Annotated in this window: 51 protein-coding genes, 1 other RNA gene, 1 pseudogene and 1 riboswitch (1 of these 54 running past the window's edge); of the genes and pseudogenes, 34 read left to right on the forward strand and 19 right to left on the reverse strand. The window is 65.4% G+C overall.

Features of this window, described 5'->3' with window-relative positions; translation table 11 throughout:
• The 4 genes and pseudogenes from V7787_RS24875 to lexA form a co-directional block, all read right to left on the reverse strand.
• Positions 1-517 (reverse strand): PHP domain-containing protein (locus V7787_RS24875; RefSeq protein WP_336089927.1); only part of this gene is annotated, 517 nt, incomplete at its 3' end.
• Positions 514-1,968 (reverse strand): Y-family DNA polymerase, encoded by a 1,455-nt coding sequence (locus V7787_RS24880; RefSeq protein WP_336089929.1) that lies wholly within the window; start codon positions 1,966-1,968, stop codon positions 514-516. The genes V7787_RS24880 and V7787_RS24875, both read right to left, overlap by 4 nt.
• 327 nt (positions 1,969-2,295) lie before the next feature.
• A pseudogene (locus V7787_RS24885) lies at positions 2,296-2,964 on the reverse strand (hypothetical protein); the annotation flags it as partial.
• A gap of 8 nt (positions 2,965-2,972) precedes the next feature.
• Positions 2,973-3,623: a transcriptional repressor LexA gene (gene lexA, locus V7787_RS24890; RefSeq protein WP_336089930.1), complete on the reverse strand. Its 651-nt coding sequence runs from the start codon at positions 3,621-3,623 to the stop codon at positions 2,973-2,975.
• 254 nt (positions 3,624-3,877) lie between these two features.
• Here lexA and V7787_RS24895 point away from each other — a divergent pair, with 254 nt between their 5' ends.
• The 4 genes from V7787_RS24895 (at position 3,878) to V7787_RS24910 (ending at position 7,273) form a co-directional block, all read left to right on the forward strand.
• Positions 3,878-4,552: a GbsR/MarR family transcriptional regulator gene (locus V7787_RS24895; RefSeq protein WP_336089931.1), complete on the forward strand. Its 675-nt coding sequence runs from the start codon at positions 3,878-3,880 to the stop codon at positions 4,550-4,552.
• Positions 4,553-4,617: 65 nt separating this feature from the next.
• Entirely contained in the window at positions 4,618-5,052 is a 435-nt protein-coding gene (locus V7787_RS24900) for a thiol-disulfide oxidoreductase DCC family protein (protein ID WP_336089933.1), read from the forward strand.
• Between the two features lie 12 nt (positions 5,053-5,064).
• Entirely contained in the window at positions 5,065-6,579 is a 1,515-nt protein-coding gene (locus tag V7787_RS24905; RefSeq protein WP_336089935.1) for a TIGR01777 family oxidoreductase, read from the forward strand.
• Entirely contained in the window at positions 6,557-7,273 is a 717-nt protein-coding gene (locus V7787_RS24910; protein ID WP_336089936.1) for a DUF4166 domain-containing protein, read from the forward strand. Before V7787_RS24905 ends, V7787_RS24910 begins: the two co-directional genes overlap by 23 nt.
• A 654-nt stretch (positions 7,274-7,927) precedes the next feature.
• On the opposite strand, the gene V7787_RS24915 is transcribed toward V7787_RS24910, so the two are convergent.
• Both V7787_RS24915 and V7787_RS24920 read right to left on the reverse strand, forming a co-directional pair.
• The gene (locus tag V7787_RS24915; protein WP_336089938.1) at positions 7,928-8,404 is read right to left on the reverse strand and encodes an RES family NAD+ phosphorylase; all 477 of its coding nucleotides are present in this window, start codon (positions 8,402-8,404) and stop codon (positions 7,928-7,930) included.
• A 124-nt stretch (positions 8,405-8,528) separates the two neighbouring features.
• On the reverse strand, positions 8,529-9,179 hold the full coding sequence (locus V7787_RS24920) for an antitoxin Xre/MbcA/ParS toxin-binding domain-containing protein (RefSeq protein WP_336089939.1): 651 nt from the start codon (positions 9,177-9,179) through the stop codon (positions 8,529-8,531).
• Positions 9,180-9,481: 302 nt separating this feature from the next.
• Here V7787_RS24920 and V7787_RS24925 point away from each other — a divergent pair, with 302 nt between their 5' ends.
• Together V7787_RS24925 and V7787_RS24930 are read left to right on the forward strand one after the other, a co-directional pair.
• A complete protein-coding gene (locus V7787_RS24925) occupies positions 9,482-9,916 on the forward strand; it encodes a hypothetical protein (RefSeq protein ID WP_336089940.1) in 435 nt (144 codons plus the stop codon).
• A 432-nt stretch (positions 9,917-10,348) separates the two neighbouring features.
• The gene (locus V7787_RS24930; RefSeq protein ID WP_336089941.1) at positions 10,349-11,359 is read left to right on the forward strand and encodes a hypothetical protein; all 1,011 of its coding nucleotides are present in this window, start codon (positions 10,349-10,351) and stop codon (positions 11,357-11,359) included.
• A 61-nt stretch (positions 11,360-11,420) separates the two neighbouring features.
• Here the strand turns inward: V7787_RS24930 and V7787_RS24935 are convergent, their stop codons facing one another.
• The gene (locus V7787_RS24935; RefSeq protein WP_336089943.1) at positions 11,421-13,649 is read right to left on the reverse strand and encodes a TonB-dependent siderophore receptor; all 2,229 of its coding nucleotides are present in this window, start codon (positions 13,647-13,649) and stop codon (positions 11,421-11,423) included.
• Positions 13,650-14,217: 568 nt separating this feature from the next.
• Positions 14,218-14,422, forward strand: a riboswitch (cobalamin riboswitch).
• 141 nt (positions 14,423-14,563) lie between these two features.
• Here V7787_RS24935 and V7787_RS24940 point away from each other — a divergent pair.
• The 10 genes from V7787_RS24940 to V7787_RS24985 all read left to right on the forward strand — a co-directional run bounded on the left by V7787_RS24940 (position 14,564) and on the right by V7787_RS24985 (position 23,904).
• On the forward strand, positions 14,564-16,078 hold the full coding sequence (locus V7787_RS24940) for a CoA-acylating methylmalonate-semialdehyde dehydrogenase (protein ID WP_336090010.1): 1,515 nt from the start codon (positions 14,564-14,566) through the stop codon (positions 16,076-16,078).
• 35 nt (positions 16,079-16,113) lie between these two features.
• Entirely contained in the window at positions 16,114-17,268 is a 1,155-nt protein-coding gene (locus V7787_RS24945) for an acyl-CoA dehydrogenase family protein (RefSeq protein WP_336090011.1), read from the forward strand.
• A complete protein-coding gene (locus tag V7787_RS24950) occupies positions 17,265-18,059 on the forward strand; it encodes an enoyl-CoA hydratase (RefSeq protein ID WP_336089944.1) in 795 nt (264 codons plus the stop codon). Before V7787_RS24945 ends, V7787_RS24950 begins: the two co-directional genes overlap by 4 nt.
• Entirely contained in the window at positions 18,056-19,231 is a 1,176-nt protein-coding gene (locus tag V7787_RS24955; RefSeq protein WP_336089945.1) for an enoyl-CoA hydratase/isomerase family protein, read from the forward strand. Before V7787_RS24950 ends, V7787_RS24955 begins: the two co-directional genes overlap by 4 nt.
• A complete protein-coding gene (gene mmsB / locus V7787_RS24960; RefSeq protein WP_336089946.1) occupies positions 19,228-20,118 on the forward strand; it encodes a 3-hydroxyisobutyrate dehydrogenase in 891 nt (296 codons plus the stop codon). The genes V7787_RS24955 and mmsB overlap by 4 nt, the downstream gene beginning before the upstream one ends.
• Positions 20,115-20,774 (forward strand): epoxyqueuosine reductase QueH, encoded by a 660-nt coding sequence (locus tag V7787_RS24965; protein WP_336089947.1) that lies wholly within the window; start codon positions 20,115-20,117, stop codon positions 20,772-20,774. The genes mmsB and V7787_RS24965 overlap by 4 nt, the downstream gene beginning before the upstream one ends.
• 49 nt (positions 20,775-20,823) lie before the next feature.
• A complete protein-coding gene (locus V7787_RS24970) occupies positions 20,824-21,051 on the forward strand; it encodes a hypothetical protein (protein ID WP_336089949.1) in 228 nt (75 codons plus the stop codon).
• A gap of 109 nt (positions 21,052-21,160) precedes the next feature.
• Complete coding sequence (locus V7787_RS24975; RefSeq protein ID WP_336089950.1) at positions 21,161-22,195, forward strand: alpha/beta hydrolase; 1,035 nt, start codon at positions 21,161-21,163, stop codon at positions 22,193-22,195.
• A 61-nt stretch (positions 22,196-22,256) separates the two neighbouring features.
• Entirely contained in the window at positions 22,257-22,460 is a 204-nt protein-coding gene (locus tag V7787_RS24980; RefSeq protein WP_336089952.1) for a hypothetical protein, read from the forward strand.
• 124 nt (positions 22,461-22,584) lie between these two features.
• Positions 22,585-23,904 (forward strand): reprolysin-like metallopeptidase, encoded by a 1,320-nt coding sequence (locus tag V7787_RS24985; RefSeq protein ID WP_336089953.1) that lies wholly within the window; start codon positions 22,585-22,587, stop codon positions 23,902-23,904.
• 294 nt (positions 23,905-24,198) lie between these two features.
• Here V7787_RS24985 and V7787_RS24990 read toward each other — a convergent pair whose 3' ends face one another.
• From V7787_RS24990 to V7787_RS25000, 3 genes are read right to left on the reverse strand one after another with little or no spacing between them, the layout of a single operon-like run.
• Positions 24,199-24,498, reverse strand: a complete 300-nt coding sequence (locus tag V7787_RS24990) for a DUF6958 family protein (RefSeq protein WP_336089955.1) — start codon at positions 24,496-24,498, stop codon at positions 24,199-24,201.
• Entirely contained in the window at positions 24,491-25,027 is a 537-nt protein-coding gene (locus tag V7787_RS24995; RefSeq protein ID WP_336089957.1) for a GFA family protein, read from the reverse strand. Before V7787_RS24995 ends, V7787_RS24990 begins: the two co-directional genes overlap by 8 nt.
• A complete protein-coding gene (locus V7787_RS25000) occupies positions 25,024-25,659 on the reverse strand; it encodes a TetR/AcrR family transcriptional regulator (RefSeq protein ID WP_336089958.1) in 636 nt (211 codons plus the stop codon). The genes V7787_RS24995 and V7787_RS25000 overlap by 4 nt, the downstream gene beginning before the upstream one ends.
• Positions 25,660-25,802: 143 nt before the next feature.
• On the opposite strand from V7787_RS25000, the gene V7787_RS25005 reads away from it, so the two are divergent.
• The 4 genes from V7787_RS25005 to V7787_RS25020 all read left to right on the forward strand — a co-directional run bounded on the left by V7787_RS25005 (position 25,803) and on the right by V7787_RS25020 (position 29,846).
• Complete coding sequence (locus V7787_RS25005) at positions 25,803-26,411, forward strand: energy transducer TonB (RefSeq protein ID WP_336089960.1); 609 nt, start codon at positions 25,803-25,805, stop codon at positions 26,409-26,411.
• Positions 26,412-26,882: 471 nt separating this feature from the next.
• Positions 26,883-27,419 carry a fimbrial protein gene (locus V7787_RS25010; protein ID WP_336089962.1) on the forward strand — a complete coding sequence of 179 codons (537 nt, stop codon included), beginning with the start codon at positions 26,883-26,885 and terminating at the stop codon, positions 27,417-27,419.
• 97 nt (positions 27,420-27,516) lie between these two features.
• Positions 27,517-29,268 (forward strand): S8 family serine peptidase, encoded by a 1,752-nt coding sequence (locus tag V7787_RS25015; RefSeq protein WP_336089964.1) that lies wholly within the window; start codon positions 27,517-27,519, stop codon positions 29,266-29,268.
• Positions 29,269-29,270: 2 nt separating this feature from the next.
• The gene (locus tag V7787_RS25020) at positions 29,271-29,846 is read left to right on the forward strand and encodes a hypothetical protein (protein WP_336089965.1); all 576 of its coding nucleotides are present in this window, start codon (positions 29,271-29,273) and stop codon (positions 29,844-29,846) included.
• 91 nt (positions 29,847-29,937) lie between these two features.
• Here the strand turns inward: V7787_RS25020 and V7787_RS25025 are convergent, their stop codons facing one another.
• The 3 genes from V7787_RS25025 to V7787_RS25030 form a co-directional block, all read right to left on the reverse strand.
• Positions 29,938-30,699: a hypothetical protein gene (locus V7787_RS25025; protein WP_336089967.1), complete on the reverse strand. Its 762-nt coding sequence runs from the start codon at positions 30,697-30,699 to the stop codon at positions 29,938-29,940.
• A gap of 1,402 nt (positions 30,700-32,101) precedes the next feature.
• On the reverse strand, positions 32,102-32,470 hold the full coding sequence (locus V7787_RS53135) for an STY0301 family protein (protein ID WP_442965331.1): 369 nt from the start codon (positions 32,468-32,470) through the stop codon (positions 32,102-32,104).
• A 4-nt stretch (positions 32,471-32,474) separates the two neighbouring features.
• Positions 32,475-37,238, reverse strand: a complete 4,764-nt coding sequence (locus V7787_RS25030; protein ID WP_336089968.1) for a BPSL0067 family protein — start codon at positions 37,236-37,238, stop codon at positions 32,475-32,477.
• 549 nt (positions 37,239-37,787) lie between these two features.
• Here V7787_RS25030 and V7787_RS25035 point away from each other — a divergent pair.
• The gene (locus V7787_RS25035; protein ID WP_336089969.1) at positions 37,788-38,378 is read left to right on the forward strand and encodes a hypothetical protein; all 591 of its coding nucleotides are present in this window, start codon (positions 37,788-37,790) and stop codon (positions 38,376-38,378) included.
• Between the two features lie 59 nt (positions 38,379-38,437).
• Here the strand turns inward: V7787_RS25035 and V7787_RS25040 are convergent, their stop codons facing one another.
• Entirely contained in the window at positions 38,438-38,629 is a 192-nt protein-coding gene (locus V7787_RS25040) for an AlpA family phage regulatory protein (protein WP_336089971.1), read from the reverse strand.
• A 204-nt stretch (positions 38,630-38,833) separates the two neighbouring features.
• On the opposite strand from V7787_RS25040, the gene V7787_RS25045 reads away from it, so the two are divergent.
• Entirely contained in the window at positions 38,834-39,322 is a 489-nt protein-coding gene (locus V7787_RS25045) for a hypothetical protein (RefSeq protein WP_336089973.1), read from the forward strand.
• A 258-nt stretch (positions 39,323-39,580) separates the two neighbouring features.
• On the opposite strand, the gene ssrA is transcribed toward V7787_RS25045, so the two are convergent.
• Together ssrA and V7787_RS25055 are read right to left on the reverse strand one after the other, a co-directional pair.
• Positions 39,581-39,934: a transfer-messenger RNA gene (gene ssrA / locus V7787_RS25050) on the reverse strand.
• Positions 39,935-40,164: 230 nt separating this feature from the next.
• Positions 40,165-40,536: a helix-turn-helix domain-containing protein gene (locus tag V7787_RS25055; protein ID WP_031373591.1), complete on the reverse strand. Its 372-nt coding sequence runs from the start codon at positions 40,534-40,536 to the stop codon at positions 40,165-40,167.
• Between the two features lie 191 nt (positions 40,537-40,727).
• Here V7787_RS25055 and V7787_RS25060 point away from each other — a divergent pair, with 191 nt between their 5' ends.
• From V7787_RS25060 to V7787_RS25070, 3 genes are all read left to right on the forward strand, one after another.
• Positions 40,728-41,138 carry a hypothetical protein gene (locus tag V7787_RS25060; protein ID WP_336089978.1) on the forward strand — a complete coding sequence of 137 codons (411 nt, stop codon included), beginning with the start codon at positions 40,728-40,730 and terminating at the stop codon, positions 41,136-41,138.
• Positions 41,138-41,449: a hypothetical protein gene (locus V7787_RS25065; protein WP_336089980.1), complete on the forward strand. Its 312-nt coding sequence runs from the start codon at positions 41,138-41,140 to the stop codon at positions 41,447-41,449. Before V7787_RS25060 ends, V7787_RS25065 begins: the two co-directional genes overlap by 1 nt.
• A gap of 65 nt (positions 41,450-41,514) precedes the next feature.
• On the forward strand, positions 41,515-43,752 hold the full coding sequence (locus V7787_RS25070; protein ID WP_336089982.1) for a CHASE domain-containing protein: 2,238 nt from the start codon (positions 41,515-41,517) through the stop codon (positions 43,750-43,752).
• 260 nt (positions 43,753-44,012) lie between these two features.
• Here the strand turns inward: V7787_RS25070 and smpB are convergent, their stop codons facing one another.
• The gene (gene smpB / locus V7787_RS25075) at positions 44,013-44,525 is read right to left on the reverse strand and encodes an SsrA-binding protein SmpB (protein WP_336089983.1); all 513 of its coding nucleotides are present in this window, start codon (positions 44,523-44,525) and stop codon (positions 44,013-44,015) included.
• 257 nt (positions 44,526-44,782) lie between these two features.
• Between smpB and V7787_RS25080 the strand changes: the two genes are divergently transcribed.
• Both V7787_RS25080 and V7787_RS25085 read left to right on the forward strand, forming a co-directional pair.
• On the forward strand, positions 44,783-45,250 hold the full coding sequence (locus V7787_RS25080) for a type II toxin-antitoxin system RatA family toxin (protein WP_336089984.1): 468 nt from the start codon (positions 44,783-44,785) through the stop codon (positions 45,248-45,250).
• Positions 45,247-45,516 (forward strand): RnfH family protein, encoded by a 270-nt coding sequence (locus tag V7787_RS25085; RefSeq protein WP_336089985.1) that lies wholly within the window; start codon positions 45,247-45,249, stop codon positions 45,514-45,516. Before V7787_RS25080 ends, V7787_RS25085 begins: the two co-directional genes overlap by 4 nt.
• Positions 45,517-45,749: 233 nt before the next feature.
• Here V7787_RS25085 and V7787_RS25090 read toward each other — a convergent pair whose 3' ends face one another.
• Complete coding sequence (locus tag V7787_RS25090) at positions 45,750-46,145, reverse strand: outer membrane protein assembly factor BamE (RefSeq protein WP_336089986.1); 396 nt, start codon at positions 46,143-46,145, stop codon at positions 45,750-45,752.
• A gap of 205 nt (positions 46,146-46,350) precedes the next feature.
• Here V7787_RS25090 and fur point away from each other — a divergent pair, with 205 nt between their 5' ends.
• Complete coding sequence (gene fur / locus V7787_RS25095) at positions 46,351-46,755, forward strand: ferric iron uptake transcriptional regulator (RefSeq protein WP_336090012.1); 405 nt, start codon at positions 46,351-46,353, stop codon at positions 46,753-46,755.
• 401 nt (positions 46,756-47,156) lie between these two features.
• Here the strand turns inward: fur and recN are convergent, their stop codons facing one another.
• Positions 47,157-48,839, reverse strand: coding sequence for a DNA repair protein RecN (gene recN / locus V7787_RS25100; RefSeq protein WP_336089987.1), 1,683 nt, complete (start codon positions 48,837-48,839; stop codon positions 47,157-47,159).
• A gap of 317 nt (positions 48,840-49,156) precedes the next feature.
• Between recN and hrcA the strand changes: the two genes are divergently transcribed.
• The 6 genes from hrcA to V7787_RS25130 form a co-directional block, all read left to right on the forward strand.
• Complete coding sequence (hrcA, locus tag V7787_RS25105) at positions 49,157-50,209, forward strand: heat-inducible transcriptional repressor HrcA (RefSeq protein ID WP_336089988.1); 1,053 nt, start codon at positions 49,157-49,159, stop codon at positions 50,207-50,209.
• A 312-nt stretch (positions 50,210-50,521) separates the two neighbouring features.
• The gene (gene grpE, locus V7787_RS25110) at positions 50,522-51,037 is read left to right on the forward strand and encodes a nucleotide exchange factor GrpE (RefSeq protein ID WP_336089989.1); all 516 of its coding nucleotides are present in this window, start codon (positions 50,522-50,524) and stop codon (positions 51,035-51,037) included.
• Between the two features lie 197 nt (positions 51,038-51,234).
• Complete coding sequence (gene dnaK / locus V7787_RS25115; RefSeq protein ID WP_336089990.1) at positions 51,235-53,154, forward strand: molecular chaperone DnaK; 1,920 nt, start codon at positions 51,235-51,237, stop codon at positions 53,152-53,154.
• Positions 53,155-53,442: 288 nt separating this feature from the next.
• On the forward strand, positions 53,443-54,579 hold the full coding sequence (gene dnaJ / locus V7787_RS25120; RefSeq protein WP_336089991.1) for a molecular chaperone DnaJ: 1,137 nt from the start codon (positions 53,443-53,445) through the stop codon (positions 54,577-54,579).
• Positions 54,580-54,836: 257 nt separating this feature from the next.
• Positions 54,837-55,346, forward strand: coding sequence for a hypothetical protein (locus V7787_RS25125; RefSeq protein WP_336089992.1), 510 nt, complete (start codon positions 54,837-54,839; stop codon positions 55,344-55,346).
• Positions 55,347-55,525: 179 nt separating this feature from the next.
• A protein-coding gene (locus tag V7787_RS25130) for a DUF3857 domain-containing protein (RefSeq protein ID WP_336089993.1) crosses the window boundary here: on the forward strand, positions 55,526-56,255 show its start. 1,232 nt of this gene lie beyond the right edge of the window; only the first 730 of its 1,962 coding nucleotides appear in the window; its start codon is at positions 55,526-55,528; its stop codon lies beyond the right edge, outside the window.

The following is a 56,255-nucleotide window of genomic DNA, read 5'->3' on the forward strand; positions in this document are numbered from 1 at the left end:
GCGCGGTGAGCGCGGCCAGGCGCGCGCTGTCGTCCGGGCCGCGGTGCAGTTCCACCGCGACCCACAGGCGCTCGCCGAAACGCTCGCGCAGCCATGCGGCGTGCGCATCGTCGCGTTCGTCGCCGTCGGGCACCCACAATGCGAGCAGGTTCGCGCTGCGCTCGCGGAAGTCTTCGGCCAGGCTCAGGTATTCGGCTTTTTTCGCCCGCCTGCGCGCTTGCGTGATCAGCCCGCACAGGTCGGCGTAGGCGGCCGAACCGGTCACCAGCAGCACGATCTTGGGGCCATCGTGCACGCGGATTTCGCTGCCGACGATCAAGGCCAGTTCGGTGCGTTTGGCCGCTTGCCAGGCGCGCACGATCCCGGCCAGCGAGCATTCGTCGGTGATCGCCAGCGCGCGATAACCCAGCGCCTTGGCGCGATCGAACAACTCGTTGGCCACCGAGGCGCCGCGCTGGAAGCTGAAGGCCGACAGGCAATGCAGTTCGGCGTAATCGGGCAGGGCGCCGGCGCTCATGCGAACCACCCATGCAGCATGTTCGGGCCGTCGCCGCCGGCCTCGCAATACGCCCAGGCGCGCTGGCCCTTGGCGGTTTCGATTAGGTAATAGTCGCGCCGCACTTCGTCCTGATCCCACCAGCCCGATTCGATCCGTTCCGGGCCGGCGAGAATGCGCGCGATCGGTTCGCGCAGCGGTTCGGGCTGGCCGAGCAACCAACCCGGCCGGGTGGTTTGCGCGGCCACGGCGGCGGCATCGGTTTTGTCGGCGCGCACCGGCGCATCGCCGTACACGCTGCGCCAGGCGCGTTCGGGCCGGTGGTCCGGGTGCAGCGCCAGCCCGTGCACGTCGTCGTCGCCGAGCCGCGCGCGCAGGCGCTCGCGCAATTGCGCCCAGGGCAGGGCTTGTTGCGGGCGCGGGTCGAACAAGTCGCGCCGCGCCGGCACGAACGGCGGCAGTTCTTCGGCCAGCAAGCGCAGGCCGACCACCGGCGCGGGCAGTTGCGCGTGCTGCAGGCGGCCGCGGGCCAGTTCGAACAGCATCGCCGCCTCGCGTTCGGGCGCGAGCAGGCCGATCGGCACCTCGCTGTCGGCGATGCGTTCGCGATGCGAGTGATGCTCGTGTTCCAGGATCAGCTTGAACCGGGCGACGCCGCCGTCGCGGCCGGACAGATACGCCGACAGATCGGCGGTGAGCCGGCGCAACGGAAACAGCAGGGCCAGGCTGGATTCGACTTCGTGACCGAGTTCGATCCGCGCATCGAACACGTCCGGCGGCAGAAAATAATTCAGCATCGGCTGGGCCAGGCCGCGCAGCGCATCCAGCCGGGTCAGCAGGTCCTGGCCGAAGCGTCGCGCCAGCGGCGCGCGCGGCAGCTCGAAGGCCGCGCCGAGCTTGCGCAGGCCCATGCGCTGCAAGGCCTGGACGGTGTCGGCATCCAGGCCGCAGCGTTCGATCGGCATCTTGGCCAGGGCCGGCAACAGCATGTCGTCGTCGAAGAACAGGCCGTCGGCGATGTTGGTCAGGGCGCGCGCGGCGTAAGGATTCGGCGCCGCCGCCATGCGGTAGCGGAAACCCAGTTCGCGCAGTTCCTGGCCGAGGCGTTGGTGCAACTGCGGCCACAGCCCGAACAACGCGCGGCTGCGGCCGATCTCCAGGACGATGGCGTGGGCGAATTCGGTGCTGACCTGCGAGCTGTAGCGGTAGGCCCAGGCGGCGAGCAACTGGCGCGCGCGTTCGACCGCCGCTGGGTCGTGTTCGACCATCTGAAAGCCGTCGACGATGGCGTGCGCGGCGATCAGCGACATCCCCGGCCTGAGCCCGATCGCGCGCGCGGCGGCGTTGACCGCGTGCAGGCGCCGGCGCGCGTGCGGGCCGTCGACCAGCACCAGCGGCCGCTCGGGATGCGGGTGATTGCGAAGGACCACGTCCATCGCCAGTTGCGGCAGCAGCAGGCAGGCCCAGCGCATGGCGAGGGCTCAGTGCGCCGGCGGCGGCGCGGAGCGGGGCGTCGTCGAAATGGAGGAGGCAGCGTCGTGCGCGTTCGCGGCCAACGCGTTGTCGGCGAAGATCGATGGCGTGGCGTTGGTTTTGGCGATCAGGCTCGGTGTGCGTTCGCGGCGATCGGCGAATGCGGCGACATCGCTTTCGCCGCGGGGGCCCGGCGGCTTGCGCTCGGCTTGGATGCGCGCAGGAGCCAGGCGCACGATCGCGGCGCTGGGCGCGGGTACGGGCTGGATCGCCGCTTGCGTATCCTCCTCGTGCGTGCGCGCCGCAACATCGTCATGGCGCGCGCTTGCGAACGCGATCGGCCGCGTCGGCGCATTGCCTCCGCGGCATTTGAGCACGCGCAATTGCCGCGGTGCGGCGTCGATGGCGATGCGCAGCGCGGCCGGCGAGGGATTCAGCGCGGCGCGGCTGTCGCGCAGGGCGAAGCCCAGGCATTGCCCGGTTTCGGCCGCGACCTGCAAACGCCGCAACGCGCGATCGTCGGCGCGCTGCGGCCAGCACAGCACCGCCGCGCAGGCGCCCGAGCGCAGGCATTGCTCGGCCGCCCACAACGCATCGCGGCCGTGGGCGCGGATCACCTGCAATCGCGCCAGCGCCACGCCGGCATCGCGCCAGGCCGGCGGATACGGCAGAAACGGCGGATCCACCAGCACGATCATGCCGCCTTCCAGCGCATGCGAAGCCTGCGCGGACGCGCGTTTCGGCGGCGCTCCGCGCAACTGCGCGGCCGGTTGCGACAGCCGCGCCAACGCCGGCCACATCAGTTCCAGTTCGCCCACGCCGTGCATCGGCAGCAGCAGTTCGGTCAGCGCGGCCTCGGGCCAGCCGCCGGTGGGCAGGGCGGCATCGAGCGCGGCGTGCCCGGTGGGCTGCGCCGACGGCGCCAGATGGGCCGGTTGGCCGCGCCACAACTGGCGCGTGCCGATCAGGCTTTCCAGGGCGATGAGTTTGCTCATGGCCGCGCTCAGGCGCTGCGCACCAGGCCGCAGTAGACGCCTTCGATGGCGAAGTCGGCATCGGCGGCGACGCGGATCGGGGCGTAGTCGGGATTGCGCGGCAGCAGGGCGATGCCGTCGGCGTCGATACGCAGGCGCTTGATGGTGATTTCATCGTCGATGCGCGCGACCACCACCTGGCCGTCGCGCGCTTGGCCGGTGCGGTGCACGGCGACCAGATCGCCGTCGAAGATGCCTTCCTCGCGCATCGAATCGCCTTGCACCCGCAACAGGTAATCCGGACGCAGCGAGAACAGCGCGCGGTCGAGCAGCACATAGGTGTCGGCGTCGATGTCGGCGCCGATCGGCGAGCCCGCGGCGACCCGGCCGAGGATGGGCAGGGGCAGGCGGTGGTCGTCGTTGGCGGCGGCGCTGAAGCCGGCGGGGTCGGCATCGAGTTCCTGCAGGCCGGCGTCGAGCAAGCGGATGCCGCGCGCGCGGCCCGGCAGCAGCTCGATCAGGCCCTGCGCCTGCAAGGCCTGCAGGTGGTAACCGGCGGAGCGGTTCTGGCGGAAACCGAAGTGCGCGGCGATCTCCTGCTGCGACGGCGGCAGGCCGTCGGCGGCGATGCGCTGGTGCAGATAGGCCAACAAGGCGCGGCGGAGGTCGGTCAGGCTCATGTACTAATATTAGTAATAAATCGGCCGGACTGCAGCGTGCGCGTGTGCCATCTCGTGGAGTGAGATGAGCCGAAAAGACGCCTGATTCGTTGAGAATTCGCGCCTAAATATCTGATCCGATTAGGGCAGTCGCAGCCGAGCCGTGGGCACCGCGGCCATCGCCTCGCACAGCAACCGACCAACGGTCGCTGCGACCCATTGACTCACTTCGATCAATTCTTTAATTTCTGTCTAAACAGAAATAAGAGAAGCCCATGGCCCTCAGCCCGCTCCAAGAACGTTTCATCCTGCACTGGGGCGAGATGGGCAGCCGTTGGGGCGTCAACCGCACCGTGGCCCAGATCCACGCGCTGCTGTTCCTGAGCGAACGCGCGATCACCGCCGACGAAATCTGCGAAACCCTCAATCTGGCGCGCTCCAACGTCAGCACCAGCCTCAAGGAACTGCAGGGCTGGAACCTGGCCCGGGTCAGCCATGTGCTGGGCGACCGCCGCGACCACTTCGAGACCTACAAGGACGTGTGGGACATCTTCCGCGCCGTGGTCCAGGAGCGCCGCCGGCGCGAGATCGAACCGACCCTGACCATGCTGCGCACCGCCGTGCTCGACGGCGACAACGCCGCCGTGCCGCCCGACCCGAACGATCCGCGCGACCGCCGCACTCTGGAGCGCATGCGCGACGTGCTCGAGTTCATGGAGACCGGCACCAGCTGGATCGACGAAATGAACCGGCTCGATCCCAAGACCCTGATCAAGCTGCTGAAGATGGGCGCGCGCATCCAGCAATTCGTGCGCGGCCCGGCGCCGCAAATGCCGCCGCCGCAGACCGGCGCCAGCGGCGGGGTGATGTTCGAGGATGAGGCCGACAACGATGCGCCGGCCGTCGATGAAACCCCGACCCAGACCATGCCGGGCGAGCGCTCGCCCTGAGCGCGCGCCGGCGTTTTTTTGCCTATCAATTTCTGTAATTACCGAAATAACTGTAGGAGACGATCATGAGCACCAAGACTGCCCCGCTCCAAGTCATCGCCCTGTACGACCGTGCCTGCCCGCTGTGCCGCACCGAAATGCACCGGCTCAAGGCCCGCGACTGCCACGACCGGCTGCGCCTGGTCGACATCGCCGCGCCCGAGTTCGATGCGCGCGAATGGGGTTTCGAACTCGAGGCGATGCGCAACGCCTTGCACGTGCGCTGCGCCGACGGCGAATGGCGGATCGGCGTGCCCGGCATCGCCGAGGCCTACCGCGCGGTCGGCCTGGGCTGGCTGACCTGGCCGCTGCGCGCGCCCGGCGCCGGCCGTCTGGCCGCGCGCGCGTATCGCTGGATCGCGCCGAACCGCCACCGCGTCTCGCGCTGGCTGGGTTTCCGCGAAACCGGCCAGGACGCCGCGCCGCGCTGCGACGACGGCCATTGCCCCACGCACTACTGAGCGAGGCGCGTCATGGAACGTTTGTTCATCGCCTTATTGCTGTTGCAGATCGTGCTGGGCGCGATCGACACCATCGCCCACCACGAGTTGATGGAAAAACTCGCCAACCGCCGCAGCGCCGCGTTGGAGCTGAAGCTGCATTCGGCGCGCGGCTTCGTCTACGGTTTTTTGTTTCTGGTGTTCGCCTGGGTCCAGCCGCAAGGCGCGTGGCTGGCGGCGGTGTGGGCCTTGGTGCTGATCGAAGTCGGCATCACCTTGTGGGACTTCGTGGTCGAAGACGCGACCCGGTTGCTGCCCAATACCGAGCGCGTGCTGCACACGATCCTGGCGGTCAACGGCGGCGCGATGTTCGCGGTGTACGCGCTGGCGACCCGGCAGGATTGGGCCGCGCCGAGCGCGTTGCAGAGCCACTCCTTCGGCTGGATGTCGTGGCTGTTGACCGCGGCGGCGGTGGGTATCGCGATCTCGGCGGTGCGCGACGGTCTGGCCGCGCGCGCCAACGCCGCCGAACCGGAGCCGCGCGCGTTGCTGCGCGAGCATCCGCAGCAAGACTTTCTGGTCAGCGGCGGCACCGGCTTCATCGGCACCGCCTTGATCGAAGGATTGCTGGCCGGCGGCCACCGGGTGACCGTGCTCAGCCGCGATCCGCGCCGCGCCGCCTTGCGCTTCGGCGGCCGCGCGCGCTGCATCGGCGATACCGCCGAACTGCGCGACGACGAAGCCATCGACGTGGTGATCAATCTGGCCGGCGCGCCGGTGGTGGGGCCGCGTTGGTCGCCCGCGCGCAAACGCGCCTTGCTGGCCAGCCGGATCGGCACCACCGATGCCTTGCGCGCCTGGTGCGATCGCGCCCAGCGCAAGCCGGCGCTGTGGCTGCAGGCCAGCGCGGTCGGTTTGTACGGCGCGCATGCGCGCAGCGCGCCGGAACTGCGCGACCCGCAACCGGTGCGCGGCGATTTCCCCAGCGAGCTGTGCGTGGCCTGGGAGCACGCCGCGGCCAAGGCCTCGGAGCAGGGCGTGCGTCTGGTGACGATGCGTCTGGGTTTGGTTCTGCATCGCAGCGGCGGGTTGTTGCCGATGCTGTCGCTGAGCGCCGCGCTCGGCGGCGCCGCCAGACTCGGCGACGGCAAGCAGTGGTTCGCCTGGGTACACCTGGACGACGTGCTGAATTTCGTCGAGCAAGCGGTCGAACACGTCGGCATTCGCGGCCCCTACAACCTGGTCGCGCCGGGCGGCTGCAGCCAGGGCCAATTCACCCAGGCGCTGGCGCGTTCGCTGCACCGTCCCGCGTTCCTGCGCATGCCGGCCGCGCCGCTGCGGCTGGCGCTGGGCGAGATGGCGACGATGCTGCTCGACGGCCCGGTGGTCGCGCCGCAACGCCTGCTCGATCAGCGCTTCCGTTTCCTCCATCCCGACCTGGACAGCGCGTTGCGCGCCGGTCGCGCCGGTTTGGACGCCAATCCGCGTTCTCTTACTACGGGTGAAGGACACCCAAAGGACCGACATGGAACTGTTGCATCCCATTGACCTGGCTTCCGATCGCACCGAAGCCAAGGCCAGCGCCGGCGAGATCGCCGGCGGCGACGGCAAACCGCGGGTTGCGCCCGCATCGCACGATCTGGCCGCGTTGCTGCGGGCCGCGCTGGGCGCGCGCTGGTCGCTGCTGCATCCGCATATCCAGGCGCGTTTCGAACTCAAGCCCGGGCAGGCCCAGGCCGAATACGTCGGCAACATGCATCAGGTCCGCTGCACCCGCTTGGGCGGTTTGTTGGCGCGCTTGATCCGTTACGCGCGGGTGTTGCCGCACCACAACGCCGACGAAGTGCCGTTCCGTTTCGACGTACAGCCGATGGCGCGCGGGCTGGGATGGATCAAGACCCGCACCTATCACTTCGTCGATGAAGTCTTCAGCTTCCGCTCGCATATGGTGTTGGACGACGACGGCCGGCTGCTGGAGCACTTCGGCGGCGGCTTGGGCATGCGGGTGCGGCTGGAAGTGCTGCCCAACCGGCTGGTGTTCGTCGACGAAGGCTATTTCCTGCACTGGCGCGGCTTGCGCCTGCCGCTGCCGAAGCCGTTCTGGCCGGGTCGCTTTTTGTTGGTGCATCGCGACCTGGATGCGGAGCATTTCGAAGTCAGTATCGACGTCTCGCATCCGTGGTTCGGGCCGCTGTTTCATCAGGACGGGACGTTCGAGCGGATGAGCGATCCGCTGGGTTGAGGCGTGGGGTGTGGGCGGGGAGGCGGACTTTTGGTTCGTCTTTCCCGCAGGGAGGGGCACAGAGCCTTCAGCGCCACCCCTCCAGAACGTCATTCCCGCGAAGGCGGGAATCCAGAGGCTTCAGCGTCATCCCTCCAGAACGTCATTCCCGCGAAAGCGGGAATCCAGAGGCTTCAGCGTCATCTCTCCAGATCGTCATTCCCGCGAAAGCGGGAATCCAGCGACTTCAAACGTTCTCGCACGAAAGGCACTGGATTCCCGCGTTCGCGGGAATGACGGTAGGTAGGTGTGCGGTTTCTTGTTGCATGCGCTCAAGGCAGGAGCGAAAGCGTGAGCCTCAAGTTCTTGTCGCATGCGCTTAAGGCAGGAGCGAAAGCGTGAGCCTCAAGCCTTCAGCGCCATTCCTCCAGAACGTCATTCCCGCGAAGGCGGGAATCCAGAGACTTCAGCGCCATCTCTCCAGATCGTCATTCCCGCGAAAGCGGGAATCCAGCGACTTCAAACGTTCTCGCACGAAAGGCACTGGATGTTCGGCTCCGCCGAAGTAAAGCGGAGCCCGCGTTCGCGGGAATGACGGTAGGTAAGTACGCGGTTGGCGACTGGCAGCGGACGAACAGCGACGGCCGTCGTCTTTCGAACCCAAAACCCAACCCCTCAAACCGCCCGAAACACCACGTTGTACTGAAACTTCCGCCCCGCCGTCGCGCGCATCTTCTTCGCATCGCGATGCTCGGGATTGATCAGTGCGTTGTACTCCTCGGGCACGATCACCGAAGGCACCAACAGCAACGCCGAAGCGCCGCTGGTCAGCCATTGCGAACCGATCCGCACGCTGGCCATGCCGGCCGGGACCGCGTCCCAGCCGCCGGGCAGGTCGTGCGAGGTGAGTTGGATGCGCGCCTTCCACACCGCCGACGGCACCTCGATCGACACTACGTGCCGGTTCAACGGCAAGCCGTGCGAATCCACGTACGCCGCGGTTTCCAACGCCGCCAGCGCCAGCGAGGTGGCGCTGTAGACCACGCGCTGGCTGTCGTCGTTCCAGCGGCCCGGAAACTTGGCCGCGCCCGCGCCGCTCATGTCGTCGGCGCGGTAAGCGCGGGTCTCGCCGGCGATACGCCAAAGTCTCATTGCGGCCTGGTCCTGGTGGCGAGGGATCGGGTCGCGATCCCGGTGGCGGGCGCCAAAACGGCGCCGCGCGAATAAAGCGGGCGCGCGGCCATCCGCGCGCCCGCAAGGCGCAATACGCGCCGGGTCACTGGTAGGCGCCGCTTTCCAGCGAGCCCAGCAGCCGCGCGACCACGCTCAGGCCGGTCGGCGTATCCAGCAGGTCGGCCGGCTTCTGCCCGCCCAGCGCCGCCTGCGGTTGCTCGATCCAGTTGCCCAGCCAGCGGGCCGAGTCGAAATCGCGCGCGCCTTCTTCGGTGCTGCCGGCGACGATGGATTCGGCGATGCCCAACAGATGCATCACCCCAAGCGCGGCCTGGCCGCTGGCGCCGGTAATGCGCGCCTGCTGCGCGGCCTTGCTTTCGGCGGTGGCCTTGGCGACGCCGAGGATGTTGAACATGCGCACCGCCGACAGTTCCATGCTGCTGGCCATGTGCTTGATGACCTGCGCCGGCACGCCTTCGCGTTCGGCCTCCACCCGCTGCAACGGGCTGGCGGTGCGCAGATACGCGACGTAGCCGTTGAGCGTGCCCGGCGCGTGGTACGACTGCAGCGCGTGCGGTTCCTTCACCGAAAGGCCGCGCTTGCGCCACGGCGGCTTGGGATAGGCCGCTTCCTGCGCGCCGAGCCGGCTCTCGCGAATCTCGGGCTGGGCGCGCGGGCTGGTCTTGGCGGCGGTTTTGGCGGCCGAACGCGGCGCGGCCTTGGCCTGCGCGGGGGTCTTGGCGGCTTTGCTCATGGCGGGGATCCGGTCCGGTCAGTCTTAATCTGGACGGATGATAGCATCAAAATATACAAAATGTGCGCGGCGTCGCGAACCGGGCCGGGGCGGCCCGCATCCGTTCGCGGGCTCTGCGACGTAGTTGGACCATGCTGTGCTCATCGGCGCGGCGGGGCAGGCCGGCGCCGACACGAATTAGGCCATTTGCGGTTGCTATGCTGGGCGGCCCAGCGCTGGCCCGTCCATGCCGGACCGCGCCGGGACCGCAATTCGCCTGCCGCAATCGCCTGTCGCAACTCGTCCATCGTTAGGAGTGTTCAATGAATCGCAAATCGCGCATCTTCGGATCGTGCCTGGGCCTGATCGTCGTAACCGCGTTGCCCGCCCATGCCCAGAAGGACCGTCAGGTCTACGAAGACGCGATCGCGCGTTCGGCCGAAGTCTGTCCGGACCATTCCAACGACCGCACCCGCCCGGGCGTCACGGCGGTCCCGGCCGCCGCGCTGAAGACGCTGCTGTCGCGCGATATGGCGCTGTGCCCGGACCGCCGCCTGGACAGCACCACGCCGGTGGTGTGGTACGGCAAGCAGGGCGTGTTCGCCTGGAACCCGGTGGTGAAGGGCGCGCCGAAGGTGTTGGCTGCGCGCGTGGTCGCGGCCACCCGCGGCGACGACTTCCCCAAGGAGACGGTGGTGTGGAAGGCCAACGGCAAGCTCGCCGAAGGCGCGTTGGTGCCGTCGTTCCGCAAGCGTTGATCCGCACGCACCCAAGCTTCGCGCCAACACGCGCGAGCCGTTCGCAATGAACGAGCAAAGGGCCGGCGCATGCCGGCCTTTTCGTTTGAACGCGGCATGAAGGCGCGTTCCCGGCGTCGGCGCCGGAATGATGAACGCGAGATACACCGACTGCGCGCACGCCGTCGGCAGCAACGGAATTTTTATTCTCTAGCGGGCATTGCGCTCGGTATCGTTGCGCACGTCGACCGCAGGGCCGCGCGGTCTTCATGTTCCGGCTGATCGATACAAGCTCCCACGCCGATCCACGGCGGTTCGTTCGGGCTGTTCGATCCGCTCAAGCACGCGGCCGATTCCAAGGTTTTACCGAGCTTCCGAATGCGTGTGCGAGCGCTCATTCGGACACGGCCGCGTCGACATCGGCCATCGCATTGCAGACGCTTCGAAGGACGAATGAACAAAGCCGGCCCGCAGCAAGATGCCTGGATCCATGCGAGCGCCTTGCTGATCGCCGTCGCGGCGACGCTGTTCGCCGGCTGGCTGTTGTTTTCGTTGCCGCCGCCGCCGCCCGCGGCCGAACCGATGGACGTCGTTCTGATCGAGCCGGCGGCTTCGCAGCCGCCGACTGAAGAATTCATCGAGATTCCGGCCGCGGCCGCAACGCGGCCGGCAACGTCGTCGCGACTTGCGCCCACGCCGCCGCGTTCGACCGCGAGCGCGCCCGTCATCGCCCCGCCAGCGGCGCCGCGCCCCAACGACGACTCGCCAGCGCCGCCGGCTCGCCCGCGTTTGTATACCGCCGATGGCCGCGTCGCGATCGGCGTGAGCCCCGAGTTCGATCCCATGCGCGCGCCCGAGGCGCGCGCGCCGGGCGATCCCGACGATCCCAGGCTGGCCGCGGCCAAGCGCAGGTTCGAGCGCTCGGTGCCGATCCAGGCGCAAGACTCGATGTTCGCCAAGGATTGGAAGACCGACGGCAATCTCGCCGACGGGCTGATGCAGAGCGCCAAAAAGGGACTGAAGAAAATCGTCGACAAACTGCCCGGCAAGAAACAGATCCAATCCGCGCAAGCGCGTCCGCCGCCGGCGGTGCGCTTCAATCCGGCCCTGCACGAACGGCCTTCGGATTTGGGCAGCGAAGCCACCGGCGATGCCTACAAGGCCGCGCCCATCGCCCAGGAGCCGGTGCCCGGGCTGGACGGCGAAGCCAGTCGCCGCATCCGTTGGGCGATCGGCGAAGTGGAAGCCGATCACCCCGGTTGCGATCGCGCGCGCCTGCGCAAATTGCTGACGCCTGCGCTCACGCATTTGAGCGAACTGGAAAAAGTCGAACGCGCCATGGCCAGCGGCGTCGACCCGATCCGCGCCGAGCATCTGCTGCCGCGTTCGGCCGACATGGCCTACAACCAGGCGCGCCGCGCGATCTGGTACGCGAAGCAGCAACTGGCTACTTGCGCGGCCTGACCCGCGAGCGCCGGTACTGGCCGCTCGCGCGAGGATTCGGGCACGGCGCGATCGGCCGCGGTCACCAGCGATAGCGCGCCGAAGCGACCCAATTGCGCGGCTCGCCCCAGCCGACGCTGCCGTCGTACTCGGAGATGCTGTTGTAGTAGTACTTGTCGAACAGGTTGTTGACGTTCAACGACAGCGACAGCCGGTCGTTGATCTCGTAGCGCGCCATCGCATTGACCAAGCCGACCGCGCTTTGCCTGCGCACGTGAGTGCCGACATGCAGCAGTTCGTACGGCGCCTGCGCCGAGCGTTCGGGCGAGAGCGGGTAGCCGGCGACGGTGTGGTACGCGCTCTGCCATTGCAGACCGCCGCCGACGGTCAGGCGCCGCCACGCGCCGGGCAGGCGGTAGGTCGTGGACAGCCGCAACAGGTTTTTCGGGATGTAGGTGTTGATGCGCTGGCCCGCGCCGTTGCGGGTGATGGCGTGGGTGAAGCCGCCGTACAGGTTCCAGTCGGGCGCCAGTTGGCCGGAGAACTCGAATTCCGCGCCCTTGGTGCGGTTGCCTTTGCCGCTGGACACGTACGGCGAACGGCCGCCGGGTGTGAGGTAATTGGGCGGCACGTTCGGGTCGGCGATGGCGAGGTTGTCCTGCACCGATTCGAAGTACGCGAACGAAGCGTTGAGCCGGCCGTCCAGGTACTCGGCCTTGGCGCCGATCTCGTAGTTCTTGCCGATCATCGGTTCGATCATGCGGTCGTTGCGATCGTATTGCTCCTGCGGGAGGAATACGTCGGCGTAGCTGGCGTACAGCGAGTAGGTCGAATTCAGGTCGTAGACGAGGCCGGCGTACGGGGTGATTTCGTCGTCGACGCGGTAGCCGTCGCTGATGCCGCTGAAGGCGCCGGTAGCGCGGTCGAAATTGCGCGTCCAGGTCTTCCAATTGCTGACCCGCGCACCCAGCAGCAGTTTCAGCGGATCGGCGAGGTTGAGCCGCACGGCGAGATAGCCGCCGCCTTGATCGGTATGCACCGCATTGTCGCGATGGCCGGTGCGGTAGGCGGTGTAACGCGGCGCTTGGCCGCGCCAGGTCCACAGGTTGTAGGCATCGAGCACCACTTCCTCGCCGCGCAGCGGCCGCGTCGCCGGATCGAAGTCGGTGCCGAGCGTGGTGCGCGTGCGCGAGAAGCTGTTGTAGCCGAACACCAGTTGATGCTCCCGTCCGAACAGGCGGAACGGGCCTTCGGCGAACGCGTCGAAGGTGTTCTGTTTGTCGGCCGACCACGAGATCACCGCACTGTCGGTGTAGGGGCCGCCGCCGTCGCGGTCCGGGTAATCCCACGGCATCATGAAATACAGCTGGCCGCCTTGCATGTCGATGGTGTTGTGGGTGGCGATCGCGCTGAGATGCCAGCCGTTGGCGAAGCTGTGGTCGAGCCCGGCGAAATAGGTGCGCTCCTCCAGCGGCCACGCGCTCGATTTGGCCGCGGTGCTGAACGAGCGCGGCGGATTGATCCGGCTGCCGTCGCTGTACCAGTACGAGACGTTGTTGGTGTTGATCACGCCGCCCTGATCGGTGCTGGTGGTTTCCAGGCCGATCCGCAGCAGGGTGTTGTCGCTCAAGTCGGCTTCCAGCGTGCCGTAGAGGGTTTTTTTCTCGGTGCTGTAGTAGTCGATGAACGACTCGCGATCGGTGTAAGCGGCGGCGACGCGGCCGCGCACGCGGCCGTCGGCGAGCAGCGGGCCAGACACGTCGCCTTCGATCCGGTAATTGTTCCAGCGGCCCACGCTTGCGTTGACGTAGGCCTCATGGCGGCGGGTCGCGCGCTTGCGGATCATGTTGACCGTGGCCGAAGGTTCGCCGGTGCCGGTCATCAGGCCATTGGCGCCGCGGACCAGTTCGACCCGTTCGTAGGCCACCGAATCGCCGCCGACGTCGGGACGGCGGCCGCCGGGGAATTGCTGCACGCCGTCGACCTGGATGTTGTTCACGTCCAGGCCGCGCGCCATAAAACTCGGGCGTTCCAGGCTGGAGAGATTGTTGACGAAGATGCCGGTGGTGTTCTGCAACACGTCGGCGATGGTGACGTAGCCGAAGTCTTCGATTTGCTGGCGGGTGATCACGGTGACCGACTGCGGGGTCTCGCGTTGCGTCAGCACCATGCGCGTGGCCGAGACCGTGGCCGGCGCCGCGTACGAGTCCAGCGATTCGGCGGTGACTTGGACCTGCTGCAGGTTCTTGACCTGGTCCGCATCGGCGGCGTCTTCGGCCTGCGCGCTGGTGGCGCCGAGCGAAAGCAGCAAGGTAAGGGCCGAAAACAGAGTGCGACGCGCAGGCGTAACCAAACGCCGCGGGTGCGCGGCAGTGCGGGAGGAGGGCATGGGGGCGCAGGCGATTTGCAAAGGAAGATGGGAATCATTATCGTTTGATGCGGTCGTCACACGCAATATGCATGCAGCGACAATTCGCGGTGTCGGCGATTCGATGCGCCCGAACGCGATCGGCATGCGGGGTAACGATTCAATCGTTGCGATGCGTTGCGAACCGGCCGACTGCGCGCTGTCGAGTCAGTGGGTCAGTCGGCAAGTCTTTGTATCGATCGCGCGATCGCATTCGGATCCACGTCGACGATCGCGTCCGATTCTCCGCTGCCAGCCGCACCGATCGAGCGGTGATATGTGTGACAAACAGCATCACGCCGCAGCGGCTTCGCATCGCCAACAACGCGATTCACGGTTGCGCACCGCATGCGCATCGTGGCACCGCGCGCGCCATGCGCCCGCGCATGCGGCGCCGATTCCGCCGAACTGAATGCGCGCCGCCGCGCTGCCGCTTGTCCGCGACCATCGCCAAGCACTACACTCCGCCCGCCACAGGTGCCTTGCCGTCGGTCCATACCGGCGAGCAGGGTGAAACGGGAAGCCGGTGCGGACCTAACCGTCCTATTCCGGCGCTGCCCCCGCAACGGTAGGCGAGAACACCCGACGTAAACCACTGCGCTCGCGCGGGAAGGAGTCGGGGTGATGCCACGGCATCGCTCGCAAGCCCGGAGACCGGCCCGTGGCGGACATCGGGAGATGTCCTTCTCGGGTGTTGCGGCGGGCAACCGGACGAGCTGATGCGATGCGGCGTCCGTTCGCCTTCGTGTCGTCTTGTCTGATCTCTCCGCGGCATCCGCTTTCGCGGGTGTGCGATACGGAGACCGACCATGAACGAGATGCATCGCGTTGCGACCGACGTCGCGACGGTCAAGCTTTTGATCGACGGCGAGTTCGTCGAATCCACCACCACGCAATGGCGCGAAGTCGTCAATCCGGCGACCCAGGCGGTGCTGGCGCGCGTGCCGATGGCAACTGCCGATGAGGTCAACGCCGCGGTCGAGTCCGCCGCGCGCGCCTTCAAGACCTGGCGCAAGACCCCGATCGGCGCGCGCGCGCGGATCTTCCTCAAGTATCAGCAGTTGATCCGCGAGCACATGAGCGAGCTCGCCGCGATCCTCACCGCCGAGCAGGGCAAGACCTTGCCCGATGCCGAAGGCGATGTGTTCCGCGGCCTGGAAGTGGTCGAGCACGCCGCGGCGATCGGCAACCTGCAGTTGGGCGAGTTGGCCAACAACGTCGCCGGCGGCGTCGACACCTACACGCTGCTGCAGCCGCTGGGCGTGTGCGCCGGCATCACCCCGTTCAATTTCCCGGCGATGATCCCGCTGTGGATGTTCCCGATGGCCATCGCCACCGGCAACACCTTCGTGCTCAAGCCGTCCGAACAAGACCCGCTGGTGACCATGCGTCTGGTCGAGCTGGCGTTGCAGGCCGGCGTGCCCAAGGGCGTGCTCAACGTCGTGCACGGCGGCGAAGACGTGGTCAATGCGATCTGCGATCACCCCACCATTCAGGCGGTGTCCTTCGTCGGCTCGACCAAGGTCGGCACCCACGTCTACCAGCGCGCAACGCTGGCCGGCAAGCGCGTGCAATGCATGATGGGCGCGAAGAACCACGCCGTGGTATTGCCCGACGCGAACAAGGAACAAACCCTCAACGCGATGGCCGGCGCCGCGTTCGGCGCGGCCGGACAGCGCTGCATGGCCGCGTCCACCGCGGTGTTGGTGGGCGAGGCGCGCGGCTGGATTCCCGAGTTGGTGGCCAAGGCGCGCACGCTCAAGGTCAACGCCGGCACCGAGCCGGGCACCGACGTCGGGCCGGTGATTTCCTGCGCCGCGCGCGAACGCGTCGAAGCGCTGATCGCCTCGGGCGTGGAGCAGGGCGCGGTGCTGGAACTCGACGGCCGCAAGCCGGACGTGCCCGGTTACGCGCAGGGCAACTTCATCGGGCCGACGATCTTCTCCGCGGTCGAACCCGGCATGCGCATCTACCAGGAAGAAATCTTCGGGCCGGTGCTGGTGATTCTCGGCGTGGACACGCTGGAACAGGCGATCGCGCTGATCAACGCCAACCCCAACGGCAACGGCACCGCGATCTTCACCCAATCCGGCGCGGCCGCGCGCAAGTTCCAGGAAGACATCGACGTGGGCCAGGTCGGCATCAACGTGCCGATTCCGGTGCCGGTGCCGCTGTTCTCGTTCACCGGTTCGCGCGCGTCCAAGCTCGGTGACCTGGGTCCATACGGCAAGCAGGCGGTGATGTTCTACACCCAGACCAAGACCGTCACCGCGCGTTGGTTCGACGATGAAACCTCGGGCCAGGGCGTCAACACCACGATCAGCCTGAAGTGATGGCCGCCGTCATGGACTGGCAGGTCGCGGCGGCGTTGCCGACCGGGCTGAGCGAAGAACAGGCGGCGTTCCGCGAGGCCGCGCGCGATTTCGCCTTGGCGCAGTTGGCGCCGCACGCGGCGCATTGGGACGCCAACAGCGTGTTTCCGCGCGAGGCGATCGCGCAGGCGGGCGAATTGGGTTTCTGCGGGTTGTACGTCGACGAAGCGGCGGGCGGTTCCGGGCTGACCCGCCTGGATGCGGCGATCGTGTTCGAAGAACTCGCGGCGGTCGATCCGTCCACCGCGGCGTTCATCAGCATCCACAACATGGCCACCTGGATGCTCACCGCGCACGCCAACGACGCGGTGCGCGCCGAGTGGGGGCGGGAGTTGGCCAGCGGCCGGCGCCTGGCGTCGTACTGCCTGACCGAACCCGGCGCGGGCTCGGACGCGGCATCGCTGCGCACCCGCGCGGTGCGCGACGGCGATCATTACGTGCTCAACGGCGCCAAGGCGTTCATCTCCGGCGCCGGCTCCACCGACATGCTGGTGGTGATGGCGCGCACCGGCGGCGATGGCGCACGCGGCATCAGCGCGTTCGCGGTGCCGGCCGACAGCGCCGGCATCGGTTATGGGCGCAAGGAAGAGAAGATGGGCTGGAACAGCCAGCCCACCCGCGGCATCGCGTTCGAAGACGTGCGGGTGCCGGCGCAGAACCTGCTGGGACGCGAAGGCGACGGCTTCAAGATCGCGATGAAAGGTCTGGACGGCGGCCGCCTCAACATCGCCAGTTGCTCGCTAGGTGCGGCCCAGGGCGCGTTGGACGCGGCCCGGCGCTACATGGGCGAGCGCCGCCAGTTCGGCAAGAAGCTCGCCGAGTTCCAGGCCTTGCAGTTCAAGCTCGCCGACATGGCCACGCAGTTGATCGCCTCGCGCCAGATGGTCCACACCGCCGCGCGCAAGGTCGACAGCGCCAGCGCCGACGCCACGGTGTGGTGTGCGATGGCCAAGCGTCTGGCCACCGACGCGGGCTTCTGGATCTGCAACGAGGCGCTGCAGATCCACGGCGGTTACGGCTATATCCGCGAATACCCGATCGAACGCCTGCTGCGGGACTGCCGGGTCCATCAGATCCTGGAAGGCACCAACGAAATCATGCGCGTGATCATCGCGCGCCACCTGCTGAACACCGACGAGGAATTGCGATGAGTCTTGCCGATAAGGCCTACACCGGGCTGAAGCTGGAGATCGACGGCCACACCGCCGTGGTCACCCTGAGCAATCCGCCGGCCAACACCTGGACCCGCGACAGTCTGGCCGCGTTGCGCGATCTGGTCCGCGATCTGGACGGCGAGCGCGAGGTGTATGCGCTGGTGATCGTCGGCGAAGGCGAAAAGTTCTTCTCCGCTGGCGCCGACCTCAAGCAGTTCGCCAGCGGCGACAAGGCGCTGGCGCGCGAGGCGGCGCGCCGCTTCGGCGAGGCGTTCGAAGCGCTGAGCGCGTTCCGCGGCGTGTCGATCGCGGCGATCAACGGCTATGCGATGGGCGGCGGCCTGGAATGCGCGCTGGCCTGCGATCTGCGGATCATCGAGGAACAGGCGCAAGTGGCGCTGCCGGAAGCGACCGTCGGGTTGTTGCCGTGTGCCGGCGGCACCCAGAACCTGCCGCGTCTGGTCGGCGAAGGCTGGGCCAAGCGGATGATGCTGCTCGGCGAGCGGGTGGATGCGGCGACCGCGCTGCGCATCGGCCTGGTCGAAGAAGTGGTCGGCAAGGGCGAGTCCAAGGCGCGCGCCCTGGCCTGGGCCAAGCAGGCCGAGAAGCAGAGCCCGATCAGCGTGGCCTCGTGCAAGGCCTTGATCCAGGCCACCCGCACCCAATCGCACGCGACCGCGTTGGTGCGCGAGCGCGAGGCGTTCGTGGACTTGTTCGACAGCGCCGATCAGGTCGAAGGCGTGGCGGCGTTCCTGGAAAAGCGCGCGGCGCAATGGAAGAACGCATGAACGCCTCCCTGCAGGAAATCGCGACGTCGGCGCCGGTGTTGTTCGAGGAACGCGCGGTCGCCAACGGCCGCAAGCTCGGCATCGCCACGCTCAACGCGCCGGCGACCTTGAACGGTTTGTCGCTGGAGATGGCGACGCTGCTGGACGCGCAGTTGGCGTCGTGGGCCGGCGACGCCTCGGTGGCGCTGGTGGTGCTGCAAGGCGAGGGCGAGAAAGCCTTCTGCGCGGGCGGCGATCTGCACGGCCTGTACCGCGGCATGAGCCAGTACCGCGCGGCCGGCGGCGGCGACATCCGCAACAACGCCCAGGCGAGCGAGTTCTTCGCTACCGAGTACCGCCTGGACTATCGCATCCACACCTATCCCAAGCCGCTGCTGTGCTGGGGCCACGGCATCGTGATGGGAGGCGGCATCGGTTTGATGGCCGGCGCCAGTCATCGCGTGGTCAGCGAGCGCTCGCGGCTGGCGTTTCCCGAAATCACCGTCGGCCTGTACCCGGACGTCGGCGGCAGCTTCCTGCTCAATCGGGTGCCGCGCCGCGCCGGGTTGTTCCTGGCCCTGACCGGCGCGCCGTTGAACGCCGGCGATGCGATCTACGCCGGGCTGGCCGATCACTACGTGCCCGAAGCGCAACGCGGCGCGGTGTACGCCGATCTGGTCACCGCGGCCTGGTCGGGCGATGCTGCGCGCGATCGCGATCTGCTGAGCGGATTGCTGCGCGCGCGCGGCGAAGCCGCGCCGGCCGGTCCGCTGCAGCAGCACGCGAGGCTGGTCGAAACGCTGTGCAACGCGGAGGATTTGCCGACGGTGGTCTCGCGCATCGACGCGCTCGAAACCGACGATGCATGGCTGCAAACCGCGCGCAAGACCCTGGCCGCGGGTGCGCCCGGTTCGGCGCGCCTGGGTTATGAACTGCAGCGCCGCGCCGCCACGTTGTCGCTGGCCGATACCTTCCGCCTTGAGTATCTGGTGTCGCTGCAATGCGCGGCGCACGGCGATTTCGCCGAGGGCATCCGCGCCTTGTTGATCGACAAAGACCGCAACCCGCGATGGAATCCGGCCGCCTTGGCCGATGCCGACGCGGCTTGGGCCGACGCATTCTTCATCGCGCCGTGGGCCGACGATGCTCACCCGCTGTCCGCTCTGGAAGCTTCCACGGAGAATCGAGCATGAGCCGCATCGCGTTCGTCGGACTGGGCAACATGGGCGGGCCGATGGCGGCCAATCTGCTCAAGGCGGGGCATTCGTTGCGGGTGTTCGACCTGTCCGCCGCCGCGGTGCAGGCCGCGGTCGCGGCCGGCGCGGTCGCCGCGGACAGCGCCGCTGCCGCGGTGGCCGATGCCGAAGTGGTGATTTCGATGCTGCCGGCCAGCCGCCACGTCGAGGGTTTGTACCTGGGCGAGAACGGTCTGCTGCGCGCTATCGCGCCCGGCGCGCTGGTCATCGACTGCAGCACCATCGCCCCGGCCTCGGCGCAGAAAGTCGCGCAAGCCGCCGCCGCCGCCGGCATCGACATGATCGACGCGCCGGTGTCCGGCGGCACCGCCGGCGCGGCCGCGGGAACGCTGACCTTCATCGTCGGCGGCGAAGCCGCGGCGCTGGAACGCGCGCGCCCGGCCTTGCAGGCGATGGGCAAGAACATCTTCCACGTCGGCGCCAGCGGCGCCGGGCAGGTGGCCAAGCTGTGCAACAACATGGCCCTGGGCGTGATCATGGCGGTCACCGGCGAAGCGTTGGCGTTGGGCGTCGCCCACGGCCTGGACGCGAAGGTGTTGTCGCAGATGATGGCGGTCAGCACCAGCCGCAGCTGGGCCACCGAAGTCTGCAATCCCTGGCCGGGCGTGCTCGACAACGCGCCGGCCTCGCGCGGCTACAGCGGCGGTTTCGGCAACGATCTGATGCTCAAGGATCTGGGCCTGGCCGCCGAAGCGGCGATGGGCGTGGGCGCATCGATCCCGCTCGGCGAACTGGCGCGCAATCTGTATGCGATGAACAGCCGCGCCGGCCACGGCGGCCTGGATTTCTCCAGTGTGATCAAGCTGGTCGCCAAGGACGCATGAGCGCGCCGCGCAAACCGCTGACCGCGCCGGGGCAGGGCGGCAAGCTGCTGCTGCACTCGTGCTGCGCGCCGTGTTCGGGCGAGTTGATGGAGGCCTTCGTGGCCTCCGGCATCGAGTACTCGGTGTTTTTCTACAACCCCAACATCCACCCGGTGAAGGAATACGAACTGCGCAAGGACGAAAACATCCGTTTCGCGCGCAAGCACGGCGTGCCCTTCATCGATGCCGATTACGACACCGACAACTGGTTCGCCCGCGCCAAGGGCATGGAAAACGAACCCGAACGCGGCATCCGCTGCACCATGTGCTTCGACATGCGTTTCGAACGCACCGCGCTGTATGCGCACGAGCACGGGTTCGAGTGGATGACCAGTTCGCTGGGGATTTCGCGCTGGAAGAACATGGCGCAGATCAACGACAGCGGCCACCGTGCGGTCGCGCCGTATGCCGGGCTGGGTTACTGGGATTTCAACTGGCGCAAGGACGGCGGCAGCGCGCGCATGGTCGAAATCAGCAAGCGCGAGCGCTTCTACCAGCAGGAGTACTGCGGCTGCGTGTACTCGCTGCGCGATACCAACCGCCATCGCAAAGCGCAAGGGCGCGAGCGGATCAAGCTCGGGGTGATGTATTACGGCGACGAGCCGGAAGCCGACTGAGCGCGGCAGAGCGCCAGTGGAAGCCATCGCGACAAGGAAAGCGGCGTCTATGAGCAAACCGACGTTCTACGTCGAGGTCGTGCACGCGGGTCGCGAGCAGGACCATCACGATTATTGGGTGCTCGGCCGCCGCGCCAGCCGCTCGGGCGAGCCGCTCAGCGTCGAGGCGATGAGCTTCGTCGAAGCGGTCCGCGCCAGCAATCGCAGAGAGGCGATGGTGCTGGTGCGGCGCAAATACCCGGGGCATGCCTTGGCCGGGAAGGTCGACCGGGCCTGAGCCGATACCGGGCGCCGCCGGCCGCTTGCTATCATCCGCAGGCGATATCCATCGCACGCCTCGAGCCGCCGCCAGGGGACGCCAGGTCTTCTACCCGGGCTCTTGAGTCATGCCTATTTCCGAATCGGCGGCGTTTCGCCGCGGTCTGCGCAGGTCGTTCCTGTTCGGCCTTGTCGTTTGTCTGTGCATGTGGTCGTCGGTCTCGGCACAGCCGCGCGATCCGCGCCAGACCATCGGCGCCACCGTCGCCGACGCGCCGTCGACGGCTTATCGTTTCGAGCGCTTCGTTGTCGATGACGGCAGCGGCGAGCGTTGTTGGCGGGTGACACTGGGCATCCCGAAACGGTCCGCGCCGCGCGCCGGATTCGCCGCGTTGTACATGCTCGACGGCAATGCCGCGCTGATGGAATTCGACCCTGGCCTGCTCGGCGAACTGGCCGGCGCCGCGCATCCACCGGCGCTGGTATTCGTCGGCTACGACAACGAACTGCGCATCGATTCGGCGGCGCGGACGCGCGACTACACGCCCAGCGCGGTGATCGAGGGCGGCGAGCGGCGCGGCGGCGGCGCCGAGGCCTTCGCCGACGCGTTGCTGAGCCGAATCCAGCCGGAAGTCCGCCGCCGCGCGCGCCTGGACCGCTCGCGCGAAGCGCTGTGGGGGCATTCCCTCGGCGGCCTGTTCGTGTTGAACCTGCTGTATACCCAGGGCGATGCCTTCGCCGCCTGGCTGCCGGCCAGTCCTTCGTTGTGGTGGGACCAAGGCCTGCTGCTGGGCGCGCCGGAGCGGGACTTTGCCGAACGCCGCCGGTCGCGGCCGGCCACGCTGTGGATCATGCAGGGCGAGCAGGAACGCCGCGCCGACGACGGCGCGCGCGACCGCGGCGATCCGCGCGTGGCCGCGCATCTTGCCCGCATCGCCGCGGTGCCGGCCGACGCGGCCGAGCGTCTGGCCGAACGCCTGGATCGCAAGCGCGGGGTGCGGGCGTGTTATCGATCCTTCGCCGGGCTCGGCCACGGGCCGATGCTGCGCGCGTCGCTGCGCGCGGCGGCGCGGATCGTGGCGACCGATCCCGGCGCGCCTTGCCGCTGGCCCGACGCTGTGGAGCCTTCCGTGGAGCAGGCACGACCCGCGTCGCGCCCTTAGCCAAGCCCGCGGCGGTGATTTATTCTTGCGCGCTATCCCATCCCTGAAGGAACAACGCGCCGTGGATTTGGAAACGATCGGAACCGTGCAAGAGATCGACAGCGTCCAGGAAGTCAATCGGCTGCTGGAGGAGGGCTGGGTGATCCTGGCCATCGCCACCGGCAAGCACAACGAAGGCGAGCCGTGGATCCGCTATTCGCTCGGCCTGGAGTATGAGGACGAGGACGAAGACGAAGAGGACGAAGAAGGCGAATCGGAAGAGTGATCCGCCGCGGGCGCGGCCGCCTGCGGCCGCGCCCGGTTTCGCCCGCCGCATCGCGCGCGGGCCGCGACAGGTTGGCGACAGCGCGTCGCCCTAGAATCGCGAGCCTCCATCGGCGAGGCGCCCCATGCACAAGATCACGTCCGTTGTCATCGCGCTGAGTCTGTCCAGCGCCGGCGCGCAGGCCGCCGAGCCTTCGGCCTTGTTGCGCTACGCCCCGTCGAATCAGGCCCAGCTCATCGCCGGCGCGCGCACCCATCGGATCGAACTCAGCGAAGGCGCGGCGATTCAGGCCGCGGCCAAGGGCGGATTCTCGCTGGCCACGCCCGACGGCAAGCGGGTGTTTTTGCGCTATCTCGGCCATCGGGTCGAAGACAACGGCGATCTGACCTGGCGCGGCGCCGTCGACACCGCCCTCGGCGAGCAGACCGCGACCCTGACCTTCGGCAGCGATGCAGTGTTCGGCACCATTCCCACTTCCAGCGGCTACGCACTGCGCATCGTCAGCGAAGGCGACAAAGTCTATCTGGTGGAAATCGACGAAAACGCCGTGCAGCGCAGCATGCACGTGCATGGCGATACGCCGACGCCGATCGACTACGTTCCCGCGCCGAGTTCGCTGCGCAAACAGAAAGACGCCTCGGCGCAGTCGCAGGATCGGAACCAAGCGTTGGTCGCGGCCGCCGCGGCGGCGCCCACGGTCGACGTATTCGTCGCCTACACCGCCGGATTGCGCAGCCGCCTGGGCTCGGCCGCGGCGATGAAGACCCGGATCAACCACGTGGTCAGCGTGACCAATCAGGCCTATGCCGACAGCGGCGTCAAGGGCCGGATCCGTTTGGTCGGCACGGGCGAGGTGAGCTATCCGGATGCGGTGTCGCTCAGCGTCGCGCTGAAGGACCTGGCCGATTCCGGGCAAGGGCGCGGGCCGGCGTCGTTGGCCAAGATCAAGTCCTGGCGCGCGGACAAGAAAGCCGATCTGGTCAGTTTGATGATGAACTTCCACTCCGCGCAGAAAGCCTGCGGACTGGCGTATACGCTCGGCTACGACGAAACGCCGATCACGGCCGAGGACGCACCGTACGGATTCGGTACCGTGGCCGACGGGAAGTTGTCGAACGGCACTTATTGCGACGACCGCACCTTCGCCCATGAGATCGGCCACAACCTGGGACTGCTGCACGATCGCGACAGCAGCACCCAGGACGCCAACGGCGACGCCATTCCCGGCGCGACCAGTTACGCGTTCGGCTGGCGCAAGAATCTGGCCAACAACAAGAGCTTCGCCACGATCATGGCGTACCCGACCGGCAGCCAGCGCACGTTGCTGTACTTTTCCTCGCCGACCTTGAAGAAGTGCAACGGCGATCCTTGCGGCGTTGCGGGGAAGGCGGACAACGTCAAGGCGCTTAATCTGACTATGAGCAAGGTTGCGGCGTTCAAATAACTTTGCTGGTTGCGTGCTGTTGCAGCGGGGCGGGTAGGGGCGGGAGAGTTCTGAGCGCGATGCTTGGCCGATTTCATTCGTCGAAGCGGCTTTGCGCGCGATCTCCCAGAACGTCATTCCCGCGAAGGCGGGAATCCAGAGACTTCAGCGTCATCCTTCCAGTCCGTCATTCGCGCGAAAGCGGGAATCCAGCGACTTCAAGCGTTCTCGCACGAAAGGCACTGGATTCCCGCCTTCGCGGGAATGACGGTAGGTAAGTGCGCGGTTGCTGAGTTCAAAGTTACGAATTCCGAATCAACCAACGCTTCGATACAACTGCACAGGCTTAGCATCGGCGCGTCGAATCACGCCCTTCGCCTCAAGATCGAGCTGCACCGCCTTCAACCACCACCCAGCGGTCTTCCCCTGCGGAAACAACGCCTCCGGCAACCGCGACAACAACGCCAGCTTCGCATCGGCCACCTTCAATCCCGGCGCCCGATCCGGCAACACCGCCAACAACGCCTCGCGCATCGCGGTGTACTTGGCGCGATCCACCCGTTCGGTCCGCCCCGGCGTATTGACGTTCTCGATTTCGATCTTGTCCTCAGGCATGCACCGTCTCCGCCACCTCGATCTTCGGATTGCGGAACCCCATCGCGATCCACGCGCCCAGCAACTTGGCGTAGAACGACAACGATTGGGTTTTCAGATTCGGAATATCGCCGGGCAGCGAGGCCGCATCCGGCCGGTCGCTGGCCATCGTGCGCACATCGACTTTCGGCCGCGTCCGCTGCGGCCACAGATGCAGATACACGCTGAGCCAGTGCGCGCCCTTCATCTCCAGAAACAGCGGCGTGTTGCAGCACCTCGCCACCACCCGGCGCGAGCCGGCTTGCGGCGATAAGCGAAACTCGCCCAGATACTGCGCGCCAGAGACGATCCGCACTCGATCCTTGCGATATTCCGCGGACGGCGTCGCGCGATAAGAAGTCAGCAGATTGCTCGCACCGGGCAGCTTGGCCAGACGCTCGGCCGCCGCGGTGCAACTGTCGCACAGGCACTCGGTCACCAGGATCGGCGCACCGCTGGCTTCCAGGCGGGTTTTCCCGCATGCGCATCCGATGTTGCTGGTCTGGCTCATGGCGTTGCTCCCTCGGCGATGTCGAACAGAAGGCGGATGTAGCGGTCCAGGTGATCCATGCTTTCGCGCGCGAGCGCCGGATCGTTGCCGGCCTTGGCCAGGACGAAGCCGCCCTGGACGACGGTTTGGGTATGCCGCGCCAGGCTTTGCGCGGTCCAATCGGCGCGGATGCCGCGATCGCGGCGCGCGGCTTCGATATCGGCTTCCAGCGTGGCGGTGTGGCCGAAGATGCTGCGGCCGCAGGCATCGCGGATGTCCGGAGCGGTCGCGTAGATCTCCTGCGCCATGGTGCCGGCCAGGCAAGTGAACTCGGCCAACTCGCCGATGATCATCGCCTTGCGGAAGGCCACATACGCCAGCACGCGTTCGAGCGGATCGGCCGGCGCGTGATAGGGCGCGGTCTTGAAGAACTCGGTCACACCGGCCGCCCAGAACTCCGCCGCGGCGACGCCGAGCGCGTGCTTGCTTTCGAAATGATGGAAGAACGCGCCCTTGGTGACGTCGGCGGCCTTGCACAGATCCTCGACCGTGGTCGCTGCGTAGCCCTTGGCGCGGACGATGTCGCGTGCCGCTTCCAGCAGGCGCTCGCGGGCGTTGCCGCGTTCCGGGGATTGTTTGGTGGGTCGGGCCATAGCCTAAACATACCATTTGGTCGGTATGTGTCAAGCGCATGACCCGAGCCCGGCGGTCGGGCCGGCCTGGCGGGCGGTCCTGAGGGGATTGCGGCTCCGCGCTATCGGCGCCACAGTCTGGCCACATCAGGTCAGGAGCGGTCATGGACGCAGCGACGAACCCGAATGCTCAGTACAGCCCGCTGCGTATCGGCGCGATCTCCGGAGCGGTGTCGCTGCACGCTGCGCTGCTGCTGGCGCTGACCTTGCCGGTGGCCGCATCGATCCAGCACGGCGACGAATTCTTCGTCCCCTACGAGCAGCATTGGGACTACAGCTCTCTGCGGGATTTGTGGCGGCCTTACTACCGCTACGGCGCCACCGGCGCGAAGCTTAAAACCATCGTCGCGGCCGCGTCGTTCCAGGATGGTCGACCGAGCGCATTGCCTGAGATCGCCGCAGCGCCGGACAAACTTCCGCTACCGATCGACGCGCGTACGCGCACGTTCAATGAGCGCCCGCGAACCGTCGAACTACGCATTGCGATCGCCGCGACCGGCGCGGTGATGGACGTGGCTATCGTGCGCAGCAGCGGCGACCGCGATCTGGACAACGCGGCGCTGCTCAACGCATGGCAGCACTGGCGCTTCAAGCCGGCGCGCGATCGCGGCCGCGAGGTTGTTTCGGCGTTGATCGTGGCGATCGAGTTCGATTTCCATGGGCAGAGCGAGCAAGCGTCGCGTCATGAGCCCTGGCATGGGGTCGTCTACTAGAAGCGACATGGATCGCGCGCCGCAACGCAACGGCCGAGCCATACAATGCCTCGCATCCCATCGGGATTTCGACAGATTGAGTAACCATCGGCATGCCGCAGGCTGGATGTAAGCCAAGCGGCAGAGCGGGGAAAGTCGAAAGCGATCGCGTCTCCAGTTATCTGTGCGCATCGAAGCGTTCCGGATACAAACGCCGCGACGACAACGCGCAGAAGTTGAACATCCCTACCTGGTCGCCGTTTGGGTTGCTGACCGTCTAAGTCCGCTGCACTGATAGGGGGACGCGCGGCCCGGCGCGTTTATCTCTGGCATGTGCCATGCATCACGCGGCCGGTCGACGAAAGCGGCGCTTGAGCACTTTCGATCACTCTCGCGGCTTCGGTTCGGACGCCGTCCAAGCCCGTTGTCGCGTGGACGTCGGTCGGCCGCGCTTATGCATGGTTTCCAGGCGCAACTACGGGGAGAGTTGAAATGAAGCGTTTTCTTGCTCTGATTTTGATGTCGTCGGCGATCGTGCCCGCGGCAGCGTTGGCCAGCGACGGCACGGTTCGCATCGAAGGATCGGTGATCGCGCCCACCTGCGTGCTCACCAACGGGCCCACGCCCGCCGACATCCGGGTCAGGTTGCCCGCGGTCGCGGTGTCCGCGCTCGCCAGTTCTGGCCAGACCGCCGGACGCACGCCGTTCGTCATCCGCGTCGCCGATTGCGATGCCACCACCGCTCAAGTCCAGACCTACTTCGAGCCGGGTCCGACCATCAACACCAGCAGCAACAACCTGAGCCTGCAAGGAAGCACCGGCAACGCCGGCAACGTCGAGCTGCAACTGCTCAACGCCGATCACTCGCAAGTGTTGCTCGGCAATCCGCTGGGACTGCAGAACACCCAGTCGGTCGCGGTGGAAAACGGCGGCGCCGCGTTGCGCTACTACGCGCAGTACGTCGCCACCGGCGCCGCCACCGCTGGCGCCGCCAACAGCAGCGTCACCTTCACCCTGATCTACCAGTAATCCCCACCATCCAACGTGCGTGCCGCCCACGGCGGCCGGAGCGGCGCTCCGGCCGCGACGGGCGCTGCATGTCCGGAACAACCCGAGGAGTTGCGGTATGCGACAACATTGGAACAGGAAGATGGCGTTGTGCGTGGCCACCGTGGCCGCGCTATCGGCCGGAGCGGCGCAAGCGCAGGCGCAACTGGGCGATCCGCTGTATCGCTATCAGTGGCATTTGATGAACTACGGCCAGAGCGTGCTGGCCGATACCCGGCCGACCTTCGCCATCGACATGGGCATCGACGATCTGCACGACTACAACATCCGCGGCAAGGGCGTGATCGTCGGCGTGCTCGACCGCGGCATGGAAATCGCCCACCCGGACATCGCCGCGAACATGGTCCCCAACGGTTCCTGGAACTTCAGGAACAACACGCACGACCCCTCGCCGGGCGCGGGCGGCGACGCCCACGGCATGGCGGTCGGCGGCATCATCGGCGCGGTCGGCTGGAACGGCATCGGCGTGCGCGGCGTGGCCCCGAGCGCGCGACTGAAGAGCTTCAACTTCCTCGACGCCGGCGGCACCAGCGCGCAGATCCAGTACGCGTGGTGGGACGGCGCCGAATCCAAGGACGTGGCCATTTCCAACAACAGCTGGGGTCCGACCCAGCCCGTGGTATTGCCCACAATCTCCGAGAACGAGCTGGCGGCCTGGGAAAACCCCATGTCGGCCACGCGCGGCGGCCTTGGTACGGTCTACGTCAAGGCGGCGGGCAACAGCTTCAACAGCATCCCCAACAACAGCTTGGTGTTCCCGGATTTATGCCCGGCTGGACGCCCGGCGGTCGGCTGCAGCCAGTCGATCTTCGCGAGGGAATCGAACTTCTTCAACGTCATCACCGTCGCCGCCGTCAATGCCGCCGGCCGGCGTTCGAGCTACTCCACGCCCGGCGCGTCGATGTGGGTGTCGGGTCTGGGCGGCGAGTATGGCCATCAGCGGCAATACTCGGCGGCGGTGAATCCGGTCAACTTCGATCCGGCTATCGTGACTACCGACTTGTCCGGTTGCGCGAACGGATACAACACCGATGTCGCCGCCAGACGGCTGAATGCCTTGGACTCCAGTCAATCGGCCATCGACAACACCTGCAACTACAGCGGGCGCATGAACGGTACCTCGGCAGCGGCGCCGACCGTTTCGGGCGTCGCGGCGTTGATGCTGCAGGTCAATCCCAAGCTGACCTTCCGCGATGTCAAATACATCCTGGCCACCACCGCGCGTCAGATCGATCCGCAGCAGGCCGCGGTCAGCAACGCGCAGGGCACGCTGCTGTCGGCGGGATGGACGGTCAATGCCGCAGGCCGTCCCTTCAGCAATTGGTACGGCTTCGGCTTGGTCGATGCGACGATGGCGGTGACGCGTGCGGGCGGATTCAAGACGTTGGGGCCGCTGATCGACAGCGGCTGGCAACGCGCGGCTCTGGCCGCGGCCCAGCCGGCCGGCAACGTGGCCGCTCCGGCGCGCGCGACGATCCGCATCGCCGGCGGCGCCGCCCGCGTCGAAGCGGTGCAGATCGGCTTCGACACCAACGCCCGGGCAGGCGTCAATTTCCCGCTGGTGGCCACCAACGTGAGGATCGTCCTGATCTCTCCCAGCGGAACCCGCGCGGTGATCATCCCGCCCGGATCGGTTCCGGCCAACCTCAACAACCAGACGCTCAGCACTTCGCTGGTAGCGGCCAACGCCTTCCTCGACGAAAACGGCAACGGCGATTGGACCCTGGAAGTGGTCGACACCGCCCTGGCGGCCGGCGCTGCGCCGGTTGCGAACCTGTCTTCGTTCAAGATCCGAGTCCTGGGGCACTAACCATGAAAATCCAAACTCAATCCCTCTGCGCCTTAGTGCTCGCCGTTGCGATCGCGCCGCAGGCGCTGGCCCAGGCCGACGCCCTGAAGCAAGCCGAACTGCAGCAAGCGGCGACGGGCGAGGCATTCACGCTCGGAGCCACCCAGTTCCGATTGGCGCCGTCCGCCGTGGTGCGGTCCGACGCCAACGCCGCCGCCACCCGCCTGGGCGCTGCTGGTTATGTGGTGGAGATCGCGCCGCGTAGCTCGGGCACGAACACCCAGGAGGCCATTAAGGCGCCCCTGGGCCTGGCCGCCGCGTCCGCCGAAGACAATCTCGCCGTCGCGGTTTCCGCGAGCGGGAGCGCGGTGATCTTGAAGCCGGAGTTGAACGTGTACTTCAGCCATATCGGCGTGGTCGACGAACTCGTGCGCGAGAGCGGCGGCAAACTGCTGTATTCGTCCGAGATCGGCGGCAAGGCGACGATCGGGTTCGGCTCGGTCGAGCAGGCGCTGGACGCGCGTGAGCGCATGCTCGGTCGCGCCGGAGTCAAGGAAGTGGCGCCGGCTCTGCTCGATGAGCGTCAAGTGGCTTGGTGAAGCGAACGCCGCAGCGCCAGTTCGCTGGCGCTGCGGTAGCTGCTGGGTTCTACCTGCTTCGCGGTCAGCATGGATCCGCGGGTGATGATCGTCAGCGATAGCCTCCGACCACGAGATCATCGACCTTCTTTCTCAACATTCGGTCGACTTCCACGATCTGGTCGATCGGGAACTTGGATCGGTCAAAGTTGTAACTCAGACTTACGGTTTCGCTGAGCTGATAGTCCACTCCGCAATCGTCGCGCGAAAGGCTCGGTCCGAGTCCGCAAAGCACCACGAAGGCATGTCCGTCGGGCGTGGAGTGTTCGGCCAATGGGACTCGGAGAATGGTCGTTTCCGCGCTTTCAATCGGGCCATGGCCGCTGCAGATCTCCAGCCCGGATGAGCGCGTTTGGCACTGTGCTTCAGGCCCTCTCGAAGCGGCAACGTACTGATTGCTGCGCTGTAGCGAGAGATTGGGATGGTGGCCGTACAGCCTAGGCCTCGAAAGTTGCGGGAACGCCTCCTTATTTGGCTCGTTCTCGCTCAGGTCTTTTAATACTTGAGCTAACGACAAAACCTGGATTGGTCGAGGGTGCTCTACGCATTCGCCCAGGTCGCCCTCATCCGGTCGGAGACGGGCGGTGGAGTCGGGGGCGCGCCGGGGAAACTTGAAGATCGTTTTCCCAGTAATGGCATAGACCGATGAAGGATCGCGTCCATTGGGGCAGACGGGTTTTGGCGGCGCGCTGGTGGCCGCGGGCTGCATAGCTACAGTGTCCTGGCTACGCACTGCGTCCGGGTCGGAACGATCGCAGGCGCTGAGCGCGATACAGGTCGCGCCGAGGGCGATCAACCGGTTCAACTTGACCATCGCAAACTCCGTTTTCATGAATGGCCAGCCGGGCGCGCAAGCCCGCTTTCGTGCTGCTGCGCCGAACTCCAGAACCTGATTTTACAAGTCCGCACATCGCGTTTGGATTGAACGGGGCGGGCTACAACGGCCACAAAAAAGGCCGGAAACCCTTTAATCAAGGTGTTCCCAGCCTGTTTCGGACCCTCGCGGATCGGTGGATGGTGGAGGTGGGCGCTACCGTCGATCAGCGGTAAATTCTTGAATCTAAAGGGTGTTGGGCAACCAAAAAACGTAGATACCCCCACACATACCCCCGCTCGAAGTGGCTTGATCTCCGACCGGCACTCCGCCGCCGGTCCACTCCTCTACTAGTCGTAGTGGCGGCAGTTGATGTTCCGGTTGCATTTCAGGCAAGGCCGAAATCTGCCCCAGCGGCCCGATCGTTCGCTGCCAAGCATCCCGCCACATTCACAGAGCAGGCCTTCGCCGTTCAGGCACCTATAGAGCCCATAGAGACGGTACATCCCTAGGAGCGCGCCGCCGATCAACAGGGCGAGGCTAGCTAAGCCAAACACCTCGCGGATTCCTCCAAGGAGAGGGTGATCTCCGGAGGGAGCTAAGAGCATCAGCAGCAGGCTGGCTGCGACAAGAGCGAGAGCGGGGAACAAGGCTTTCCAAGCCATCCAGTCGTAGGAGTTCATTGCGTCACCTAATTTAGTGAAAAAGCCCCCGGCCAGATGGTAATCATGCACTCGGAGTTCGCACAGGGTGAGACTGCTGGACTAGCTTGTTCCGATGAAGTCGGCGAGTCGCTTGGCCCGCTAAGTGAAGCCAGCTGGAAACGACAGAGAGCGAGTCGTCATACGCCATAGTGCGGCCAGCGGCCCCATAGTTCCTTAGGCCACTCAGCCTCGGATTCGAGCTGACCGAGGAATCCGCCGGGGAAGAAAGTTCACCAATTCACTCGCTTGGCAGCTTCGACGAGAGCATAGTTACTGGGTCCCCGCCGCGATGCTGGGGCCCGGAGATGCCAGCGTTTTCCGATCAAGCCCTGCTTGGAGCGCCCTGTGACCGACTGGCTGGCCGTTTTAGAGGACGACCCCTGGGACAATTCCGCGAACTGGATTGACGGGGTGTACGTGGGCCCGGCGATGGCGGCGAGCCAGGGCTCGGCTGGAGGCCCAGCAAGAGGCGCACAAGGCCGCGGTTGAGGAGCGGGCTAGGGAAGATCTAGGACGTCGGTAACCCGACGGAGCGGGCGTGGAGCGCAATTCCGGGCCAGAACTGGCATGTCGACTGCTTTTGAACACCCAGAAAGACCGTTAGCGATCCGTAGCCATAGGCTGTGGCTTAAGGCGAAGTTGAACCGCCCCGAGAGATCGGATTTCCTCCGATCTCCGGGGCAGCTCATAGCAGGCTTCTACTTGGTGCAAGTAAAAGTCGCGGGCGCCGCACTCAGCTGTGGCGTAGGAGTGAATATGCACCGTCGGACAATTCCAAGATTCCGACGAAGCACTGCAGCGGAATGGGAATACTTGCAATCAACCCACGTTTCCCTTGGCGCAAGCGACCACTCCGTCGCCCCTGACTTCGCATCACTGCCTATCAATAGCCTCATCTCATCCGGTGGGCCACTGTAGACATCCACCTCGCGCAATTTGTGCTTCGTAGTGGAGAATCGCACGCTCCACTCAGCGGGAGGTGGGGTGATGCTCTGATTTCCCTCCACAATTGTAGGGCAGCCAAGAATTTGAAGTGCTGATGCTAACACCGTGGCATAGATTGTCATGTGCTCACCAAACAATGGTGGAGAAGTTTTTCGCCGAATTTACATAGTTCTCATGGGCGTTGCCGCCGTTGTAATCCCAGTCAAGGCTTCTTGTTCGCAGGGTCGAGTACTTCGGCCACTGGTCAATTACTATTATTCCATCCCCGCTATGTCTGTAGCCGACAAATATCGCAGCATGTGCAATTTTATCCTGAGGGAACAGTCCGTTCTTGAACGTTGCGATTGCAGTCCCTGGCTCCAACGCAAGCCCCGGTCGTAGGAGACGGCCTGGCCGCCAAGTTGTTGTATGAGGTGCTTTGAGCCGGACTTTAATCAGTTCCGCGCACCAATACACGCCATTGTTGTCTTCATCGGAAGCAGTAAGCTCCAAGCCGGCAAAAATCTGCCTAGACAACTCTGCTGCATTCGGAAGAATGTGTTCCTGTGGGCGATTCCCTGCCAAACCATCCAGCGAGCCGATTGGGCCGCTAGACCAGGCCAATCCCCTGTTATTGCCAAGCAATGACTGCAGTCCGAAACGATCCGTACCGATCAAAGGCGCTGCCTCAGCATAGCCGTATGTAGAAATGCCACCAGCCAAGCCAATGGGATCGCTCTGAATGTACCGACCAGACAATGGGTCGTAGTCACGGAAGTAGTTGTACACCAACCCGCTGGCCGAATCGAACCGCTGCCCAGGGAACCGCAGATTGAACACAAACTTGGTGCCGTCCAGGTCTGGATCTTGATTTGGGGGGCTGTTGCCAAATGCCTCGCTCTTGGCATCCCAGGTCCAGACTGCGGTGTTGCGGGTAGGATCGATGACTGCACGCGGCGTGCCGAGATGATCGGTCTGGACATACATCAGTGTCTGGCCGGCGCCAGCGCCGACAAGTAGCCCGGCGGGGGCATCATCAAGCCAAACAGCCTGCTGGACCGTTGCACCAGTTGCGTCGTAGTCACCAATCCAGTTTCCGGCCTCGTCGTAAACGGCGAAGTTCTCTACTGTGCCGGTTCCGTTCTCGACTGACGCACGCTCGCCACGAGCGTTGTACCGGTAACTGGCCTTGACCATGCCATTTTGCTTGAACTTACTAAGCCGGTCGTTGGCGTCGTACACGAACTCGCGTGCCGTGCCGCCAATGCTGGTGGTGTTGCCTATTGCGTCGTAGCTGCGCGTGACATTCGCGACTTTCGTCAGGCGATGGCTGCCGGATAGATAGGTGTAGCTTTGCTCGCCACCGCCATCGGTCATGCTCTTACGGTTGCCTGTCTCGTCGTATTTGTACTTCTCAATCGTATTGATTCCGTCCAGCGTTTGGGTCAATCGCCCTAGCTCGTCGTACTTGTAGTTGGCCAAGCTGGCACTCATCAGGCCGTTCTTCAATTCCTTGATGTCGCCGGCTTCGTTGAAGACATAGCCCAGCGAAATGCCGCCGCTGGCGTTGTCGTGTATAGACTTGATGCGGTAGTCCATATCGGCATCGATCGCCAAAGCGCGTCCGTTACCGTAGGACCAGCCCATTGAAGGGCCAAACGGTTGATAGAAGGCGTACTCGATCAGGCGGGTAGTCGGAGATCCGGCAGGTTTGACATCGACATGCGAGATGCGGCCATCACTGCTACGGATAAAGCTGGCGATAGCGCCATCCGGGTAAGTCAGTGCGACAAGATTGCCTTCGCGATCGTACGCGTAGAGCAGAGTGAAGCTTTTGCCAGATACCGTCTGGGTCTTGCGGACGATCTGGCCGAAGCGATCGTAGCAGTACGTCAGCTCGGTGCCGTTTGCTCTCGCTGCCGCCAGCCGGCCCTTGGCGAAAGTCTCGTTGGCCGCGCAACCGGCCGGGGCAACGTCATAGTCGTACTCGACATCGGCCTGCCCAGTTGCCGTGTAGAACACGGCTTTTGGACGTCCAAGTACATCGTAGGTATAGCGGTGGGCGACGGCGTCGTTGGCGTCCTTCTTCGTGGCCAACTGGCTAGAAGCATTGTAGGTGTAGTCGGTGACTCCGGTGTCCGGGCTGGTCAGCTTGGTCCGGTCACCAAAGCCGTTGTATGCATACGACGTGATCAGCTTGCTGGGATCCGTAACTTTCACGACCTGATCAAGCGCGTTGTACTCCAGCAGAGTCTCTACCGGCTTGACCGAGCTAGTGCCACTGACCGGTTGCTCGATGGTGACCTGCGCGAGCGTGCGCTTCAGGCGATTGAGTGAATCGTAGGTCTGGAAGACCTCCTGTCCCAGCGGATCTTTGGACGTCTCCGGATTGTTGTTCTTGTCATATCCGAAGGTAGTGGCGTTCAGCGCTGCGTCCTTGGCTGTAACGAGTTGCCCCAGCGCGTTATAGATACTGGACATCGTCTGGGTTACCGCGCCTGCCGTGGTCTTAGTATCCCGCTGCTTCACATTCCCGGCGTTGTCCAAGGTGAAATTGATGCTCTCACCGTTGACGTTGACGATGGCTTTTAGACGCCTTGCGTTGTCGTAGCTGAATCCAGCGCTTTCGTTGCCCGTGGAAATCAACCGGACGAGTCCATCGGGCTCGTAGTCGATTTTCGTCACGCGATCGTCGTTCTCCGTAGTTCCATCCGAGCCACGGACCTTGATATCGGTTGGCCATCCGCGTGCGTTATACGTGTAGTCGGTTTGGACACCATTCGGGTCCAGTAGGGCCAGGACACGGCGTTGCGGGTCGTAGCCAAGTACTTCGATGGCCTGCCCAGCGGCGTTGATTGTTTTGCGCAGGTCGCCCTTGCGATAGGTACATAGTGCAGGCGTGGAAGCGCAGGTGCTGTCATCGCTGCCGTAATACTCAAAGGCGGTGACGTCGTTGACATCCGCACGGGGGCCATCCACTGACTTCAGCAAACCCAGGGTCGGGCAAGCGCTGTTTACAGATGCCACATCAACGGCTTCGCAATAGGAAAAGGCCGTGGTGCGTACCTCGTTGGTGACGGTGTCCCGTACGGCTACGCTGACCGGTTGCAACCGTGTGTTGCGTGTGATTCGTGTTTCTTGGTTCCCGACGGTCGAGCGAATCACCCGATTGCTAGCAACATCGGTCGTGACCGTGCGGACACGCTGTTCCGGCTTCCCCAATGCTTCGGTAATCGTCTCGGTCCTGGCCAATGCTCCGGTCACCGGATCGATTGCCTCCGTGTACACATGCCGAGTCTGGACCTGCTTTCGATCGGTCGTGGTCGCTACGCGGCGCCGGAAGTCGGAGTCCTCATCGTTGTAGACCGTAGCGACCGCACCACGACTGCTATCGGAGACGCTGTTGACCTTGCGCGGAGCCTCGCTGGGGGGCTCGTCCGCGAGACCGAAGGTGGTCTGATTGCCCAACGCGTCGGTCACGACCGCTCCGCCGGTCGCCGGATAGGTCAAGGTAACGCCATCGGCGCCACCGTCGTGCTGGCTGGAGACCACGCGGCCCTTGTCGTCGTAAGCAAACGTGCTGTAGCGCTTGTTGCCTTCGATGGTGACGCCGGTCAGGTAGCGCGGAAAGCGCGTGTCTTCGTAGTGATACTTGCGCTTGATCGAGTTGGCGTACGCGACGGTTTCGACCTGGCCCGCGCCAGTATAGGTATACGACGCCATCGCGAATCCGGCGGATTTGATCGCCAGTATGGGCTGATAGCCGTTCGGACCACCGTACTCGAACGTCAGAGTGCGTCCGCTGCTGTGGGTGATCGCGGCGAGCCGGCGCATCGGATCATAGGTATACGTCAGCGATGTCCCATCCTCAAACTGCTGTTCCAGTAGGCGACCCTCAGCATCGAACCGCAGGATGCGATCGCTGCGGAAAAGTTTCCATTCGTCACCTACCTTGACCGCGCGATCACCTCGGCCATCGTCGCTCTCATACGCGTCGCCGACCTGAGTAAACGACAACTGCGAGCCATCGGCTTCGATTAGACCAACGTAGATGGCGTCGCTGGAACTGTCGGGGTTCTTATCCGCGGTCAGGCGGATGTTGTGCGAATGAGTCCAGCCGGCACCGAAGCCACCTGTTGGTACCGCTGCCGCGGAATGGAAGTAACGGGTGAAGCTGATCCATCCGAGGTCGAAGTCCTGCTCCGGCTGCATTTTGTCGCCGGTAGACGGATCGCACGGGTTACCTACAGGGCACTGACCTTTGGCGAGCGTGGGCGTCCAATAGCGCTTGCGGGCATCGAAAACAAAATTTTCCTGCCCGACACAAGCCTTGCGTGTGGAATCCCACCGCATCGCTTGTGGGTTGGAGCAATTGACCTCGCGGATTGCGACGAAGAAATTCGCGTTGTCGTCCTTTACCTTAGGGGCGCAGGAACCAGCCCATTCCTTGTACTGATAGGTTGCCTTGTAGTACCAGCGCTCTCCATTCAACGTTCCGTCTGCAGCATAGGATCGGATGGTCCGCTCGGGGTGAATTTCGAGAACCGTATTCGGCGTGCAGCCGGAGTCGATGCTTCTTTGATCGAAAGACTGCCGCTCGTTAGCAAGTGCTTCTTCGTACGTCGTTCCGCCTAATGGATAGGTCCAGGGACCAACGATTGTGGCTTCGGGCCCGAGCTCATACTTCGAGATGGATCTATTCTTGAGAATGATCTGGCCGGTAACATGGAAGTTCAGCGGGCCGGCATCACGAATGCTCGGCAAAATGGCCTCACGGATCGCGTCTTGCGTAGCTGATTCGGTACGGAACGGACCTGTGCCTTGTGCATCGTAGGTCCGCCACCAACGTTCGGTTTCGGCTTGTGCAACGGCGTTGGTGGCGACCAGGGCGGTGGATGTTGCGGCTATCACGAGCCACAGGTTTCTCCGCCATCCCGGAGGACTTGTTGGTCTGGGTATTTGCGCTACTTGGCGCTTCGATCTTGCATTCACGAGACAACTCCTTTTGGCACGGTGCAACAGCACAGGCGAGGGGCCTGTGCTTAGGGAGACGGTTCGGACGGACACAGCCAAACGCCCACAGGCGGGCGATCAGGGTTAGGCGACGGGGCGATGTGCACCATGGGACGTTTCCGTGTCAGTGCGAGACAGGGCCACGGGATCCATGTGGCAGTCGGCAACATCATTCTCCAGTTGGCCGTCTCTGGCAAGCATCTCCGTGTGTGAGATCGCCACGGCTTGCAGGCACGAGGCTGAGAGGTTCACGGGAGCCGCCTCAGGCGGGTATCCGGCAGCCGGGTAGCCCTTACATGCCCAATTAGCCGAGATGGTCGTCAAATTGGTTTGCACTGGGATGTCAGGCGATCGTGTGCATTTACTGCACTAGCCGGTTCTGAGCTAGGATGCGGCGGTCGATAGGCGCCAGAGCGCGCCCGGGGCCGGCTTGGGGAGCCACACACTATGAATTTGTTGTTGGCTAGGACGACTGCGCTGCTATCGCTAGCTTTACTGTTTTCCCTAGCAATGGCCGATTCAAAACCCGAGCCGAGTTTGGCAAAGGTCGTGTCCTACGTTGCCGAAGTATTTCGGGTCCGCGAGATGATGACTCAAGCCACCGTTCAACAATCGGCTGGGGATCCCAAGTTCCAGGCGGCGATGAAAGCGGCTTTTGCCGACATCTTCATAAATGATCTCGCCGCGAGACTGGCAGTCCCGCTTTCTGAGTCGTTGACACCGGCAGAAGCTACTCCCTGCTTGGAATTCATAGAGTCCGATGACGGCGCTGCATTCTTGGCCGTTGCTAAGCAGGCTGAGACTACGAAGTTGCTCGGTGAAGCTGTCCTGGAGATGCCGCAACCTCAGCGAAGAAGGACCAGGGAATTTTTCGATTCACGCTGTTTCAAGACTGTTGTTTCTTTTTTAGGGTCAAAGGAATCACTCGACATCTCACAACGGTATGGACTGGAAGTGGTCTGCTACTTCATCAAACGGACCGACCCGAAAATGGCGAACGTGAGCAAGAAGGCCCGCGAAGATTGCTCGAAACTTTGAGTTGCGCCGACTTCTTAAGCCTAAGCGGCGTGATCTCGGATCGCTGCTCTGCTGCTGTTCTACTCTTCGGCTTCTGATTCAAGCCGCCCAACAACAACTCCAAGCGGCACTGGCTTATGGAACTGGCCAAGTTTGACCCGCTCGTAGATGCTTGATTTGGATAGGCCTACACGACTCTTAACCTCCTGCAGTCGGAGCAGGCGATTCGGACGCGTGCGATGGGCTAGAGGGTTGGAGGAAGGATCAGTCATGCATGGTGGCCTCTGCCTCTGCCTCTGTCGCTGTCGTTACAGTGAAAGTGGATCAATCAGACCTGGGAGCGCCTCCAGCTGCTGGCGCCGTTGGCCGAGCGCCGCGCATGGGTGTTGCTGCCTTCGAGCAGCGCGCGCACCATCGGCGCATAGAACTAGATAGGGAGATCACGCATGTCCGTTACTCCGTTCGTAGAAGCAAGCATGGACAAGTTCATGCGACTCGCAGAAGAATTCAGAGATGAAAGCGACAGGGGCTGTGCCGTACTTGCGGTGTGTGTGCTGGAAGAAATGCTCGCCACCATCGTTGTGAAAGCTGTTAGTGGCGCGAAGCTAGCAAGGCAGAATCTTGCTCCACCAGGTCGCTTGTCTCTGGCAATCGAAAACGCCGAAATGCTTGGTCTGATTGGGGCAGATGAGGCCAAGTCGTTCAAGGCGCTAGTCAAAATTCGCAACGAGTTCGCACATGGCGTCAAGGAAGGGCTGACGTTTCAAACGGAGCGTATTGCGTTGCTCTGCCGAGATCTACCGCTTCCAGTTCCTGAGGCCGTGAAAACTGAGGTGGTCGACATCAGAGCGTTGACTCCCCGAAGCAAATTTCTAATAACGGCGTCACTGATCCAGTTCGTGCAGGCTATTCGATTTGACAAAGTCGTTCCGTTTCCAGTGCCGATGATCTTGCAGTACGCCTAAGTGCCTGAGGAAACTCACCTGGCCATTCGGAGCCCGGCGAACTCGCATTAGGTCCAGGCTTGGCCTTGCGGACAGCGAGGTCGCTTAAGGGCATTTGGGGGTATCTGCCGGGCATCGAGGAGATGTACCCCAAGATATACCCCCAAAATCTCATGTCCGATGTCGGGCTGGGGCGGACTGCAGCGGACACAAAAAAGGCTGGAAACCCCTCAAATCAAGGTGTTCCCAGCCTGTTTCGGACCCTCGCGGATCGGTAGATGGTGGAGGTGGGCGGAATCGAACCGCCGTCCGAAGGCACTCCATCCCCGGCACTACATGCTTAGCGCTCCGTTGGATCTCGTCCCGGGACAGCACGGCGCGCAAAGCGCATCCAAGGACCAGCCTGTTAGAGGTTGACCGGGAGCTGACAGGCAACGGCCCCCGGCGATTCCGTGATAATGACCCTACGCTGCGAGCACGGACACAAGCAGTTTCGGGGCTTACGCCTTAAGCGGCGAGAGCGTAGTTGTCGTCGTTGGCAACTAGAAGTTTGCAGCTGGATTTACGAGGAAAGCTACCCCCTCGGCATGCACCAGGCGATTTCGCGACCCCCGTCGAAGCCAGTGCACCCCCGGGGACAGCATCACGCTGACCACACCAGTATAGGGGCTGCGGTTGCGTTCACAAGTCTTCGGGCGTCGGCGGTATGGCCGCGGTTGCGGTTCGCCGTCGCCGGCGCGCGCATGCGAACGCGTCGACGCGCGCGCATCGCCTGCGTTCGCGATCGCCGGCATGGTTGCGCGCACGCTCGCGCGACGGCGCCGAGCCGGCGCCGCTTCACAACCGCAAACGATCCACCGCCGCTAGTTGCCGTCGAGCAATTCGATCAGCGCGCGCCGCTTCTTGCGCGAGAGCTTGCGCATCAGGCCCATCAGCCGCAGTTCGTCGGGATCGCTGTATTTGGCCGCGTTTTCGCGGACCGACAGCGATTTGCCTTCGATGGTGCCGCGGCCGGTGGCCAGCCACTCGAAGCTGACGTGCTGCTGCACCGCGATCTGCAGCATGCGCTCCAGTTCGGGCAGGGCCAGGCCGACCAGCCATTTGCGGGCGGTCTCGCGGCTGACGTCGTAATAGGCGGACAAGGCGCCGGTACGGGCTCGGCCTTTGGCGAAACCGGAGAAATCCAGGGCCTGGTGGAGCCGGTTGGCGAATTCTTGATGGGGCGCGTTAGTCATAGGTCTCGCCGGAGCATCCTGCAGGGCTGAAACGTGGGCGCTGTCTCCTCGGTGATCGGGCTTCGGCCCGGCCTGGATAGCGCAACTCATTGTTGCGTATCCCCTCGTAAAAAGATCACTCTTTTTGCTCGTTGAAAAGAGCAATTTCAGATGGTAGTTTGGTTTGGCATGGATGCCGGAGAGGAAGGGTTATGGAGCGACTCAAACGTTTTATCGTCAGTACCGCTGCGAACGGAGCGGGCCATCCGGCCGCTCCGGAGGTCGGCGCCCGGAGGCGGGCTGCGCAAACCGGAAACCGCGTCACGATCGTGGCCGAACCGCAGGCCGAAAGTGGCGTGGAATCGCGCGGCCGGGGTGCTAGCGGCCGGCGCGGGCGGGGCAAACCCAGCAGCCGTTCGCCCAATCCCATTGAACGCTACATCGCCTGTTTCCCGACCGCGCGCGAGGCCGCGCAGGCGGCCGGGGTGTCCGGGGCGATGCTGCGGCGGATGCGGGTGCGCGGCTATGTGTCGACCCGCGAGCGCGCGCTGGTGATGGCCCAGGCCTGCCGTTTCAAGATCAAGCCGGCCGAGCTGTTGGCGCTGACCCCGGGGGGCGGGTGATGGCCGCGTCGGTGTGGGTGCCGTGGGTGTTGGTCGCCGGCGCGGTGGTGTTGATCGCGGCGCTGGTCGCGGCCGGCTGGGGCTTGGGGCGGCTGGCGTCCCGTCACGACCGGCTCGCGCAACGCGCCGATCGCAACGGCCGCGCGTTGCTGGAACTGGCCGATGAGATCGAGCGTTACCTGGCGATGCAACAGTTGTCCGGGGCCTCGATCCAGCCGCAGCGGCATTGGCCGCGGCTGTGCCGGCGGCTGGCGGTGGATCATCTGGACTGCATCAACCGGTTGATGCTCGACGGCTTGCGCCGCGATTAGCCGCGCGGGCCGGCGCCAACGCGGCGTGATGCGGCCTGCGCGAGGCGGCTTGTATGCTAGGGCGGATGACGACGACCGATCCGGCCGCCCACGCCCCCGCACCCAACGAGCCGGACACTTCGCCGGACTATGCCGACGTGTCCGGCCTGATGCCGCGTCGCGGCTATTTGCTGGCTTTCATCGTCTTTATCGTCGCGCTGGTGCTGGTGTTCACCGCCTGGCGGGTCGCGCGCGATCGCGAGCAGCGCGCGGCCCAGACCGAATTCGTCGGACGCACCGTGCAGGTCACCGAGTTGATCCAGCAGCGGCTGGTCAACTACGAACTGGTCGCGCGCGGCGGCGTGTCGTTGTTCGCCTCGGTGCAGCGGCCGACCGCGGCGCAGTGGAAGGCGTATGTGGAAGGCATGAACATGCAGCGGCGCTTCCCGGCGACCTTGGGCCTGGGGTTCACCGGTTACGTGCCGCAGCGGTTGTTGGTGCAGTTGCAGAACGAGTGGCGCGACGCCGGTTACGGGTTGCTGACGGTGCGGCCGTTCGGCCAGCGCGAGATCTACGGCCCGATTCTGTTTCTCGAACCCCGGACGCCGGCCAATATCGAGGCCATCGGCTACGACATGTTCGCCGAGGCCACCCGCCACGCGGCGATGGAGACGGCGCTGGAATCGGGGCAGGCGCGCTTGTCGGGCAAGATCGAATTGATCCAGGACAAGCACGACGGCACCCAGAGCACCGGCATGATCCTGGTGCTGCCGGTGTATCTGGGCGGCGGCCGTCCGCAGAGTCCGAACTTGCGCCGCGCCGAGATGCAGGGCTGGGTGTACGTGCCGTTCCGGATGGAGAAGTTCATCGAGACGTCGCTCGGCGACAGCCACCGCGACATGCGTTTCCGCGTTTACGACGAAAGCGGCGGGCGCGACACCTTGCTGTTCCAGCCGGCCGGGCCCAAGCCGCAACAGCCGGCGGCGTTCGTGCACAAGGCGACGTTCGAGGTGTATGGGCGGACCTGGCGGATCGAGTACGAATCGCCGCCGATCGAAGAAGCGGTGCCGCGGATGGAGAACCTGCGCAACATGTTCGCGCTGGGCATCTTCACCTCGCTGCTGTTGTACGGCATCGCCCTGGTGCTGGCGCATACCGAGTCGCGCGCGCGGCAGATCGCGCTGCGCATGACCGAGGACTTCCGCCGCAGCGAGGCGCGGTTCCGCGGCGCGATGCAGTATTCGGCGATCGGCAAGGCCTTGCTCGACAGCGAGGGGCGCATCGTCGATGCCAATCCGTCGCTGTCGAAGATCGTCGGGCTGCCGTTGCCGCAACTGCTGGATCAGCGTTTCGACAGCCTGCTCGAGGACGACGACGGCGAAAGTCTGGTGCTGAGGGGCGAGGAGGGCGATGGCGACGGCGTGCAGCGGGCCACCCGCCGGTTGCGGCGCCAGCACGGCGTGGCGCGGCAGGTGCAGCTGACGTATTCGCCGGTGCCGGGCAAGGTCGGGCAGGACATCACCGGTCTGGTCCAGGTCGAGGACGTCACCGAGCGGCTGCGCGCGGAAGCGCGCGTGCATGCGCTCAATCGCACCTTGGAGGCGCGCGTGGCCTTGCGCACGCGCGAGCTCAGTCAGGCCAATCAAGAGCTGGAGGCGTTCGCGTACAGCGTTTCGCACGATTTGCGCGCGCCGCTGCGGGCGATCGACGGGTTCAGCAAGATCCTCGGCGAGAAATACGCCGACCGTCTCGATGAGGCCGGCGGCGGCTATCTGGCGCGGGTGCGCAAGGCCGCTGCGCGGATGGGCGATCTGATCGATGCCTTGCTGAAGATGTCGCGTCTGACTCGCGGCGAGCTTAAGCACGAGACGGTGGATTTGAGTCGCGTGGCCGGCGAGCTGATCGAAGAGTTGCGCATGGGCGATAGCCAGCGCGCGGTCCAGGTGCGGATCGAGCCCGGCCTGCAAGTGGTCGGCGACGCGCCGTTGCTGCGCAACTTGTTGGGCAATCTGCTCGGCAACGCCTGGAAGTTCACCCGCGACCGCGATCCGGCGCAGATCGAGTTCGGAATGGTGGAAACCCACGGCGTGCGCGAGTTCTTCGTTCGCGATAACGGCACCGGGTTCCCGCAGGCCTATGTCGACAAGCTGTTCCGGCCGTTCCAGCGTTTGCACAGCGTCGAGGATTTCGCCGGGCATGGCATTGGGCTGGCGTCGGTCAAGCGCATCGTCGAACGCCATGGCGGCACCATCCGCGCCGAGGGCAGCGAAGGCGAGGGGGCGATGTTCTGTTTCACCTTGCCGGGCGGCGGGCACGGGGGGTGAGGGGATGGGCGCTGTTTCTGCGGCGCGCCATCTTTCAGTTCGCTATTCCTGCGAAGGCGGGAATCCAGCGACTTCAAGCGTTCTCGCACGAAAGGCACTGGATTCCCGCGTTCGCGGGAATGACGGTAGGTGGGTACGCTGGTGCTGGTGCTGGTGCTGGCGCCGGCTGTGGCGATTGCTGTAGCCGCAACTACGTCTACGATCGCGAACCGCGAACTCCGAGTCCCGAAGCCCAAGCCGCCTGAACTCCGAACGCAGCCTCAAGCGTCGCGATTATGCCGCCGCATCACCCGCTGCTTCTCGCGCGCCCAATCGCGTTCCTTGCTGGCGTCGCGCTTGTCGTGGTTCTGCTTGCCCTTGGCCAGATGGATCTCGGCCTTGACCTTGTTGCCCTTCCAGTACAGCGACGTCGGCACCACGGTGTAGCCGTCGCGTTGGATGCGGCCGATCAGGTTGTCGATCTCGCGCCGGTGCAGCAGCAGCTTGCGGGTGCGCCGCTCCACCGCCACGACGTGGCTGGAGGCCTGGATCAGCGGAGTGATCTGGGCGCCGATCAGGAACATCTCGCCATGCAGGACGACCGCATAGGCATCGGTGATGTTGGCGCGTCCGGCGCGGATGGATTTGAGCTCCCAGCCCTCCAGGGCCAGGCCGGCCTCGAAGTGTTCTTCCAGGTGGTACTCATGGCGGGCGCGCTTGTTCTGCGCGATGGTGCCGCCCGCGCCGCCCTTTCCTTTATCCTTACCGGCCTTGTTGTTGGTCTTGTTAGCCATGAGCCATTGTCTCCGATCCGGAGGCGGTTTGCGTAGCCGTCTTTAGTTGGGGCGATTTCGGCGGGGTTCTGAGCGGTTCCAGGCCGCGTCGGGCGGGGCGAGCGGGGTGGGGCCGGTTCGATCCTATCCGCGGGCCGCGCATGGATTCCGGCCAGGACGCGGTTCGGTCTACGATGTTTGCCGGTTCGGTCCGGTCTGCTTTTTCTCGGCTTCGGTTGGCTTGAATCCCGCGCCGCCAGCCTCATTGCGATAACCACATGCCCACCATCCGCCGTTCCGCCCTGGTAGAGCACTCCGCCGCGCGCATGTTCGCGCTGGTCAACGACGTGGCGGCGTATCCGCGCCGTTTCGATTGGTGCGATCAGGCGCAAATTCTCGAAGCCGACGAACACCACATGGTTGCGCGGCTGGATCTGGGCCTGGGCGCGTTGCGCACCTGGTTCACCACCCACAACACGCTGACGCCGCCGCACCACATCGAGCTCAAGCTGGTCGACGGGCCGTTCCGCAAGCTCGGCGGGCGCTGGGAGTTCCATGCGCTGGACGAATCGGCGTGCAAGGTCACCCTGACCCTGGATTTCGAGCCGGCGGTGAAGCTGCTGGGGCCGGCGATGGCGCTGGGCTTCCAGAGTCTGGCCGACCGTATGGTCGACGATTTCGTGCGCGTGGCCGATCGCGGCGCCGAACCGGCGCTGCCGGTGGCCAGCGCGGGCGGGCCTGCGTGAAGGTCGAGGTGATCCGGGCGTGGCCGCGCCGGTTCGAGACGGCCGCGCTGGTATTGGCCGAGGGCGCGACGGTGGCGCAGGCGGTGGCGGCGGCCGGGTTCGACGACGATTCCGACAGCGTCGCTTACGCCGTGTTCGGCCTGCGCGCGGACGCCGATACGGTGCTGCGTGAGGGCGATCGGGTCGAGTTGCTGCGGCCGTTGCAGATCGATCCGAAAGAAGCGCGGCGGCGGCGGGCGGAAGATCGGCCGCTTAAGAAGAAGTAGGTCGGCGAGGGCTCTGGCGGAATCCCGAAGCTCGCCGATCGGCGCTTGGCGGGGGCGGGAAGCGCTAAATCAAAATGGGTTCCGGCTTTCGCCGGAATGACGGTAGGTGGGGGCGTCGCTGCGTGGATGGGGCGGCGGGCTGCGCGGATTGCAGCGGCGGGTGCTGATCCTATGCGCGCAAACGAAACAGCCGCCTCGCGGCGGCTGGTTTCGGCGGGACGGGCGCGCGCGGTTCAGCGGCGGCGCTTCTTGTCCTTTTCCTTGGCCAGGTTGCGGCCGAACTGCTTGACCGAGGCCTTGGCGATCTGTTCGTCCTGCTCGGGGAAGTAGTCGCCTTCCCACTTGGTCAGGGCGTCGTTTTCGAACCACAGGGTCAGGTTCTTGCGGCTGGTGTGGCCCAGGCGGTCCACGCGCTGGGTCGAGGTGTAGTCCCAGCGGTTCTGATGGAACGGGTCCTCGATCGAGGGCGTGCCGATCAGCACCTGCACCTGCTGCTTGCTCATGCCGGTCTGGAGCTGGTCGACGGCGGACTTCTCGAGCAGATTGCCCTGATAGATGGGCTGCTTGTAGATGATGCCGCAGCCGGCGGTGAGCAGGGTGATCGAGAGAACGAGCAGGAGCTTACGCATCGTATGAGGGTCTGCGGCAGTCGAAGGCAACGGGGCCGATGATACACTGAAGCCAGACCCCTCCAAGGGCGGACAGCGGCGCGCGGTAGCCCCTCGCGTTCATCCGCCATTCCGGCCCGCCCGCCCGGAGCGCCCTCGCGGCGACGGCCAGCCGGTCATCACGGGCCCGGCGCGCCGCCGGGCCGAACCAGTTCAAGGGACACCGATTATGGAATCGCAGGATCTGCGCAACGCCGGCCTCAAGGTCACCCATCCGCGGATGCGGATTCTGGAGCTGCTGGAGCAATCCAAGCCGCGCCACATGACCGCCGAAGACATCTACCGCATGCTGCTGGAAAAGGGCGAGGACATCGGTCTGGCCACGGTCTACCGGGTGCTGACCCAGTTCGAATCGGCCGGTTTGGTGCTCAAGCACAATTTCGAGGCCGGCCAGTCGGTGTACGAGCTCGATCGCGGTCATCACCACGATCACATGGTCGATATCGACAGCGGCAAGATCATCGAGTTCGAAAGCGCGGAGATCGAGGAATTGCAGCGCAAGATCGCGGCCTCGCACGGGTATTTGATCGAGGAGCACTCGTTGGTGCTTTATGTGCGCAAGAAGCGCTGAGCGCTGAGATTTTGGAGCGGGAGCCGTAAGGGCGAAGCCGGTCCGATGGTGTTGGAATGCAGAAGGCCCGCCATTGGCGGGCCTTCTTTTTGGGCATTCACTTTTCGGCTCGCCATTCCCGCGGAGGCGGGAATCCAGAGCCAAGAGCCTTAAGCGCCATCCTTCCAGAACATCATTCCCGCGAAGGCGGGAATCCAGAGACTTCAGCGTCATGCATCCAGGTCGTCATTCCCGCGAACGCGGGAATCCAGCGACTTCAAACGTTCTCGCACGAAAGGCACTGGATTCCCGCGTTCGCGGGAATGACGGTAGGTAGGTTCGTCGTTTTTGGGTTTCGGGCCTGGGGCCTAAGGGGGCGGGGGCTGGGCTTTTTAGGCTTCCGAAACCCGAATCCCGAATCCTCACCCCACATCCGCCAGCAACCGCTTCGCCGCCGCGCGCACTTCCTTGGTCAGCTCGATGCCGCCGAGCATGCGCGCCACTTCTTCTTCGCGTTGCTTGGCCGCGAGCATCTGCACCGCGCTCTGGGTCACGCCTTCGCTGGCGGCCTTGCTGACGCGGTAGTGGGCGTGGCCCTGGGCCGCGACCTGGGCCAGGTGGGTCACGCACAGCACTTGCCGGCTGCCGCCGAGCGCGCGCAGCTTCTGGCCGACGATCTCGGCGACCGCGCCGCCGATGCCGGAGTCGACTTCGTCGAACACCATCGTCGGCACCGCGTCCAAGCCGAATGCGGCCACTTCGATCGCCAGCGAAATCCGCGAAAGCTCGCCGCCGGAGGCGACTTTGCGCAGCGGCCGCGCCGGTTGGCCCGGGTTGGCGGCGACCATGAATTCCACCCGCTCGCCGCCGGTCGGGTCGGGGCGGTCTTCTTCGATCGGTTCGATCGCCACGTCGAAGCGCCCGCCGCCCATGCCCAACTCGCCGATCAGCTCGGTGGTCTTGGCCGACAGCGATTGAGCCGCGTCGCGGCGCGATTGGCCCAGCGCGTCGGCGGCCTTGCGCCAGCTCTTGCGCGCGGTTTCGATTTCCAGGTCGAGTTTGTCCAGGCGCACGCCGGCGCCGCGCAGTTGTTCCAGTTCGGCGGCGACGCTGTCGCGGGTCGCGGCCAGTTGTTCCGGGGCGATGCGGTGCTTGCGCGCCAGTTCGTGCAGGCGGCCGAGTTTGCTTTCGATCTGTTCGAACGCGGACGGGTCCAGGTCGAGATCGTCGCGGACCCGGTCGAGCAGGGACAGCGCTTCGTCGATCTGGATGGCGGCGTTGTCGAGCATCGCGTCGACGTCGCGCAGGCGCGATTCGTGTTCGGCCACGCGCTGCAATTCGCCGCGCACTTGCTGCAGGGTGCGGGTCAGCGACGGGCCTTCGTCGCCGCCGATCCGGGCGAACGCGGTTTCGCAGGCGGCGATCAGGCCGGCGGCGTGGGCGTGGCGGCGGTGGTCGGCGATCAGCTTGGCCATCGCTTCGGGCTCCAGCGCCTCGCGTTCGAGTTCGGCGTGCTGGTGTTCCAGCCAGCCGATCCGGTCGGAGACGTCGCCCTGGGCCATCAAGGTGTCGCGTTCGCGCAGCAGGGCGCTCCACTCGCGCGCGGCGCGGGCGACCGGCTCGCGCGCGGCGTCGTTGCGGCCGTAGGCGTCGAGCAGGTCGAGCTGACTGGACTTGGCCATCAGCGCCTGGTGTTCGTGCTGGCCGTGGATTTCGACCAAGCGCGAGGTCAGATCGGCCAGTTGGTTCAAAGTCACCGGCCGCCCGTTGACCCAGGCGCGCGAGCCGCCGTCGGCGCGGATGACCCGGCGCACCTGGCAGACCGGCGCGTCGCCGTCGCCGGTTTCGTCGAGTTCGTTCTCGCGCAGCCAGGCCGCGGCGAGCGGGGCGTCGTCGAGGGTGAAATCGGCGACCAGCTCGGCGCGGTCGGCGCCGTGGCGGACCACGCCGCTGTCGGCGCGCAGGCCGCTGAGCAGGCCCAGGGCGTCGACCAGCAGCGATTTGCCGGCGCCGGTTTCGCCGGAGATCACGGTAAGGCCAGGGCCGAAACTGAGTTCGGCGGCGCTGACGACGGCGAATTGCTTGAGCGAGAGATGAGCGAGCATGCGGCGGCGATTGTGCCTGTGCGGGGTGGTGGCTGGGAATGGGAACGGCGGCGGGGGCGAGCGTAGGGGGGCGGTGGATCAATAAGTGAGACGCTGCTGCTTTCCCTTCTCCCGCTTGCGGGAGAAGGTGCCCGGAGGGCGGATGAGGGCGCGCGTGGCATCAAGCGGCGGCGCAACCTGGATTCCCTCACCCCAACCCCTCTCCCGCAAGCGGGAGAGGGGCTTAAATAGCGGATATCGATTTCAGTCCCGAGTCCGCGCTTCGTAATCTAGCGACCTCCTTGCGCCAAACGCCCACCGCGCCTATATCCATCCCCATGAACCGCCGCCCCTCCGACCCCAGCCTCGACCCGCGTGCACGCCACCTGCTGCGCACCCTGATCGGCCGCTACATCCACAGCGGCGAGCCGGTCGGTTCGCAGACCCTGGCCAAACACGCCGGCCTGGACGTCAGCGCGGCGACCATCCGCAACATCCTGTCCGACCTGGAAGACGCCGGCCTGCTCAGCGCGCCGCATTCCTCGGCCGGGCGCATTCCGACCTCGCAGGGTTACCGCTTGTTCGTCGACTCGCTGCTGCAAGTGCGGCCGCTGCCCGACGGCGAGGTCGCGCGCCTGCGCAGCGAGCTGCCGTCGGGGTCGGGCACCCAGGCCTTGCTCGGCAGCGCTTCGGAGCTGTTGTCGGCGATGACCCATTTCGTCGGCGTGGTCAGCGTGCCCAAGCGCGAGCAGTTCGCGTTCCGGCGCATCGATTTCGTGCCCTTGGACGCGCAGCGGGTGCTGGCGATCCTGGTGTTCGCCGATCAGGACGTGCAGAACCGGATCATCCAGACCCGCCGCCCGTACGAGGCCGGCGAGCTGGAGCGGGTCGGCAACTACCTCAATACCCACTTCGCCGGCCGGCCGGTGGCCGAGATCCGCGCCGCCTTGCTGCTGGAACTGCGCAACGCCCAGTCGGAGATGCAGGCCCTGCTGGCGCAGTCGGTGGAACTGGCCGAGCAGGTGCTGGCTCCGGACAACGACGACATGGTCCTGGCCGGGCAGACCCGGCTGATGGGTGTGCAGGAACTGGCCGATCTGGACCGCCTGCGCGAGCTGTTCGAAGCCTTCGCGCGCAAGCGCGAGATCCTGCAATTGCTCGAACGCACCGTGCGCGCGCCGGGCGTGCGCATCTTCATCGGCGAGGAAACCGGGCTGGCGCCGCTGGAAGGCGTGTCGCTGGTGACCGCCCCGTACACCGCCGGCGGCCGGGTCCTGGGCGTGCTTGGGGTGATCGGCCCGACCCGGATGGCCTACGACCGGGTGATCCCGGTGGTGCAGGCCGCGGCCGATGCGCTGGGCAGCGCGTTCCAGTCGCCGGAAGAAACCTGAGCCAGCCGCAGCCCCTGTAGGAGCGGCGCAAGCCGCGACCGCGCCACTGCGGTTACGACGCCGCTGGCCCTTGGCCTGGACGGCGCCGTGTATTCGACCCGACCTGACATCCCGCGGTCGCGGCTTGCGCCGCTCCTACAGGTAGTGAACCGGTTATCGCCCCTCGACGCGGGCCCTGGGATTGTCCCGAAACCGCCGCCGAAGCCCGCCGCTCGGCTCCGATCCCGCGCGATCGACGCAGATCCCGGCACTTGAATGCCCCCGCGCCGACCCCATAGCTGGCCCTGTCGCGGATAGCCGCAAGGAACCAGCATGAGCCAAAACGATCCCAACCCCGATCTCAACCTCGACGTCCAGGACCCCGCGGCGGGCGGCGAGCTGTCGGAAGTCGACGCGCTGCGCGCCGAACTGAGCAAGCTGCGCGAGGATTCGCTGCGCGAACGCGCCGAACTCGACAACCAGCGCAAGCGGGTCGCCCGCGATATCGAAATGGCGCGCAAGTTCGCCAACGAGCGCCTGCTCGGCGATCTGCTGCCGGTGATCGACAGCCTGGAGGCCGGTCTGGCCGCCGCGGGCGAGGACGCCGGCGGCCTGCGCCAGGGCATGGAGCTGACCCTGCGCCAGCTGCTCAAGATGGCCGGCGACTACGGCCTGGTGGCGGTCGATCCGACCGGCCAGCCGTTCAACCCCGAGCACCACCAGGCCATGAGCATGGTGCCGGCCCCGGGCGTGGCCCCCAATCACGTGGTTCAGGTCTACCAGAAGGGCTGGCTGCTCAATGAGCGCCTGCTGCGCCCGGCCCTGGTGGTGGTGGCCCAGGACCACTGAACGGCCAGACGCGTCCGCGCCGCGGCGGGGGCCGCATGGGCGTGGATCGCGGGTTTCTTCCGCAGTACCAGCAGTTAAGGGGAGCGGGCACGGGCGCTTGAACTGCCCGGCACCGGGCCCCAGATAGCGAACATCGGCGGCCGCTGCACCACGCGCCGCCCCACAACATTCAAGCATTGAGAGAGGGAGCAACACCTATGGGCAAGATCATCGGCATCGACCTGGGCACCACCAATTCCTGCGTGGCGATCATGGAAGGCGGCAAGGCCAAGGTCATCGAAAACTCCGAGGGCGACCGCACCACGCCGTCCATCGTCGCCTTCACCAAGGACAGCGAAGTCCTGGTCGGCGCCTCGGCCAAGCGCCAGGCGGTGACCAATCCGAAGAACACCTTCTACGCGGTCAAGCGCCTGATCGGCCGCAAGATGACCGACGCCGAAGTGCAGAAAGACCTCGGCCTGGTGCCGTACGCGATCGTCCCGCACGACAACGGCGACGCCTGGGTGGCGACCGCCGACGGCAAGAAGATGGCGCCGCAGCAGATCTCGGCCGAAGTGCTGGGCAAGATGAAGAAGACCGCCGAAGCCTACCTGGGCGAGCCGGTCACCGAAGCGGTCATCACCGTGCCGGCGTACTTCAACGACAGCCAGCGCCAGGCGACCAAGGACGCGGGCAAGATCGCCGGCCTCGAGGTCAAGCGCATCATCAACGAGCCCACCGCGGCCGCGCTGGCCTACGGCATGGACAAGAAGGGCGGCGACCGCAAGGTCGCGGTCTACGACCTCGGCGGCGGCACCTTCGACGTGTCGATCATCGAGATCGCTTCGGTCGACGGCGAAATGCAGGTCGAAGTGCTGTCGACCAACGGCGACACCTTCCTCGGCGGCGAAGACTTCGACAAGCGCGTCATCGACTACTTGGTCGACGAGTTCAACAAGGACCAGGGCATCGACCTGCGCAAGGATCCGCTGGCCCTGCAGCGCCTGAAGGACGCGGCCGAGCGCGCCAAGATCGAGCTGTCGTCCTCGCAGCAGACCGAAGTCAACCTGCCGTACGTCACCGCCGACGCCTCGGGCCCGAAGCACCTCAACATCAAGCTGACCCGCGCCAAGCTGGAGTCGCTGGTCGAGGATCTGGTCAAGAAGACGATCGAACCGTGCCGCATCGCCCTCAACGACGCCGGCCTGCGCGCCAGCGACGTGGCCGAAGTGATCCTGGTCGGCGGTCAGACCCGCATGCCCAAGGTCGGTCAGGCCGTGGCCGAGTTCTTCGGCAAGGAACCGCGCAAGGACGTCAACCCCGATGAAGCCGTCGCCGTCGGCGCGGCGATCCAGGGCGGCGTGCTGGCCGGCGAGGTCAAGGACGTGCTGCTGCTCGACGTGACCCCGCTGAGCCTGGGCATCGAAACCCTGGGCGGCGTGTTCACCAAGATCATCGAAAAGAACACCACCGTCCCGACCAAGGCCTCGCAGACCTTCTCCACCGCCGAGGACAACCAGTCGGCCGTGACCGTGCACGTGCTGCAGGGCGAGCGCGAGCAGGCCCGCTTCAACAAGTCGCTGGCGCGTTTCGACCTGTCCGGCATCGAGCCGTCGCCGCGCGGCATGCCGCAGGTCGAGGTGTCTTTCGACATCGACGCCAACGGCATCCTGCACGTGTCGGCCAAGGACAAGAAGACCAACAAGGAGCAGAAGGTCGAGATCAAGGCCGGCTCGGGTCTGTCCGAGGAAGAGATCGCCAAGATGGTCGCCGACGCGGAAGCCAACCGCGAGGAAGACCAGAAGTTCCATGAGCTGGTGCAGGCCCGCAACACCGCCGACGCGCTGATCCACACCACCCGCGGCGCGATCAAGGAGCACGGCGAGAAGGTGCCGGGCGACGCGATCGGCCGCGCCGAATCGGCCATCGCCGAGCTGGAAACGGCGATGAAGGGCGACGACAAGGGCCAGATCGAGGCCAAGTCGCGCGCGCTGGAAGAAGCCGCGCAGTCGCTGTTCGCCGCCGCCGGCGCGGGTCAGCCGGGCGGCGACGCTCCGGCCGGCGACGCGGGCGCTTCGGCCAAGGCCGACGACGTGGTCGATGCGGAATTCACCGAAGTGAAGGACGACAAGAAGTAAGCCGATTCGGGATAGGGGAATCGGGCGAGGTGGCGCGGCTTGTGCTTGCGGCGGCCACCGACCCGGTTCCCCGTTCTTGTTTCCGCGGTTGGGTTTGGATGGGTGTCGGTGAAGTCTTTTGCTCCGTCATTCCCGCGAAGGCGGGAATCCAGGGCTTCATCGCGACACGACTGTGAAGTCTCTGGATTCCCGCCTTCGCGGGAATGACGGACTGACAGATCGACCTTCTTCCGCGGTTTTCGCGCCCGCCGTTTTTCGATTCCGTTTTCAGAGTCCCAGCCTTAGCCCATGAGCAAACGCGACTACTACGAAGTGCTGGGCGTTGCGCGCAACGCCAGCGACGACGACCTCAAGAAGGCCTATCGCCGCTGCGCGATGAAATTTCACCCGGACCGCAATCCGGGCGACGCGGCCGCCGAGGCCTCGTTCAAAGAGTGCAAAGAAGCCTACGAAGTCCTGGCCGACGCCAACAAGCGCCGCGCCTACGACCAGCACGGCCACGCCGCGTTCGAGCACGGCATGGGCGGCGGTGGCGCGGGCGGACCCGGTTTCGCCGACATGGGCGATATCTTCGGCGACATCTTCGGCAATATTTTCGGTGGCGGCGCCGGCGGTGGCGCGCGCGGTCCGCGTCGCGGCGCCGACATCGGCTACGTGATGGAGCTGAGCCTGGAAGAGGCGGTCGGCGGCATCGAAAAGCAGATCGAAATCCCCACCCTGGACGAATGCGAGACCTGCAAAGGCTCCGGTTCGGCCGACGGCAAGGTCGAGACCTGCACCACCTGCAACGGCCGCGGCCAAGTGCGTTTCCAGCGCGGCATCTTCTCGATGCAACAGGCCTGCCCGCACTGCAACGGCAGCGGCAAGACCATCGCCAACCCCTGCGGCGACTGCCACGGCCAGGGCCGGGTGGAGCGCACCAAGACCCTGCAGGTCAAGATTCCGGCCGGCGTCGACAACGGCGACCGCATCCGCCTGACCGGCGAAGGCGAAGCCGGCCCGGCCGGCTCGCCCCCGGGCGATTTGTACGTGGAAGTGCGCGTGCGCGAGCACGAGATCTTCCAGCGCGACGGCGACGACCTGCACTGCGAAGTGCCGATCCGCATTTCCCAGGCCGCGCTCGGCGACGTCGTGCGCGTGCCCACGCTGGGCGGCGAAGTGGAATTGCGCATTCCCTTCGAGACCCAGAGCGGCAAGCTGTTCCGCTTGCGCGACAAGGGCGTCAAATCGGTGCGCAGCCGCAAACCCGGCGACCTGTACTGCCGCGTGGTGGTCGAGACCCCGGTCAACCTCACGCCCGAACAGCGCGAACTGCTGGAGAAATTCGAAGCCACCTTCGTCGGCGAAGGCGCGCGCAAGCATTCGCCGCGGTCCTCGACGTTCCTGGATGGGGTTAAGGGGTTTTGGGATCGGATGACGTCGTAAGCGTCGATTCGTTTTCGGCGCCGGCTGGCGTGAACGGCCGGTACGAATGAGAAAGGGAGCTCAGGCTCCCTTTTTCTTTGTCTTCGATCTTGTACGCGAGCTGGCGAGGTCTGACTGGAAACGGCGGCGGTCGGAAAATCGTGCGGCGTCCGGCTATATATCCAAAGCGCGATTAACTCATCATCGGGGACACACCGTAAGCCGCGCCCCTAACGTGTCGGTAGATCGTCGCCATGCTCGTCTCTTTTCGATTCGTGATGTTTGGCCTGATGGCTTTGTCGGCCTCCTGCAGCCTCGCCCAGTCGCGCCCCCAAGCGCCTGCTGCGATCGAACGATTCGCCCCGCCTTCCGTCCCCGACCTCAAGTCCTTGTCAGCGCAGGCCCAAGCCGCGCGGCAACGCCAGTTGCGTTCGGATGTGGAGCAGGTGCTGGGTGGCGATTTCGCGATTGGCGCGCAGCACGGTTTCGTCTACGCGTCTGAAGGCGTGGGCGGCGCGAGCGTGCGCAGCCGTTTCAAGAATGCAGTCGAGTCCGATCTAGGCGGGGTATGGCTGGATGTCGGCCCGGGCGTCAACGAACGCATCGCGACGATGGTCTGGCGGCTGGCGGGCCAGTCGCCGCGGTATCTGGCGTATGCCTGGTTCACCCACTCCGGACCGGGTGCGAGCGAGGCGGTGGTCGGGGTGTTCGAACTTGCAAAGAAGCCAGGTGCCGCCGAGGACAAGCCGCATCCCAAGACGGGGTTGTGGGGCGGCGGGGCGAAGTAATCCGAGTGCCGTCCTCTGCCAAAGCGACGGCCAGACGCTTGTTCGGATCGTGTCGAAAAGGGTAGCTTCGGCTCCCTTTTTTTGTGCGCGCGTACCGCCGACGCGGCGATGTGATAAAAATCGTCGGCCGGCGCCGCAGCGGCGCGGCTCATCATCACAAGGATTCGGGGGAAGAAAGGATGCGTATCGCCATGCCGCGGCGTTCGGCCGCACTGTGTCTGGCGCTGGTCACGGCCATCGGTTTCAACGTCGCCGCGCAGGATAAACCGACGCCCGGTCAAGCCGCGAAGGACGCGCCCGCGCAAAACAGCGCGCCCGCGGCGGCGGCCAAGCCCGGCGCGGATGAGCGCGAAGAACCCGCGCGCCTGGAGCGCCTGCACTTCACCTACACCGTCCAGCCCAACGGCGCCTACGTCGAGCAGCGCGAATCGGCGTTGAAGGTGTTGCGCGAGGATGCGGTGGAGACGGCCAAGTACGATTCCATCGACTACAGCGCCAGCCTGCAGACGCTGGACGTGGTCGCGGCCTACACGCTCAAGGCCGACGGCCGCCGGATCGAGGTGCCCAAGTCCAACTACCAGGTCCAGACCAACGACGGGCGCGGCGGCGGTCCGGCGTTCTCGGACATCGCCACCACCCAGTTGGTGTTCCCCGATGTCGCCGTCGGCGACAGCGTGGTGTTGAACTACCGTCTGGTCGGCAAGCAGCCGATGTTCGAAGGCCATTTCTCCGATACCGGCAGCTTCAGCGACTACAGATACGTGGGCGAGATCAAGCTCAAGTACGACCTGCCGGCATCGATGAAGGTGCGCAAGGAGGCCTATGGCAAGCTGAAGACCGTGCGCGACGAAGTCGTCGGCGATCGCCGCATCGTCGAATGGAGTTTCAGCAACACCCAGCCGAAGAAGG

The organism is Pseudomonas sp. CGJS7, from assembly GCF_036961695.1.

What these genes read in the sequence shown, in the direction of transcription:
- V7787_RS25000 (WP_336089958.1), bottom strand. Translation starts at nt 25,659, where the DNA reads ATGGCCCGACCCACCAAACAATCCCCGGAACGCGGCAACGCCCGCGAG.
- V7787_RS25010 (WP_336089962.1), top strand. Translation starts at nt 26,883, where the DNA reads ATGAAGCGTTTTCTTGCTCTGATTTTGATGTCGTCGGCGATCGTGCCC.
- V7787_RS24975 (WP_336089950.1), top strand. Translation starts at nt 21,161, where the DNA reads ATGCCTATTTCCGAATCGGCGGCGTTTCGCCGCGGTCTGCGCAGGTCG.
- V7787_RS25020 (WP_336089965.1), top strand. Translation starts at nt 29,271, where the DNA reads ATGAAAATCCAAACTCAATCCCTCTGCGCCTTAGTGCTCGCCGTTGCG.
- V7787_RS25055 (WP_031373591.1), bottom strand. Translation starts at nt 40,536, where the DNA reads ATGACTAACGCGCCCCATCAAGAATTCGCCAACCGGCTCCACCAGGCC.
- V7787_RS24905 (WP_336089935.1), top strand. Translation starts at nt 5,065, where the DNA reads ATGGAACGTTTGTTCATCGCCTTATTGCTGTTGCAGATCGTGCTGGGC.
- V7787_RS25080 (WP_336089984.1), top strand. Translation starts at nt 44,783, where the DNA reads ATGCCCACCATCCGCCGTTCCGCCCTGGTAGAGCACTCCGCCGCGCGC.
- V7787_RS25045 (WP_336089973.1), top strand. Translation starts at nt 38,834, where the DNA reads ATGGACAAGTTCATGCGACTCGCAGAAGAATTCAGAGATGAAAGCGAC.
- dnaJ (WP_336089991.1), top strand. Translation starts at nt 53,443, where the DNA reads ATGAGCAAACGCGACTACTACGAAGTGCTGGGCGTTGCGCGCAACGCC.
- V7787_RS24915 (WP_336089938.1), bottom strand. Translation starts at nt 8,404, where the DNA reads ATGAGACTTTGGCGTATCGCCGGCGAGACCCGCGCTTACCGCGCCGAC.
- smpB (WP_336089983.1), bottom strand. Translation starts at nt 44,525, where the DNA reads ATGGCTAACAAGACCAACAACAAGGCCGGTAAGGATAAAGGAAAGGGC.
- V7787_RS24895 (WP_336089931.1), top strand. Translation starts at nt 3,878, where the DNA reads ATGGCCCTCAGCCCGCTCCAAGAACGTTTCATCCTGCACTGGGGCGAG.
- V7787_RS24910 (WP_336089936.1), top strand. Translation starts at nt 6,557, where the DNA reads ATGGAACTGTTGCATCCCATTGACCTGGCTTCCGATCGCACCGAAGCC.
- V7787_RS24990 (WP_336089955.1), bottom strand. Translation starts at nt 24,498, where the DNA reads ATGCCTGAGGACAAGATCGAAATCGAGAACGTCAATACGCCGGGGCGG.
- V7787_RS24925 (WP_336089940.1), top strand. Translation starts at nt 9,482, where the DNA reads ATGAATCGCAAATCGCGCATCTTCGGATCGTGCCTGGGCCTGATCGTC.
- V7787_RS53135 (WP_442965331.1), bottom strand. Translation starts at nt 32,470, where the DNA reads ATGACAATCTATGCCACGGTGTTAGCATCAGCACTTCAAATTCTTGGC.
- V7787_RS24985 (WP_336089953.1), top strand. Translation starts at nt 22,585, where the DNA reads ATGCACAAGATCACGTCCGTTGTCATCGCGCTGAGTCTGTCCAGCGCC.
- V7787_RS25035 (WP_336089969.1), top strand. Translation starts at nt 37,788, where the DNA reads ATGAATTTGTTGTTGGCTAGGACGACTGCGCTGCTATCGCTAGCTTTA.
- V7787_RS25125 (WP_336089992.1), top strand. Translation starts at nt 54,837, where the DNA reads ATGTTTGGCCTGATGGCTTTGTCGGCCTCCTGCAGCCTCGCCCAGTCG.
- V7787_RS24920 (WP_336089939.1), bottom strand. Translation starts at nt 9,179, where the DNA reads ATGAGCAAAGCCGCCAAGACCCCCGCGCAGGCCAAGGCCGCGCCGCGT.
- V7787_RS24900 (WP_336089933.1), top strand. Translation starts at nt 4,618, where the DNA reads ATGAGCACCAAGACTGCCCCGCTCCAAGTCATCGCCCTGTACGACCGT.
- V7787_RS25025 (WP_336089967.1), bottom strand. Translation starts at nt 30,699, where the DNA reads ATGGTCAAGTTGAACCGGTTGATCGCCCTCGGCGCGACCTGTATCGCG.
- V7787_RS24940 (WP_336090010.1), top strand. Translation starts at nt 14,564, where the DNA reads ATGCATCGCGTTGCGACCGACGTCGCGACGGTCAAGCTTTTGATCGAC.
- grpE (WP_336089989.1), top strand. Translation starts at nt 50,522, where the DNA reads ATGAGCCAAAACGATCCCAACCCCGATCTCAACCTCGACGTCCAGGAC.
- V7787_RS24950 (WP_336089944.1), top strand. Translation starts at nt 17,265, where the DNA reads ATGAGTCTTGCCGATAAGGCCTACACCGGGCTGAAGCTGGAGATCGAC.
- dnaK (WP_336089990.1), top strand. Translation starts at nt 51,235, where the DNA reads ATGGGCAAGATCATCGGCATCGACCTGGGCACCACCAATTCCTGCGTG.
- V7787_RS24930 (WP_336089941.1), top strand. Translation starts at nt 10,349, where the DNA reads ATGAACAAAGCCGGCCCGCAGCAAGATGCCTGGATCCATGCGAGCGCC.
- V7787_RS24995 (WP_336089957.1), bottom strand. Translation starts at nt 25,027, where the DNA reads ATGAGCCAGACCAGCAACATCGGATGCGCATGCGGGAAAACCCGCCTG.
- lexA (WP_336089930.1), bottom strand. Translation starts at nt 3,623, where the DNA reads ATGAGCCTGACCGACCTCCGCCGCGCCTTGTTGGCCTATCTGCACCAG.
- V7787_RS24965 (WP_336089947.1), top strand. Translation starts at nt 20,115, where the DNA reads ATGAGCGCGCCGCGCAAACCGCTGACCGCGCCGGGGCAGGGCGGCAAG.
- V7787_RS25005 (WP_336089960.1), top strand. Translation starts at nt 25,803, where the DNA reads ATGGACGCAGCGACGAACCCGAATGCTCAGTACAGCCCGCTGCGTATC.
- V7787_RS25060 (WP_336089978.1), top strand. Translation starts at nt 40,728, where the DNA reads ATGGAGCGACTCAAACGTTTTATCGTCAGTACCGCTGCGAACGGAGCG.
- V7787_RS25065 (WP_336089980.1), top strand. Translation starts at nt 41,138, where the DNA reads ATGGCCGCGTCGGTGTGGGTGCCGTGGGTGTTGGTCGCCGGCGCGGTG.
- V7787_RS25070 (WP_336089982.1), top strand. Translation starts at nt 41,515, where the DNA reads ATGACGACGACCGATCCGGCCGCCCACGCCCCCGCACCCAACGAGCCG.
- recN (WP_336089987.1), bottom strand. Translation starts at nt 48,839, where the DNA reads ATGCTCGCTCATCTCTCGCTCAAGCAATTCGCCGTCGTCAGCGCCGCC.
- V7787_RS24955 (WP_336089945.1), top strand. Translation starts at nt 18,056, where the DNA reads ATGAACGCCTCCCTGCAGGAAATCGCGACGTCGGCGCCGGTGTTGTTC.
- V7787_RS24970 (WP_336089949.1), top strand. Translation starts at nt 20,824, where the DNA reads ATGAGCAAACCGACGTTCTACGTCGAGGTCGTGCACGCGGGTCGCGAG.
- hrcA (WP_336089988.1), top strand. Translation starts at nt 49,157, where the DNA reads ATGAACCGCCGCCCCTCCGACCCCAGCCTCGACCCGCGTGCACGCCAC.
- V7787_RS24880 (WP_336089929.1), bottom strand. Translation starts at nt 1,968, where the DNA reads ATGCGCTGGGCCTGCCTGCTGCTGCCGCAACTGGCGATGGACGTGGTC.
- V7787_RS25090 (WP_336089986.1), bottom strand. Translation starts at nt 46,145, where the DNA reads ATGCGTAAGCTCCTGCTCGTTCTCTCGATCACCCTGCTCACCGCCGGC.
- mmsB (WP_336089946.1), top strand. Translation starts at nt 19,228, where the DNA reads ATGAGCCGCATCGCGTTCGTCGGACTGGGCAACATGGGCGGGCCGATG.
- V7787_RS25040 (WP_336089971.1), bottom strand. Translation starts at nt 38,629, where the DNA reads ATGACTGATCCTTCCTCCAACCCTCTAGCCCATCGCACGCGTCCGAAT.
- V7787_RS25015 (WP_336089964.1), top strand. Translation starts at nt 27,517, where the DNA reads ATGCGACAACATTGGAACAGGAAGATGGCGTTGTGCGTGGCCACCGTG.